The sequence below is a fragment of the Pseudomonas sp. S11P7 genome, assembly GCF_023195435.1.
Classification (GTDB): domain Bacteria; phylum Pseudomonadota; class Gammaproteobacteria; order Pseudomonadales; family Pseudomonadaceae; genus Aquipseudomonas; species Aquipseudomonas fluorescens_G.
Genome location: NZ_JALPKS020000002.1, coordinates 3594989 through 3652659, shown reverse-complemented (window position 1 = coordinate 3652659; position 57671 = coordinate 3594989). Strand labels below are relative to the sequence as shown.

At 58.0% G+C, this 57671-nt stretch carries 44 protein-coding genes and 8 pseudogenes (2 of these 52 running past the window's edge); 21 read left to right on the top strand and 31 right to left on the bottom strand.

Features of this window, described 5'->3' with window-relative positions; translation table 11 throughout:
* Positions 1–409: the 3' portion of an SDR family NAD(P)-dependent oxidoreductase gene (locus M0746_RS16700; RefSeq protein WP_258449961.1), read on the top strand. It extends 374 nt beyond the left edge of the window; 409 of the gene's 783 nt are visible here — the last part of the coding sequence; its start codon lies beyond the left edge, outside the window; the stop codon is at positions 407–409.
* Between the two features lie 9 nt (positions 410–418).
* Here M0746_RS16700 and M0746_RS16695 read toward each other — a convergent pair whose 3' ends face one another.
* A complete protein-coding gene (locus tag M0746_RS16695) occupies positions 419–1504 on the bottom strand; it encodes an AraC family transcriptional regulator (protein ID WP_258449960.1) in 1086 nt (361 codons plus the stop codon).
* Between the two features lie 27 nt (positions 1505–1531).
* Here M0746_RS16695 and M0746_RS16690 point away from each other — a divergent pair, with 27 nt between their 5' ends.
* Positions 1532–2392 (top strand): NmrA family NAD(P)-binding protein, encoded by an 861-nt coding sequence (locus M0746_RS16690; RefSeq protein ID WP_258449959.1) that lies wholly within the window; start codon positions 1532–1534, stop codon positions 2390–2392.
* 15 nt (positions 2393–2407) lie between these two features.
* Here the strand turns inward: M0746_RS16690 and adeC are convergent, their stop codons facing one another.
* From adeC to M0746_RS16675, 3 genes and pseudogenes are all read right to left on the bottom strand, one after another.
* Positions 2408–3862: an AdeC/AdeK/OprM family multidrug efflux complex outer membrane factor gene (gene adeC / locus M0746_RS16685; protein ID WP_258449958.1), complete on the bottom strand. Its 1455-nt coding sequence runs from the start codon at positions 3860–3862 to the stop codon at positions 2408–2410.
* 1 nt (position 3863) lies between these two features.
* Positions 3864–7030, bottom strand: a pseudogene (locus tag M0746_RS16680) (efflux RND transporter permease subunit).
* 68 nt (positions 7031–7098) lie between these two features.
* Positions 7099–8248: pseudogene (locus M0746_RS16675) on the bottom strand (efflux RND transporter periplasmic adaptor subunit); the annotation flags it as partial.
* Positions 8249–8408: 160 nt separating this feature from the next.
* On the opposite strand from M0746_RS16675, the gene M0746_RS16670 reads away from it, so the two are divergent.
* The 3 genes and pseudogenes from M0746_RS16670 (at position 8409) to M0746_RS16660 (ending at position 12291) form a co-directional block, all read left to right on the top strand.
* Entirely contained in the window at positions 8409–9023 is a 615-nt protein-coding gene (locus M0746_RS16670; RefSeq protein WP_258449957.1) for a TetR/AcrR family transcriptional regulator, read from the top strand.
* A 377-nt stretch (positions 9024–9400) separates the two neighbouring features.
* Complete coding sequence (locus tag M0746_RS16665) at positions 9401–10867, top strand: NAD-dependent succinate-semialdehyde dehydrogenase (protein WP_258449956.1); 1467 nt, start codon at positions 9401–9403, stop codon at positions 10865–10867.
* Positions 10868–10884: 17 nt separating this feature from the next.
* A pseudogene (locus M0746_RS16660) lies at positions 10885–12291 on the top strand (aminotransferase).
* 378 nt (positions 12292–12669) lie between these two features.
* Here M0746_RS16660 and M0746_RS16655 read toward each other — a convergent pair.
* The 3 genes and pseudogenes from M0746_RS16655 to M0746_RS16645 all read right to left on the bottom strand — a co-directional run.
* Positions 12670–12871: pseudogene (locus M0746_RS16655) on the bottom strand (IS110 family transposase); the annotation flags it as partial.
* A gap of 265 nt (positions 12872–13136) precedes the next feature.
* On the bottom strand, positions 13137–13397 hold the full coding sequence (locus tag M0746_RS16650) for a hypothetical protein (protein WP_258449955.1): 261 nt from the start codon (positions 13395–13397) through the stop codon (positions 13137–13139).
* 6 nt (positions 13398–13403) lie between these two features.
* Positions 13404–13913, bottom strand: coding sequence for an aldo/keto reductase (locus M0746_RS16645; RefSeq protein WP_258449954.1), 510 nt, complete (start codon positions 13911–13913; stop codon positions 13404–13406).
* On the opposite strand from M0746_RS16645, the pseudogene M0746_RS16640 reads away from it, so the two are divergent.
* Positions 13826–14413, top strand: a pseudogene (locus M0746_RS16640) (DDE-type integrase/transposase/recombinase); the annotation flags it as partial. The gene M0746_RS16645 and the pseudogene M0746_RS16640 overlap by 88 nt on opposite strands.
* 189 nt (positions 14414–14602) lie before the next feature.
* On the opposite strand, the gene M0746_RS16635 reads toward M0746_RS16640, so the two are convergent.
* A complete protein-coding gene (locus M0746_RS16635) occupies positions 14603–15361 on the bottom strand; it encodes an amino acid ABC transporter ATP-binding protein (protein WP_274705823.1) in 759 nt (252 codons plus the stop codon).
* Positions 15362–15486: 125 nt separating this feature from the next.
* On the opposite strand from M0746_RS16635, the gene tnpA reads away from it, so the two are divergent.
* The 3 genes and pseudogenes from tnpA to tnpC all read left to right on the top strand — a co-directional run.
* On the top strand, positions 15487–15849 hold the full coding sequence (gene tnpA / locus M0746_RS29520; protein WP_446731276.1) for an IS66-like element accessory protein TnpA: 363 nt from the start codon (positions 15487–15489) through the stop codon (positions 15847–15849).
* Positions 15846–16160: an IS66 family insertion sequence element accessory protein TnpB gene (gene tnpB, locus M0746_RS16630; protein ID WP_258449953.1), complete on the top strand. Its 315-nt coding sequence runs from the start codon at positions 15846–15848 to the stop codon at positions 16158–16160. Before tnpA ends, tnpB begins: the two co-directional genes overlap by 4 nt.
* Positions 16161–16208: 48 nt before the next feature.
* Positions 16209–17462 (top strand): annotated as a pseudogene (gene tnpC, locus M0746_RS16625) (IS66 family transposase); the annotation flags it as partial.
* A gap of 316 nt (positions 17463–17778) precedes the next feature.
* On the opposite strand, the gene M0746_RS16620 reads toward tnpC, so the two are convergent.
* Both M0746_RS16620 and M0746_RS16615 read right to left on the bottom strand, forming a co-directional pair.
* A complete protein-coding gene (locus tag M0746_RS16620; protein WP_258451498.1) occupies positions 17779–18912 on the bottom strand; it encodes a catalase family protein in 1134 nt (377 codons plus the stop codon).
* A gap of 26 nt (positions 18913–18938) precedes the next feature.
* Entirely contained in the window at positions 18939–20747 is a 1809-nt protein-coding gene (locus M0746_RS16615; protein ID WP_258449952.1) for a cytochrome c, read from the bottom strand.
* A gap of 270 nt (positions 20748–21017) precedes the next feature.
* On the opposite strand from M0746_RS16615, the gene M0746_RS16610 reads away from it, so the two are divergent.
* The 8 genes and pseudogenes from M0746_RS16610 to M0746_RS16575 all read left to right on the top strand — a co-directional run bounded on the left by M0746_RS16610 (position 21018) and on the right by M0746_RS16575 (position 29721).
* Entirely contained in the window at positions 21018–21734 is a 717-nt protein-coding gene (locus M0746_RS16610) for an FKBP-type peptidyl-prolyl cis-trans isomerase (RefSeq protein ID WP_007919751.1), read from the top strand.
* A gap of 294 nt (positions 21735–22028) precedes the next feature.
* Positions 22029–22484 carry a YkvA family protein gene (locus tag M0746_RS16605; protein WP_258449951.1) on the top strand — a complete coding sequence of 152 codons (456 nt, stop codon included), beginning with the start codon at positions 22029–22031 and terminating at the stop codon, positions 22482–22484.
* A 114-nt stretch (positions 22485–22598) separates the two neighbouring features.
* Positions 22599–22940 carry a helix-turn-helix domain-containing protein gene (locus M0746_RS16600; protein ID WP_258449950.1) on the top strand — a complete coding sequence of 114 codons (342 nt, stop codon included), beginning with the start codon at positions 22599–22601 and terminating at the stop codon, positions 22938–22940.
* A complete protein-coding gene (locus tag M0746_RS16595; RefSeq protein WP_007898892.1) occupies positions 22937–23308 on the top strand; it encodes a hypothetical protein in 372 nt (123 codons plus the stop codon). Before M0746_RS16600 ends, M0746_RS16595 begins: the two co-directional genes overlap by 4 nt.
* Positions 23309–23716 carry a sel1 repeat family protein gene (locus M0746_RS16590; protein ID WP_258449949.1) on the top strand — a complete coding sequence of 136 codons (408 nt, stop codon included), beginning with the start codon at positions 23309–23311 and terminating at the stop codon, positions 23714–23716.
* 237 nt (positions 23717–23953) lie between these two features.
* Positions 23954–28722: pseudogene (locus M0746_RS16585) on the top strand (RHS repeat-associated core domain-containing protein).
* A complete protein-coding gene (locus M0746_RS16580; RefSeq protein WP_258449948.1) occupies positions 28723–29064 on the top strand; it encodes a hypothetical protein in 342 nt (113 codons plus the stop codon).
* A 21-nt stretch (positions 29065–29085) separates the two neighbouring features.
* The gene (locus M0746_RS16575) at positions 29086–29721 is read left to right on the top strand and encodes a hypothetical protein (protein WP_258449947.1); all 636 of its coding nucleotides are present in this window, start codon (positions 29086–29088) and stop codon (positions 29719–29721) included.
* Positions 29722–29784: 63 nt separating this feature from the next.
* Here the strand turns inward: M0746_RS16575 and M0746_RS16570 are convergent, their stop codons facing one another.
* Complete coding sequence (locus tag M0746_RS16570; protein WP_258449946.1) at positions 29785–31575, bottom strand: bifunctional diguanylate cyclase/phosphodiesterase; 1791 nt, start codon at positions 31573–31575, stop codon at positions 29785–29787.
* Positions 31576–31706: 131 nt separating this feature from the next.
* On the bottom strand, positions 31707–33791 hold the full coding sequence (locus tag M0746_RS16565; protein WP_203421307.1) for a carboxy terminal-processing peptidase: 2085 nt from the start codon (positions 33789–33791) through the stop codon (positions 31707–31709).
* A gap of 138 nt (positions 33792–33929) precedes the next feature.
* Between M0746_RS16565 and M0746_RS16560 the strand changes: the two genes are divergently transcribed.
* Entirely contained in the window at positions 33930–34892 is a 963-nt protein-coding gene (locus M0746_RS16560; protein WP_258449945.1) for a zinc-binding dehydrogenase, read from the top strand.
* 151 nt (positions 34893–35043) lie between these two features.
* On the opposite strand, the gene M0746_RS16555 is transcribed toward M0746_RS16560, so the two are convergent.
* The 8 genes from M0746_RS16555 to M0746_RS16520 form a co-directional block, all read right to left on the bottom strand.
* Positions 35044–35499, bottom strand: a complete 456-nt coding sequence (locus M0746_RS16555) for a hypothetical protein (protein WP_258449944.1) — start codon at positions 35497–35499, stop codon at positions 35044–35046.
* A 14-nt stretch (positions 35500–35513) separates the two neighbouring features.
* On the bottom strand, positions 35514–36686 hold the full coding sequence (locus M0746_RS16550; protein WP_258449943.1) for a hypothetical protein: 1173 nt from the start codon (positions 36684–36686) through the stop codon (positions 35514–35516).
* Positions 36687–36968: 282 nt separating this feature from the next.
* Entirely contained in the window at positions 36969–37622 is a 654-nt protein-coding gene (locus M0746_RS16545) for an HAD family hydrolase (RefSeq protein ID WP_258449942.1), read from the bottom strand.
* Between the two features lie 111 nt (positions 37623–37733).
* Entirely contained in the window at positions 37734–38723 is a 990-nt protein-coding gene (locus M0746_RS16540) for an ABC transporter ATP-binding protein (RefSeq protein ID WP_208938154.1), read from the bottom strand.
* Positions 38720–39520: an ABC transporter permease gene (locus tag M0746_RS16535; RefSeq protein ID WP_258449941.1), complete on the bottom strand. Its 801-nt coding sequence runs from the start codon at positions 39518–39520 to the stop codon at positions 38720–38722. The genes M0746_RS16540 and M0746_RS16535 overlap by 4 nt, the downstream gene beginning before the upstream one ends.
* Positions 39507–40343, bottom strand: coding sequence for an ABC transporter permease (locus M0746_RS16530; RefSeq protein WP_258451497.1), 837 nt, complete (start codon positions 40341–40343; stop codon positions 39507–39509). The genes M0746_RS16535 and M0746_RS16530 overlap by 14 nt, the downstream gene beginning before the upstream one ends.
* 5 nt (positions 40344–40348) lie before the next feature.
* Complete coding sequence (locus M0746_RS16525; RefSeq protein ID WP_258449940.1) at positions 40349–41155, bottom strand: alkaline phosphatase family protein; 807 nt, start codon at positions 41153–41155, stop codon at positions 40349–40351.
* A gap of 181 nt (positions 41156–41336) precedes the next feature.
* The gene (locus M0746_RS16520) at positions 41337–42404 is read right to left on the bottom strand and encodes an ABC transporter substrate-binding protein (RefSeq protein ID WP_090282478.1); all 1068 of its coding nucleotides are present in this window, start codon (positions 42402–42404) and stop codon (positions 41337–41339) included.
* A 351-nt stretch (positions 42405–42755) separates the two neighbouring features.
* On the opposite strand from M0746_RS16520, the gene M0746_RS16515 reads away from it, so the two are divergent.
* A complete protein-coding gene (locus tag M0746_RS16515) occupies positions 42756–43469 on the top strand; it encodes a UTRA domain-containing protein (protein ID WP_093103228.1) in 714 nt (237 codons plus the stop codon).
* Positions 43470–44094: 625 nt separating this feature from the next.
* Here M0746_RS16515 and M0746_RS16510 read toward each other — a convergent pair.
* From M0746_RS16510 to minC, 8 genes are all read right to left on the bottom strand, one after another.
* A complete protein-coding gene (locus tag M0746_RS16510) occupies positions 44095–45429 on the bottom strand; it encodes an amidohydrolase (RefSeq protein ID WP_258449939.1) in 1335 nt (444 codons plus the stop codon).
* Between the two features lie 64 nt (positions 45430–45493).
* Positions 45494–47647 (bottom strand): mechanosensitive ion channel family protein, encoded by a 2154-nt coding sequence (locus M0746_RS16505; protein ID WP_258449938.1) that lies wholly within the window; start codon positions 47645–47647, stop codon positions 45494–45496.
* Between the two features lie 75 nt (positions 47648–47722).
* Positions 47723–47899, bottom strand: a complete 177-nt coding sequence (locus tag M0746_RS16500; protein WP_167359889.1) for a hypothetical protein — start codon at positions 47897–47899, stop codon at positions 47723–47725.
* Between the two features lie 181 nt (positions 47900–48080).
* Positions 48081–49370 carry a M18 family aminopeptidase gene (locus tag M0746_RS16495; protein ID WP_090282483.1) on the bottom strand — a complete coding sequence of 430 codons (1290 nt, stop codon included), beginning with the start codon at positions 49368–49370 and terminating at the stop codon, positions 48081–48083.
* 179 nt (positions 49371–49549) lie between these two features.
* Positions 49550–50185 (bottom strand): RluA family pseudouridine synthase, encoded by a 636-nt coding sequence (locus M0746_RS16490; RefSeq protein ID WP_258449937.1) that lies wholly within the window; start codon positions 50183–50185, stop codon positions 49550–49552.
* Between the two features lie 91 nt (positions 50186–50276).
* Entirely contained in the window at positions 50277–50531 is a 255-nt protein-coding gene (minE, locus tag M0746_RS16485) for a cell division topological specificity factor MinE (RefSeq protein ID WP_003223146.1), read from the bottom strand.
* Entirely contained in the window at positions 50531–51343 is an 813-nt protein-coding gene (gene minD, locus M0746_RS16480; RefSeq protein ID WP_038367005.1) for a septum site-determining protein MinD, read from the bottom strand. The genes minE and minD overlap by 1 nt, the downstream gene beginning before the upstream one ends.
* 169 nt (positions 51344–51512) lie before the next feature.
* Complete coding sequence (gene minC, locus M0746_RS16475; protein ID WP_258449936.1) at positions 51513–52250, bottom strand: septum site-determining protein MinC; 738 nt, start codon at positions 52248–52250, stop codon at positions 51513–51515.
* Between the two features lie 117 nt (positions 52251–52367).
* On the opposite strand from minC, the gene M0746_RS16470 reads away from it, so the two are divergent.
* Positions 52368–53300 carry a lipid A biosynthesis lauroyl acyltransferase gene (locus M0746_RS16470; protein ID WP_203421319.1) on the top strand — a complete coding sequence of 311 codons (933 nt, stop codon included), beginning with the start codon at positions 52368–52370 and terminating at the stop codon, positions 53298–53300.
* Positions 53301–53336: 36 nt separating this feature from the next.
* Complete coding sequence (locus M0746_RS16465) at positions 53337–54506, top strand: patatin-like phospholipase family protein (RefSeq protein WP_258449935.1); 1170 nt, start codon at positions 53337–53339, stop codon at positions 54504–54506.
* A gap of 130 nt (positions 54507–54636) precedes the next feature.
* Here the strand turns inward: M0746_RS16465 and M0746_RS16460 are convergent.
* The 3 genes and pseudogenes from M0746_RS16460 to M0746_RS16450 all read right to left on the bottom strand — a co-directional run.
* Positions 54637–55421: pseudogene (locus M0746_RS16460) on the bottom strand (outer membrane protein OmpK).
* 373 nt (positions 55422–55794) lie between these two features.
* Positions 55795–56580: an outer membrane protein OmpK gene (locus M0746_RS16455; protein ID WP_258449934.1), complete on the bottom strand. Its 786-nt coding sequence runs from the start codon at positions 56578–56580 to the stop codon at positions 55795–55797.
* 158 nt (positions 56581–56738) lie between these two features.
* A protein-coding gene (locus M0746_RS16450; protein ID WP_258449933.1) for a nucleobase:cation symporter-2 family protein crosses the window boundary here: on the bottom strand, positions 56739–57671 show its 3' portion. The gene runs 420 nt beyond the window's last position; the window shows 933 of its 1353 coding nt (coding positions 421–1353); the start codon falls outside the window, past its right edge — the gene reads right to left on this strand; the stop codon is at positions 56739–56741.

Below are 57671 nucleotides of genomic sequence, written 5' to 3'. Positions count from 1 at the left end.
CTTTGTCACAGCGCAAGCAGCAGTCGAAAAAATGTTGGCAAACACTGGAAAAGATGCCGGCGTAATCATCAACGTCTCGTCGCAGATGGGGCATGTGGGCTCACCGAATCGCACAGTGTATTGCATGACCAAACATGCCATTGAAGGGCTGACAAAAGCCATGGCCGTCGAGTTGGCTGACCGAGGCGTGCGTGTAAATACTCTTTGCCCTACGTTCGTAGATACACCGATGGTTCGCAAGATCGTTGATACGCCTGAGAAGGAGGCTTTCCTGGTTTCGAAAATTCCGATGGGGCATATGGCTAAAATGGAAGACGTTGTAGGTGCCGCCCTTTATCTTGCAGGGCCATCGGCGCGGATGGTTACTGGCACTTCGCTCAAAGTCGACGGCGGATGGACAGCTCAGTAATTCCCCTATTCACTTACTGGGCGCTGGTTTGGTTGCACGATGCGCCTGCGGTCTGTAGAGCAGCTCCAGTGCTCGCAACCGGTAGGCGCGCGGAGTGCACGCGGCCCAGCGCTTGAATGCTTTGGCGAAGGCGACGTCGGACCTATATCCGACTTGTCGGGCCAGATCGGCCAGGCCGGGTGGATTCGCCGACGTAAGGTGCTGCGCGGCGACCTGCATACGCCAAGCCGTCAAATACTGACCGAGCGGCTGTCCGACCACCCGCGAAAACGCCTCCGCCAGTCGTGAGCGTGACGTACCCAGTTCAGAGGCTAAGACGGGAATCGTCCATGAGCGGCCCGGTGCGGCATGGATCAACGTCAGCGCACGTCCAATCTGGGGGTGGCCGACGCCCAGCAGCCATCCGGTAGCTGTCGAATCCGCTTCGACAATATAGCGGCGCAGCATCTGGACAAACAGGATTTCGCCTAACCGGCGTACGATCGCGGAAGAGCCCGGTGCCGCCGTATCAAGCTCTGCCAGTAATGCGGAGGTCGTATGCTGAATCGAGTACGGCACTGCTCCATTATGGCCAGGGATAATGAGCATCGGCGGCAGCCCCTGTAGCAATGGAGACCAGCTAGAACCATTCAGCGTGAAGATTCCAGACAACAACTGCGTACGTGCCCCGTCATCGCCGAAAGCGATGCGAAGCGGCGATCGAGGTTCATCCGCGTCGGGCATTGTTGCTGGGTGCCCGGACAGAGCTAACAGATCGGGAAACGCCATGCATGCAGTCACTCGTCCACTTGCGAGGCTGTGTGCGGCACCGGTTGGAAAAAAGACGCTATCCCCGACCTCCAATCGCCGAGCGTCAATACCGGCACAGTGCAACCATGCCTCGCCAGCTTGGACGATGTGGAAGGGGACCCCACTTAGCGCAGCCTTCTCGAAACCCCAAGGCGCAGCGAAATCACCGCAAAAGGTAAGCGTGCCTGACAGCCGAACTGCATCCAACACCTGTGTCAACACATCCACGATCGTCCTCCTCTGGGTTATTTGCACAAAAAATTGGGCTTTCCCAGCATTGATGCGCCGACTCTGTGAGCCGATCATAATTCATCGTTAATCAAGGAGGTCTCAATGATCGTAGTAACCACCCCATCGGGCCATATCGGGTCCAAGCTTGCCGCCAAACTGATTGCCGATGGACAGCCTGTACGGATATTGGCACGAGACCCCGCGAAGCTTGATCCTGCGGTTAAGGCAAAGGCAGACATCGTCATCGGATCAAGCGACGACCCTGCAGCTCTGGACACAGCACTAAAGGGGGCAGAGGCACTGTTCTGGGTGACGCCGCCGGGCCATGTCGATGGGCGTTTTGAACCGCATTATGTTCATTTTGCGCATGTCCTGACCGATGCTGTTCAGCGAAGCACTCTCGCGCGCCTCGTCATAGTTTCCAGTGCCGGCTACCCGGCCTATGGGGCCGGCCCAATCGGCGCTCTGCACCGATCAGAGGACATTTGCGCCGCGATTTCGATTCCCAAGGCGATTTTACGGTGCGGCTCGTTCGCCGAGAATTTTCTGCAATACCGACAACAGTTCCTCGCCCAATCGGCGATAGCCTTGCCGCGTCCTGTCGAATTGGCAATTCCGATTTGTACTGCTAGCGACGTGGCCGAAGTCGCGGCACAGTTACTGACCGGGCCCGCCTGGACAGGTACGACTTACCACCTGATCTATGGCTTCGAGGATCTTGACGGCAGGCAAATTGCCGAACGGTTCAGCGCGCTCCTTGGGCGATCGGTCCGATACCAGGAAGTCTTTGAAAAGACCTTTGTCGAGGGGCTGCTGGGCCACGGTGTGCCGTCGAATCTTATTGATGAACTATGCGCCATGCACCGTGCTATTCGCGAAGGCCTCTACCAACGCGAGGCGCGAACGCCCGCGTCGACCACACCTACGACATTCGCAAGCTGGCTCGAACAAAGCTTTTTATGAGCAAGCCCGGTGCTTTCAACCTTTACCTGCCATAACCAGAGTGTCGACCGGCGTTCCGGTGGTATCAATCCATCCGCCGCCCAAGGTCTTGTAGAAGGTCACCAGGTTGGTAAAGCGTGACAACTGCGTGCTGATCAAATCCTGTTGCGCGGTGTAGAGGGAGCGTTGTGAATCAAGCACGTCGAGGTAGCTGTCGATACCCTGATTGAAGCGGGCTTGCGACAGTCGGTAGCTTTTAGCCGTCGCGTCCACCAATGCTTGCTGTGCGCTCAACTGACGGCCCAGCGTATTGCGTTGTGCGAGCGCATCGGACACCTCTCGAAAGGCGGTTTGAATCGCTTTTTCGTAATCGGCCACATAAATATCACGGTCAGCCCGCGCGCTGGCGAGATTGGCCTTATTGGTGCCGTCATCAAAAATGGGTACTGATATTTGAGGCGCAAAATTCCAGGTTCCCGAACCAGCCTTGAACATGTTTGCCAGACTGGCGCTTGACGTGCCCGCCGAGGCCGTGAGGGTGATACTCGGATAGAAGGCTGCACGTGCTGCGCCGATGTAGGCGTTGGCGGCTTTAAGGTCGCGCTCGGCCTTGAGTATGTCTGGGCGGCGTTGCAGAAGGTTCGACGGCAAGCCGGGTGGAATGCTGGCCAATAGGCTGGCATCGGCGGTCGAGCGGTCGGGCAGGGATTTGGGCAGCAGGTCCTCCGGCAAATCGGTACCGACTACCAGCACCAGCGCGTTAATGTCCTGAGCGACTTGGGATGTGTATTTCTCCACGTCCACGCGCGCTGTTTCGACACTGGTCTGCGCCTGACTCAGCGTCAGTGCGGATGAGGAGCCCATTTCGAAAGTTCGCTGGTCAAGCGTGTAGGTGTGTTCCTGACTGGCAAGGGTATCTTGCGCAAGCCTGAGCAGGTCTTTATCAGATGCAAGCGTGAGGTAGTCGGTGGCTACTTCTGCGATCAGGCTGATTTGAGTGCTTCGGCGATTTTCGGACGTTGAGAGGAACTGCTCAAGTGCCTGTTCACTGAGGCTTCGCACCCGCCCAAAAAGATCCAATTCGTACGAGCTAAATCCCAGCGTTGCACTGTAGTTGTGCGTGGTGAGGGCTTGGCCGGTTTGTGATTGGTCGGCTGGTGTGCGGCTGGCACTGCTGCCGCCACTTGCCTTGATAGTAGGGAGCAGCGCTGCGTCCTGTACACGATAGTTGGCACGATCTTTTTCAATGTTGAGAATGGCTACCCGAAGGTCGCGGTTATTGACCAGGGCAAGTTCTATGACCTGGCGCAATGCGGAGTCGGTGAACACGTCCCGCCAGCCTATGTCAGCCACCGGCATGGCGGTCGCGGGGGTGGTGTCCCCCGAAAATCTGGCTGAAACCGGCGACGCGGGTTGCTGGTAAATCGGCATCAGATTGCAACCGCTCAGCAAAGTCGCCAGGGTCAGTAAAGAAAGTGTTAGCCGAGACATGTCAGAGACCCTGCGAAGGAGTTGGAGTGGGTTGAACAGGCGGTTCAGAAGAAACAGCTTGCGTCGAGCCGCGTTTGAACAGTCGCATCACAAGGACAAAGAACAGGGGGACGAAGAGAACGGCAAGGACGGTGCCCGACAACATGCCGCCGATCACTGCGCTGCCCAGGGCGTGCTGCGCACCGGCACCCGCGCCGCTGCCCAAGACCATCGGCAACACGCCGAGGATGAAGGCCAGCGAAGTCATCAGGATAGGGCGCAATCGCATGTGCACTGCGGCCAGCGCTGACTCGACAAGCCCCTCGCCGTTTGCGTAGAGGTCTTTGGCAAACTCCACGATCAGGATGGCATTTTTCGATGCCAGCCCGATGGTGGTCAGTATGCCGACCTGGAAATAGACATCGTTCATTTTCCAGGTGAGGATTGCGGCAATCAATGCGCCCAATACCCCTAACGGAACTACCAGAACCACTGACAGCGGGATCGCCCAACTCTCGTACAGCGCGGCCAGACACAAGAATACGAACAGGATGGATAACCCGTAGAGCAGGCCGGTCTGGCCGCTGGAGGCTTTTTCCTGGCGCGAAAGGCCAGTCCATTCGTAGCCGATACCCGCCGGCAGTTTGGCCACTGCAGCCTCGACAATCGCCAACGCCTCGCCACTGGAGGCCGACCCCGGCATCGCCATGCCCAAAATCTCTACAGAAGGTACGCCGTTGTAGCGTTCCAGCCGCGGAGAACCCGAGTGCCAGCTGGCCTTGGAAAACTCGGAGAAGGGCACCATCGTGCTGTTGCTGTTGCGGATGTACCAGCGATTGATGTCATCAGGGAGCATGCGGTAAGGCGCATCGCCCTGCAGCATGACTTTCTTCACCCGGCCTTTGTCGATGAAGTCATTGACGTAGCTACTGCCCCAGGCTGCGGAGAAGTTATCGTTGATGTCGGAGATCGAAAGCCCCAATGCTTGTGCTTTGTTGGGGTCGATCTCCAGTTTGAATTCGGGGGCGTCCTCCAACCCGTTGGGGCGCAATGCCACCAAGCGCTTATCCTTGGAGAGTTCGCCCAGCAGCTGATTACGCGCCTTCATCAGTGCGTCATGGCCCAGGTTTGCACGGTCTTGCAGCATCAGGTCGAAGCCGGTCGCATTGCCAAGTTCCGCCACGGCAGGAGGGGCGAACACAAATATCTTCGCGTCGTGGATGCTGTTGAAGTAAGTCATTGCCTTGGCTGATACACCTGTAACGCTCAGTGCGTCACCTTTGCGCGCGTCCCAGGGTTTGAGCTTGACGAATGCAAACCCGGTATTCTGCCCATCGCCCGCAAAACTGAAACCCGCTACGGTGAAGATGCCTGCGACGGCGTCTTTCTGGTCAACCAGAAAGTGGTGTTCGATCTTCTGTATCACCTCGTCAGTACGCGCGCCGGTTGCTCCGGGTGGAAGTTGTATCACCACAAACAGGGTGCCCTGGTCTTCGTCGGGAAGAAAGCCGACTGGCAATTTCATCAAGGCAAATATAACGGCCCCCAGCAGTACTGCGTAGACCAGCATGTAGCGCCAACCCTTGCCTAGTATGTGGCGCACGATGCCTTGGTAGTGATGGTTGCCGCGGTCAAATGAGCGGTTAAACCAGCCGAAGAATCCTGTCGTCGCGAGATCCTGGTCTTTATGCATGGGTTTGAGCAACGTCGCGCACAGGGCCGGGGTTAGTACCAGGGCAACCAGTATCGACAGGGTCATGGCAGACACGATGGTGATGGAGAACTGGCGGTAAATCACCCCACTTGATCCACTGAAGAAAGCCATCGGCACGAACACGGCTGCCAGTACCAGTGCCACACCCACCAGCGCACCGGTGATCTGGTCCATGGATTTGCGCGTGGCGTCCTTCGGCGATAGACCCTCTTGCGTCATGATCCGCTCGACGTTTTCCACCACCACTATGGCGTCGTCCACTAACAGGCCGATTGCCAGGACCATGGCAAACATCGTCAGGGTGTTGATCGTGAAGCCAAAGGCCGCCAGCACGCCAAAGGTGCCGAGCAGTACAACTGGCACGGCGATGGTGGGAATCAAGGTCGCACGCCAGTTTTGCAGGAACAGGTACATCACCAGAAACACCAGCACCACGGCTTCAATGAGGGTGCGTACGACCTCCTCAATTGAAATGCGCACGAAGGGCGTCGTGTCGTAGGGTTTCTGCACCTTCATGCCTGGTGGAAAGAATTTCGCCAACTCAGCCACACGAGCGTCTATTGCCGTTACCGTGTCTAGCGCGTTGGCGCCAGCCGCCAGCTTGATCGCCAGGCCGGCTGCGGGCTTGGCGTTGTAGCGGCCGACATTATTGTAGCTTTCGCTGCCCAACTCGATGCGGGCAACGTCCCGCAGGCGTACTTCAGAACCATCTGTTTGAGTACGCAGGAGGAGGTTTTGAAACTCCTGCGCGGTTCTCAGCCGCGTTTGCGATGTAATGGTTGCGTTGAGCTGTTGATTGCTGGAGGCGGGTAGGGCGCCAATCTGACCGGCTGACACTTGGGCGTTCTGGGCCTGGATGGCCGTCTTCACATCTGAGGGGTAAGACTAAAATTAGCCAACTGATCGGGGTTAAGCCATATGCGCATTGCGTACTGCGACCCGAACAGCGTGATATCGCCGACGCCCTCGACGCGACTGATGGCATCCTGCACGTTCGCGGCCACATAGTCCGACAAATCGGAGCCGCTCATGCTGCCGTCCTCAGAGGTAAAGGCCAGTACATTGAGAAAGTTCATGGCGGACTTGGTGACCGTTAGCCCTTGATTCTGTACATCCTGGGGCAACAATGGCGTTGCCAGCGAAAGCTTGTTCTGCACCTGTACCTGGGCGGTATCGGGATTGGTGCCGTTTTCGAACGTCAGTGTGATAGTCGCTGTGCCCGACGACTCACTGGTCGAGGACATGTAGCTCAAGCGATCCAATCCCTTCATTTTCTGTTCGATGATCTGGGTGACCGTATCTTCGAGCGTCTTGGCGGACGCGCCGGGATAGGTGGCGGTTATCGCGATGGCCGGTGGCGCAATACTGGGGTACTGGGCAATGGGAAGGGTAAAGATCGATAGGGTCCCGGCGAGCATCACAAGGATGGCCAGAACCCACGCAAACACCGGGCGGTCAATGAAAAAGCGTGCCATGAGTGGTTCTCTCGCAGATCAGTTGGACGCGGGGGCTTGGCGGTTGGTGCCGGAGGCTGGGGCGGTGCTGCGCCCTCTGCCGGGGACGGTGACCAAGGGGCCGTATTGACCAGCAGGCCCGGCGCCGCGCGTTGCTGACCATCCACCACGAGCACATCGCCGGCCTCGATGCCGGCTTGAATCAGCCACCTGATCACCCACGGCTCGATCGGTCTGCAGCGAGCGCCGTTGCAGTTTGCTGTCGCGGTCCACGACGTAAGCGTAGGGCTTGCCGGCACCGTCTCGTGACACAGCTCGCTGTGGGACCAGGAGCGCCTGATCTTGCTCGCCTTCTTGCAGAACAGCGCGAACATACATGCCGGGAAGCAAATCGCCTTCGGGATTGGGGAACACGGCGCGCAGCGTGATAGTGCCGGTGTTCTGGTCAACCGTGACATCCGAAAACTCCAACGTACCCTGATGGGCGTACGTGCTGCCGTCCTCCAGCATCAGCTGGACTTTCGCCGAGTTCGCGCCGGCCTTTTGCAGGTCGCCGCGTGCCATGGCCTGCTTCAAACGCAGCAGCGCGGCACTTGATTGGGAGAGGTCGATGTACAGCGGGTCCAACTGCTGGACCGTGGCAAGGGCAGTGGTCTGGCTGGCAGTCACCAGCGCTCCCGGGGTTACGCTGGACTTGCCGATGCGCCCGGAAATGGGCGCGTCGACGCGCGCATAGGCCAGATTGATACGGCTGCTTTCCAGCGTCGCTTTGGCGGAAGCGACCTGGGCCTCATCCTCCCCGAGCGTTGCGACTGCATCATCGTAATCCTGCTTGCTCACCGCCTGAATCGCCAGCAACCCCTTGTAGCGTTCGGCTTTTAGCCGCGCGGTTCTGACGGTGGCCTGTGCTTTGGCGAGTGAAGCGTTGTCGCCGTCGAAGGTCGCTTTATAAGTGGCCGGGTCGATCTGGTAGAGGGGTTGCCCCGCCTTGACGTCGCTGCCTTCCTTGAACAGTCGTGTTTTGACAATGCCGCCGACCTGCGGCCGCACATCGGCGACCAGATACGCGGATGTCCGCCCCGGTAACTGTGTCGTCAGTACCACGTGTTGCGGTTGCACCCGGATGACGCCCACCGTCGGCGTGCCCAGTGCCGGAGGCGGTCCGCCCGGCGGTTTTCCGCAGGCGGTAAGAAGGCAAACAGCAACCAACGCGAAGGTAATGCTTGAGGGATAAATCAAGACTGGGCGCACGGGATTCTCCAAGGCAGCGATGGCGGCACAGCGACGCTATTACGATACCGTCCTGTACGGTAATGTATTTTGGCGATCATCCCGCGTCAATCATTATTGAACACCCTGGTATACAATTGGCGCACTTGTGAATGATGGGACCAGGGTTATGCGAGTCAGGACAGAGGCTAAACGTGATGCAATCCTTGAGGCAGCTTCCAAGGTTTTTCTCGAGGCAGGTTTTGAAGGGGCGTCCATGGCGGAGATTGCCGCGCGAGTTGGGGGCTCAAAAGCAACGCTGTACGGTTACTTCAAGACCAAGGAGGAATTGTTTGTTGAGGTGATGTACGGGGTGGCCAAGCGCTTTTTCGAGCCGATCTTCGCCACGCTGCAGAAAGATCACGAAGATCTTCGTAAGGCGCTGCAGCAATTTGGCGAGCGCACCCTGGCAGTGCTCTGCCTGGAAACTTCTATTCAGGCGCGTCGGGCAATCATTGCTGAATCCGGTCGCAGCGATATCGGCCTGCGTTTCTATGAGCGAGGGCCCAACAAGGGCGTTGTCGAGCTTGCAGCATTTCTGACGTGCAGAATTGAGGCGGGAGAACTGCGGCTATGCGATCCCCAAGTCGCCGCCCGCCATTTGATGGCTTTGCTGGATTCGGAAACGGTCTCACTGTGTCTGCTGGGGGTCAAAAAGAAGCCTACGGCCGCCTTTATCCGTCAGGCGGTGGAGCGAGCGCTGGACACCTTTTTATTGGGCTATTGCGCGAGGTGCGAACGGTAAGCCAGACCCGTCGCGACGATCAATCGTGGCTCGGGAACCGACGCCAGCAATGGCGTCTCGGCGCTAGTCAGGGTGCCATTGCACCGGAAGGCCTTAATCTCTTGCGAGAAGGCGGCACTAACGCTGTCAACGATCGCAACTACAACATCCAAGCCTGTCGGAACTGCCGAAAAGACGCCCAGTCCTTCCAGACTCAAGGCAGCTCCTCAATTGAGTGATGAATTGGGTCCGCAGAGTTTTGTGTACGCCGCTGCAGGAAAAATGCGTAATTATATAAATAACGAAGTTATAGCGCGCCTGATGGTGATTTAACGACGTATTGCGGCTGTTTAGGCTTATTACACTGGCGTCCACAAAAAGCACGTTAAGTGGTAGCCATGAAAAACCTTTCCAAAACTGCACTCAATCACCTCGCCCGCCCAGATTTACTGATTACTCGTGCCTACATCAATGGAGAGTGGATTGATGCCGATAATCGCTTGGCTGTGACAGATCCGGCTACTGATGAAAAAATCGCAGAAGTCGCACATTGTGATGTCATTTGGGTTGATCGCGCCGTTGACGCTGCCAGTGAAGCATTCCCTGCATGGCGCGATCTGCTACCAGTTCAGCGGGGCGAAATTCTCCGGAAATGGGCCGCGTTGACCCGCGAGCATGCTCAGGATCTAGCAGTAATCATGACCGCCGAACAAGGAAAGCCTCTCGCCGAGTCCCTTGGGGAAATCTCCTATGGTGCGAGTTTTCTTGAGTGGTTTGCGGCTGAAGGTGAGCGTTGCTATGGCGAGACCATCCCAAGTCACCTAGCGGGTAGCCAGTTATTGACTAAGTTACAACCTATTGGCGTAACCGCCGCGATTACTCCTTGGAATTTCCCAAGTGCAATGATTACTCGTAAGGCTGGAGCAGCTCTTGCGGCTGGTTGCACGATGATCGTAAAGCCGGCACCAGAGACCCCTTTGTCAGCACTCGCGCTGGCGAGGCTCGCGGAAGAGGCAGGCATACCCCGTGGTGTTTTTCAGGTCTTGACGGGCGACGCCATTGAGCAATCTGTGCGCTTGCTGAGTCATGCAGCGGTTCGCGCGTTCAGCTTTACCGGATCGACCCAGGTGGGAAAGCTGTTGCTTAAGCAATCCGGTGACACCGTGAAAAAAGTGTCGCTCGAGCTAGGTGGCCATGCGCCTTTTATCGTATTTGATGATGCGTCGATTGAAGAGGCGGTTGCTGGCTGCATCTGCGCCAAGTTCGCAACTTCGGGGCAAGACTGCTTGGGCGCCAATCGAATTTACGTTCAGCGTAGCCATTATAAAAAATTCCTCGCCGCCTTCGCCGCTGCAACGGCAAAGCTGAAGGTAGGCCACGGTTTCGAAAAAGGAGTCGACATTGGCCCTATGACGCGCTTTTCAGGCGCGACCAAGTGCCGAGACCATATTGAAAACGCGGTCTCTATGGGAGCACATATAGTGGTTGGTAGCGCTGAAATAGATGGCAATTTTGTTACGCCGACTGTACTGGCAGATGTCACTGACGAGATGGATATCGTTCTTGAGGAAACATTTGGCCCTGTAGCAGCAATTCTTCCGTTTGACACAGAAGAAGAAGTGTTACGTCGCGCCAACAACACCGAATTCGGTTTGGCTGCTTATGTATATACCAATGATCTGCGCAGATCCTTGCGAATGTCTGATCGGTTGGAGTACGGAATGATTGCTTTTAATACGCCTAAGTTTACAGGCGCACAAATCCCTTTTGGTGGCTGGAAGCAATCCGGGCTTGGTCGGGAGGGTTCCAAACACGGCTTAGCCGAATACATGGAAGTGAAATACGTCTGCTTTGGCAGCCTGTGAGAATTGAGGAGCATAAAATGAATAAGCAAGAACAAGATCTGGTCTCGGCACAGGATCGTAACTCTGTCCTGCACCCATTCACGAACCTGAAGGATTTCGCGAGCGGAAAGCTTGGTGACCCTACCATCATTGAAAGTGGTAAAGGCATCCGTATCACCGACGCCACAGGTCGTGAATACATTGACGGGTTCGCGGGTCTTTACTGCATGAACGTAGGTTATGGTCGCACCGAGGTGGCTGACGCCATCTCTCGCCAGGCGCACAAGCTCGCTTATTACCATAGCTATGCAGCTCACACTACAGACGAGCTGGCTCGACTATCGGATCGCTTGGTAAAAATGGCACCGGGCAAAATGAGTAAGGTGTTCTACGGTCTTTCAGGTTCGGACGCAAACGAAACTCAAGCCAAGTTGGTCTGGTATTATAACAATCTACGCGGGCTTCCAAAGAAGAAGAAGATCATCACTCGTGATCGTGGTTACCACGGTTGCTCGGTTGTATCGGGTTCTATGACCGGCATGAGCTTTTATCATGATTTCATGGACTTGCCAGTCACCGGGATTTTGCGAACCGGCGTTCCGCATCACTATTGGGGGGCTGAAGCAGGTGAAACAGAAGAGCAGTTTTCCGCACGACGGGCTCAGGAGCTAGAGGACCTGATCTTGCGCGAAGACCCAGATACCATCGGTGCGTTCATTGCTGAACCAGTGCTGGGTACCGGAGGCATAACTCCACCGCCTGAAGGATACTGGGCTGCGATTCAGCCAGTTCTGAAAAAAATACGACATTCTTCTGATCGCCGATGAGGTGATTACCGGCTTTGGTCGTACTGGCGCCATGTTTGGTTGCGATAAATATGGCATCGAACCAGACTTGATTACTGTCGCGAAAGGTTTGACCTCTGCATATGCACCGCTATCGGCAGCTATCGTTGGAGAGAAAGTCTATAAAGTGATGGAAGAGGGTGCTGATCGTGTGGGGGCGTTCTCCCATGGGTATACTTATTCCGGCCATCCAATTGGGGTCGCCGCGGCGAACGCGGTGCTGGACATTGTTGAGCAAGAAGACATTCCAGGAAACGCTGCTCGTGTGGGTGCGTACTTCCAGAGCAGTCTCAAAGAAGTTTTCGGTGGTCTGCCAATTGTTGGGGAGGTTCGTGGCGTTGGGTTGATGGCGGCATTAGAGTTTGTCGCAGATCCAGATACAAAGAAGCGCTTTGATCCTGCGTTAAAAGTGGGTGCACGAGTTTCTAAGGCAGCTCGGGAGCTGAATCTGATTGCACGTGCTATGCCTCATGGCGAAATTTTGGGTTTCGCCCCCCATTGGTAACTACCGAAAAAGAAGCAGATCAAATTATTGATCTTGCTTACCAAGCGGTAGAAAAGGTAATCAAAGAGTTGATTTCAGAAGGTGCAATTCGCTGATTTCTTGAACGGTTCATGCGTTTTACACTTATGGCCGGAACCTCACCGGCCGTTTTTTGTATTCGCGCTTGGTGGATTGCAGGTGTGTAGTAGTCTAATGAATATCTGCTCACCCCCATTTTTGCAATGCTGAGTAACGAGTGAACTGGTTGGCTTGCTTAAATCTATCCGGCGTCTTTATGAGGCATGCCCCGCGCCATGATGAGAGTCGCGTCTGGCAATCCTAAAAACCGGGGCGGCTTCTAAAGCCGTTTCATAAGTCAGGCTCTTCGCCAGATCGGTGTTTCGTTCACGTCATCCATTGTTCAGGTATCGCAAAACTGAAGGCCTCGTGGTACTGCAACAATAGCAGGGGCGGGCCGCAATGGCGTCTGACCCTGCTTCATACCCTGTATGGTGAGCAGATGTTGCCCAGGCAGCTCGGGCCAGTTTATTGGCTAGAGCGCACGTCACGCCATTTGAGTGTCGTCGCTGAAGCAATGAGCGCACCCAATCAGCCAGTGCCCCTTTTTGACTATCGAGTCTTTGCATATATCCTGGCGCACTGTACCAATAGGCATCCGATGCTCTTGTCTCCTCGTGTGAAATTGCGCTCAATTGGCCCCATGACTACATAACTACTGACCGGTCGGTTGCATTCGATCTGACCATCAATTCGCATCGCATTAACCGGCACACTTAGTGGCCATGATTGGCTGAGCACTGTTATTGCTATTTGTGGTGACATGCAGAATCGACCTAAAGCGATCGGTCGCGACAGTCAGGTAAAGGTCTAAAGCGCTTCCAGGTTGTTACCGGGTTACGCAAACAAGACGCTCAACGCGAGAAGGAGTTCTAGGTCTACCTCAGGCCCATTTCAATGAACTCAGGGGAGGCCGCAGGCGGCTGGGTTGCTTGAACTGTACAATCGTCTCACGCTCGTCGCTGCTCAGCCCGAAGTTGAATACATCAAGGTTAGCCGCCATGCGCTGAGTTGGTGGCGCGCGTGATCGGCACATGGCCATTTTGAAGGTGCCAGCGAAGGATGGCAGGGGCAGGTGTTTTGCCTGGCGCTGGGCGATTTCGGCGAACAGGGGTATTTTCAGCAGCTCGCCACCGTGGCCCAACGGTCTTCAGGACGCGGTGATGATGCCTTGCTGGTGGCACCACTTGCTTAGGTTGGCCTGGTTAAAACCGGGATGGAATTCGATCTGGTTGAGTGATGGCACCACGCCGGTGTCATCCATGATGTTGGTCAGATGCTCCACATCGAAGTTAGACACACCAATGAAACGCACTCGACCTTCCTTCTTCGAGCGCACGAAGGCTTTCCAGGTCTCGCGATACGCACCTTCTCGGGATGGCCCAATGAATACTAGGGGTTCTAGTTCTAGGCGCTGCATTTTCACCTCGAACGCTCGTATTGGGCTTCTGTCGAAGCCCAGATGGGTATTCCCTATCTTGGTGGTGATAAAAATTCGTTCCCAGATTAGTTCGTTTTCGGCGACGGAGCGACCGACTCCGGCTTCGTTATGCGCGTGCTTGATTTGGTCATCAGCAACCTGGCTCCCACGCTTACAAACGAGCGACAGGAGAAAGACTCGAGATCCCGAATACCCTGAATCGTGAGATTGATGTGGCACCCTCATTCAGGTCTGGTGCGGTGACATCACCTATTTCTGGGCGCAAGGAAAATGGCATTACCTGGCTGCCGTCCTGGTTCTGTGAACTTGGCGGATAGTGGACTGGGCACCGTCGGAGAAGCCGGACGCCGAACTGGTGATCAGGGCACTGGATATGGCCTACGAGGAGCGTAGCAGGCCTTTGGGTGTGCTATTCCACTCGGTTCAAGGGATCGCGGAATATGCAAGCCGGGTATTCCTTCAGCAACCGTGGCGATATCGCATACGCCAGACCATGAGCAGCCTGGGAAACTGCTGGGGCAATATACCGATAGAGCGGGTATTTCGGAGATTGAAAACTGAACGGATCCCGACATCAGACTATAGAACTGCGCATGAAGCACAGCGTGACACCAGCAATTTTTTTGATGCCTCGATACAACTGGATTCGCCACCAATTCAACGGTGGATTTGCAGTTTGGGCCGAGAAAAAGCTTAACGTTGTGTCCGGGATTAGCTGACCACTATATTAGGGGTCATAGTCTATACTTATCGTACCCAGCGAAGATTTAATACGTGTTGCAGAGGGGCAAGGCGTTACTACATATTTCTCGGATAGGTTGGTTCTAGCGAAAATATCGATCTGAGATCGTTCGAGTTTTTTCTAGTTAAGGCGCACAGCTTACTTTGCGCTGCACGCCTTGTTTTGTTTATATACCGGTTTGCAAAATTCGACCTAGGAATGCTCTAACCCTAGGATTCTTACTCTCGCCAAAAAACTGAGCGGGATGCAGGTCTTCTGCGATTTCACCCTGGTCAAAGAAAATTACCCGATCGGCTACTTGGCTAGCAAAGCCCATCTCATGAGTAACAATCAGCATGGTAATGCCTGTAGCGGCTAACCGCTTCATCACGTCGAGCACTTCATTAACCATTTCCGGATCGAGAGCAGAGGTGGGCTCGTCGAACAGAAGAACTCGAGGTTCCATGGCTAGCGCACGCGCGATTGCAACGCGCTGTTGTTGTCCGCCTGATAAAGCGTGTGGATACTTATGGCTATGTTCCGACATGCCTACTTTAAGCAATAGATCATTTGCTAGAACAACTGCCTTTGCACGAGAAAATCCACGGACTTTCGTAGGCGCCAAGCATAGGTTGTCAAGAACACTTAGGTGCGGAAAAAGATTAAACGATTGAAAAACCATTCCGACTTCGCGACGTAAGGCCGCCAAATTTGAGGGCTTATCTGAAACTTCAACACCATCAATGACAATGGAACCTTCTTCATGTTTCTCCAATCGATTCAGAATACGAAGAAAGGTTGATTTACCTGATCCGGATGCTCCTAGAATTGCAATGACCTCGCCAGCCTTAACCTCGACGCTCACACGCTTCAGTACACATGTCGTACCGTAGCTTTTCTTAACCCCAGCTACGTTAATCAATGTAGGATTAGTATTGGTTCTCATAATTATCTCCTTTCCACGCTTAGGTAGCGTTCAAGCGCATTTGTAACCTGGGTCATCCCGGTCGTTAAGGTGAGATAGATAATGGCGGACGTGATGAGCACCGGTACAGGTTCAAACGTTGCAGATTGAATTCGACTCGCTGCGTTGGAGAGTTCGACAACCCCGATAGCATATGCAAGCGAAGAATCTTCAAAGTCCAAGTCATTCAAGAGTGCGCCCAGCCTGGTGCCTCGATTGCCAGCGTCGCGCTGAGCCATAGCCTCAACGCAAACCTCGTCCACAAATGGATTCGGGTGCAAGCGCAGAAAAGCACAGCGCTGCAACCTGCATTTATTCCGATGCCCATGCCGCCGACCGGAGCAAATTCGCAAGCTGCACCATCGAATTTTTGCGTTGAGATCCAGCACCCGCGTGGCACCGTCAGAGTGAACTGGCCCACTGAGAATGCTGCTGCCTGCGCAACCTTTCTTCGAGACTTTCTGCGATGATCCGCATCGACTCCATCTGGCTCGCCACCGAACCGGTGGACATGCGCGCAGGCACCGAAACGGCGCAGCCGCACTGCGCTTATCTGTTCGCCAACCGCCGCGCCAATCGCATGAAAGTTCTGGTGCATGACGGCTTCGGGATCTGGCTGGCAGCTCGGCGTTTGAACCAAGGCAAGTTCCACTGGCCTGGCATTCGCCATGGTTCTGAGATGGAACGGATGCCGAGCAACTTCAAGCCTTGGTACTGGGTCTGCCATGGCAACGCGCAGGTTCTGGAGGCTCGATCACACTGCTTTAACGGCTGCCATTAGCCTATCGGTCTATCGTCGCGAATTGCCTGCTCTGGCAAAATCGGCCTCATGACTTCGCTACCCAATCTCGATCACCTGCCCCCTGAACAACTGCGCGCCTTGGCGGCGCAGTTGATGCAGCGTGTCGAGACGCTCGACCACTAGGTCGAAACGATGGGCAAAACCGTTGAGACGATGAGCAAGAAGATCAACCGTGATCAAACAGTCATTGAGAAACTGACTCACGAGATCGCTCAGCTCAAGCGTTTGAAGTTTGCCAAGCGCAGCGAGCAGATGAATCCTGAGCAGGCCAGTTTGCTCGATGACTTGATCGACACCGATATCGCCGCGATTGAAGCCGAGCTTCAAGCCTTGCAAACAGTACCAGCGGCGACCGAGAAAAAGCAGAAGCCCAAGCGCACTGCACTACCGGCTGAGTTTCCGCGCACACTGATCCATCACGAACCGGACAACACTCACTGCCCGTGCGGCTGCGCCCTCAAGCGCATCGGCGAGGACGTCAGCGAGAAGCTGGATTACACGCCCGGCGTGTTTACAGTTGAACGCCATGTGCGTGGTAAATGGGTCTGCGATGACTGCGAAACCCTCATTCAGGCACCCGTTCCGGCGCAGGTTATTGATAAGGGCATCCCGACTGCGGGCCTACTTGCCCGCGTCATGATCGCCAAGTTTGCCGACCATCTGCCGCTTTACCGTCAGGAATCGATCTTCGGTCGAGCGGGCCTGGCGATTTCACGCTCAACCTTGGCTCAATGGGTGGGCATGACGGGCGTACAGTTGCAGCCTCTGGTCGATGCGTTGTGCGACGTAGTGCTTGGGCGGCAGGTTATCCACGCCGATGAAACACCGGTGCAGATGCTCATGCCGGGAACAAAGAAAACTCACCGTTCCTATGTTTGGGCCTACGCCACCAGCCAATTCTCGGATGTGGCAGCGGTGGTTTACGACTTCAGCCCCAGCCGCGCCGGAGAGCATGCGCGCAACTTCCTGCAAGACTGGAGGGGCAAGTTGGTCTGTGATGATTTTGGCGGCTACAAAGCCAGCTTCGAACTTGGCGTTACCGAAATCGGGTGCATGGCCCATGCACGGCGTAAGTTCTTCGAACTGCACGCTACGAATAAAAGCACGCTTGCTGAGCAAGCCCTGCGCTATATCCAGTTGTCGTACGAAATCGAAAGTGAAGTCCGCCATCTGGAGCCGGATTTACGGCGCCGAATACGGCAAGAAAAAGCTGTACCGGTGATGGACATGCTGCATGCTTGGATGCTCGCCCAGCGCGATCTCGTGCCCGAAGGCTCGGCACCAGAATGTCGCCCCCCTTCCAAGCGAAGCCATTTAGGTCGGAGTGTCAAGTTCATGCCCCTGACCAAGTGCAGTGGTCTAATGAAACCCAGCGATACCATTTACAGCAATCAGTATTGAGTACACAATTAAGTCCACCATTGAAACACAATGCTATGAAAAGCCTAGAATTTCAAAGAGTTGGAGAGTGAGTTATGATCCCGTCCGCTGCGCCATATTCGGCATCTGGAACACTGAACGCCAGATACCACGGAAAGCCCGCCTAGTGCGGGCTTTTTGCTGTCTGGCGTTTGTGTTTTCTGCACTTGCGCGGCGCTCACTCGGCGTTGCGTTGATGACGGTAGTCACTGACGGCCTCGTACACTGCTTTGCGCAGGCGGTTGATGCCACCGATCGGGCGGTGCGCTTCAATGCCGAACCACGGGTTGAACGACAGGTTGTCGCATTGCAGATTCAGCGCCGGGGTGTCGAAATCCTGTGGCGGCAAAGTGATCCGGGCGACGGTTTCAAAAGGAGAATCATCTTCGCGCCATTTAATGCTGGTGTCCTCGATCGGCATGAACTTATTGGCATCCTGACGCTGGACCTGCAGAACGAAGCAGGCCGGCACGCGGTCGGTCGACAATTGTTGAGTCAACGCACTGCGCAGGAAATTCGGCAGATCGTGGTTTTGCTTGGGCAGTGTATAGGCCGGGCAATTGTCCGGGTCCGGCGTGACGCGAAACTTCGCGTTGGCCTCGCCAAATTTATACGGTGATACCGAAAAATACGTCGTCTCGGTCGGACTGTCCGGTGGCGGTGCGAGGGTTGCCAGCGCGATAAACAAATGGCGAACCTGCCAGGTGCGTGGATCCCAGGCAGGGAAGAACGCCATAACCTTTTTACCATCGGCCTGCGCTGCGACATTCTGCCGGTACTCGGCGACATCGCTGACAAAGAAATTCGGGTGACTGAACATGACGAAATCCTGTTCAGCCAGAGCCTGGCGCTTGCCGAGCAGCTGTTTACCCGCAACATCGAGCAGTTTGATCGCCATGCCGCGGGCGTCGCGGATGCTGTCGAACTGCGGATAGGCATTGCCGTTCGATAGTCGGATCAACGCTTGCCAGGTTTTGCCCGGTTCACTGAACACACCCTGACGTAAGGATTGCTCGAGATCCGGCAAAACCTGCACCTGCGCTTTGACACAACCGTGAGCCTTGGCGTGGGCATCGCGCAGATAGCGCGTCGGTTCGCGATGCTGGTCGACGATACGCACGGCGGTCTGGATCACGCTTTGCGTCAGCGCCGCTTCGCCGGGCGGAATCTGCTCGAGCGCCGACACCGGGCCGCGGTGCTGCCAGGCGAACCAGGCGCTGACAATGGCCCAGCCGAGCAGGCCGATGGCGAGCACGATCAGCAACAGTTTGCCGAGCCATCGGCCGATGCGCAGCCAGATCCGCGCCAACAGTGACAGTTCTTTCTTGAAGGTCGAGATCATGGCAGTTGCGCCTCCAACGGGCCGCCGAGCACTTTCAGGTATTCCAGCAAGGCCCAGCGCTCTTGCGGCTGCAACAACCGGCCAATCACACCGTTGCCGCGCTCGCCGGCACGAAATTCGTGACCACTGTTGTGGTTGCCGCTGATGCGCGTGTCGAACAGGAAGCCATTGGTAAAGGCTTCGGTGCGATAACCCAGATGGCGTGGATCGTATTCGAAGCTGCCTTTATAGAAGGTGCTGGCACGCTCATCCTGCGGCGACAGCAGTTGGTAGAGGCTCGGCACCGAACCATTGTGCAGAAACGGCGCAGTAGCCCAGACCCCGGCCAATGGCCGCGCCTTGTAGGCAAGTTTTTCCCGTACGCCGATCGGCAGGCCGAAACCGTCCAGTTGCGGTTTCTCCTGCGGCGTGACGTTGGCTTCACGGTAGGCGCGGTCTTCGACAAAAGCTGTGACGTACGCCAGGCCCTTGGCCACTGACAACTGGCTCAGGTCCAGCGGTTCCTTGGGCGTCGGGTGCAGTTTGACGTCCATCGTTTGCAGCTCTTTCAGGTCCCATTGCAGCGCGCTCAGGTCGAAACGGTGGCTGGCAATGTTGTTGGCGGCGTTGGGATCGGTGCCGATCACCGCGACCGGCAGGATGTGCAGGTGTTGCACCCAGCGCTGGCCTTCCTGAGTTTGCGGCGGCACATGGCAACCGGCGCAATTCTCGGTAAACAGCGCACGGCCCTTGGCCGCCAGCGGCTTGTCGATGGCCCCGAACAGCGCCTCTGGCCAGGCGGGCGGGCGGAGTTTTTGCAGGGTTTCCTCGATCTTGTGCAGGTCACGCACGCGCACGCTGGAGGCGTAGCGCGCATCGCCTTGCAACGGTTGGCCGTTGCTGTCGAAAAAATTCAGCGTGGCGCCGACACCCAGCGCTTCGCCGATATTGCGTGCCATCGGCTGTTGCGCCGAGCCGTTCCATTGCACCCAATCGAACGTCCACATGTCCCACAGTTGCGGGTAATCCACCGGCGCATCGGCCACGCGATAGTTGCTCGCGGAAATCGCATCGCCAAACGTGGCGTTGGCGATCCGCCCGAACGCATCGGCGCGTCCGGGGCCTTCTTCGGTCGGATAGAGGCCGCGATGGGTATCGTTCCAGGCCACTTTAATGAAGGTGTCCAGCGAGGTTTTGAAGTCTTTGCGCAACTGTTGGTGACGCGCGTCGTAGGCGTCACCCAATACGTTTCTGGCGAAACGTTCGAATTTCCAAGGGTTGTAGTAAGTCGAGGTCAGACTGGCCACCAATGCCTGCCCGAAACTGCCACCGCGCAGTGTAGGAACGCTGGACGGCAATACGTGTTGCGCCGTGCCGCCGTCAATTCGCAGCGCCTGGCCTTTGAAGCGCAGTTCGCCGGTGTGGCAGGCGGCGCAGGTGATGTCCAGATAATGCTCGCCGCTGCCAGGGTTCTGATGCCGAGCGAAGCCGGCGGGCAGGTTGCCAGGGTTGCTCGACGTGGCTTTCTGTTGCGGATCAATCAGAAAACCGAAGCGCGCGAGGTACTCGGGTGAGGCGAAGCGCTGCTGCGAGAAGGGCAGCTCGAGTGCCTGGAACCATTCATAGCGCAGGCCTTTGACCTGCGTGCCCTGCGGCGTGAAGTAATAGGTTTGCCGGTCCTGCTCGCTCCACTGGTCAAGGTAATGCACTTGCTCGGCGGGCGTATAAAAGGGCAACTTCGGATTGGCGACGTAATACAGCACAACGGCCAGGACGAGGCCCAGCAGTACGACGATCAGGATCAGCACACGGAATAAGAGGCGCACGATAAACGTCCTTGTCGAATTGTTGCGCTGTTATGCCTGAGCGAGGCCCTGTGCGGCAAGTGGCCATTACGCCAGATGTGGCGATCCCGTTTAACAGTTGCTCTGGGAAGCAGATGACAGAAGCTTCATCGTTGCGTGCGCCCAATGCGTTTGAGTCCCTGAACTTATCGCAGGTTTGCTGCTCTCATGCCGGTAGCCATTGGTCGTGGCGGCCTGATAAGCTCGCGGCTTTACTCGATTGCCCATTCGGCGCATGAACAAGGAAATAGCATGAAACAGCATCGGTTGGCGGCGGCGGTAGCCCTGGTTAGCCTGGTACTCGCGGGTTGTGACTCGCAGACCAGCGTAGAGCTGAAAACCCCGGCGCAGAAAGCTTCCTACGGCATCGGCCTGAACATGGGCAAAAGCCTGGCTCAGGAAGGCATGGATGATCTGGACTCCAAAGCGGTAGCCCAGGGCATCGAAGATGCCGTCGGCAAGAAAGAACAGAAGCTGAAAGATGAAGAGCTGGTCGAAGCCTTCGCCGCGCTGCAAAAGCGTGCCGAAGAGCGCATGGCCAAGATGAGCGAAGAGTCGGCAGCCGCCGGCAAGAAATTCCTCGAAGAAAACGGCAAGAAGGCCGGCGTGACTACCACTGCTTCGGGTCTGCAGTACGAAGTCGTCAAGAAAGCCGACGGCCCGCAGCCAAAGCCGACTGACGTAGTGACCGTTCACTACACCGGCAAGCTGACCAACGGCACCGTATTCGACAGCTCCGTCGAGCGCGGCAGCCCGATCGATCTGCCGGTGAGCGGCGTGATCCCGGGTTGGGTTGAAGGTCTGCAACTGATGCACGTTGGCGAGAAGTACAAACTGTACATTCCTAGCGATCTGGCTTATGGCGCGCAATCGCCAAGCCCGGCGATTCCGGCCAACTCGGTTCTGGTCTTCGACCTCGAACTGCTGGCCATCAAGGATCCAGCCAAAGAAGCTGCCGCTGCCAAGTAATTGGTAAACGCATCGACAACAACGCCTCGCTTATGCGGGGCGTTGTTGCATCTGGACCCCGGCAAGGGTAAACAGAACGAACCGATGCCGCTTGGCACAGTCATAGCCATTGAGGCTGCCCGCGCTAGCCGCCCTGAGCAGCCAAGTCAATGAAATATTGGGGTTTTTTATGTGAGTAAAAAACGCCCGATCTGAGCGCAGCCCTTGTGAAACGGGGCTTTCAGCGCTGAAATGCAGCTCTGTTCACAAGGTTATCCACAATTTGTGTGGATAACATTTCAGTGAGAGGAATAGATGAAAGCTCCGTGGAATTTCGTTCGATTCCTGCCCTTGGCCGGTCGTTTGCTGGCCCGAGGCCGTTTGCCAACCTTGCTGTTCGCGGTGGCCAGCAAGGGAGCCGCGCAAGGCAATCGTCTGGGTAAGCTCAAGGATGATCTGCGCCTGCTTCAGTCCTTGTGTCTGGCCTACTGGCGCGGCGAGTACCGGGCCATCAGCAGCAAAGCGCTGATTTCGGTAGTGGCGGGTTTGATGTACTTCCTCAGCCCGGTGGATGCGGTGCCGGATTTCATTCCCATGTTCGGCATGCTCGACGACGTCGCCGTTCTCGCCTGGCTGATGAAAACCCTCAGCGATGAGCTCGACGCCTTTCGCCAGTGGCGCAACCGTCAGCATCCGGAAAAACTGGCGGTGGTCGAACGCCTGCCGGACACCCCCGAACAACTGCAACTTCAGGGACCGAAAAAGCCCTGAATTGTGCAAACCTGCCTGCAGATAGATACCCCCCCGCGACCTTGGCCGCTGTTAGGATTACACTTCTAGGGAAAAGTGCCGACTCGCTAAGTGTTGTTGTCCTACGGGGTAGTCATGGATATTCAGATCATTGCACGCGATGGCGAACCCGAATACGCGGTTCTGCCGTGGGCTCAGTATCAGGCTCTACTAAAAGCAGCAGGCATCGATGAAACACCAAAGCGCGCGGCAGCCACGCCGCTCGCGGCCACAGCAGACCCGATTCTTCCGGGTCTGGATCAACTACGCAGTTTGCGCGAAGGGAAGGGCATCGCCATCGAGTCGCTGGCCCGCACGGTAGGCATCAGCCCGTCTTATCTGGCCATGATCGAAAGTGGCGAGCGTCAGCCCGACGCCGCGATTCGCCGCAGCCTGGCCTGGGAACTGACGGTGCCAGGGTGGAGGGAAGAATCGTGAGCGTACGCATCAGCCGTCAACATTGGGATGGATTGCTGGGGGAGCTGGACCAGGCGCGACGTCAGCGCCATCTGCTGACCTATCGGGCCTTGCTGGAGCGGTTGCAACTGCCGACACCGGCCATGCAGACCCTGACCGCCGCGCTTGAGCATCTGGCGGCGCTGGACGCCAGGGCCGAGCAACCGCTGCGCAGTTCGCTGGTGATCAGCCAGGGCGCAAGCCGTTTGCCCCGCACCGGTTTTTTTGAGTGCGTCGAGCGTCTCGGGCGCTTTTCCGGGCCGTCCGATGGCGTCGCGGCTGCCTCCTGGCATGCCTCGGAAGTGGTGCGTGTCTTCGAATACGAATACCCGGAATCGGCGGAGGCCTGAGTGTTCTTGCGCCTCAAGGCGCGGGCCGGCTACTGGCTGGCCCGCCGGCTGTTTCATTGGTCGTGGCTGGTGCGTCAACCGCGTGGCTGGCACTGGCTGGAAGGCCAGTTTGCGCGCATGGCCAACCTTGGCGATGTCGGTGCGCAAAGCTTCTACGGGCACATCCTGACTTTTCGCGGCGTCGGCCTCGGTGCGCGCGAAGAGGGCGTGCGCTTGTTGCGTCTGGCAGCGCTCGCTGGTGACGGCAAAGCGGCTTATCAGCTCGGCGTGATCAGCCTCGCCGGCACACCGAGCAAAGCGCCGGACGCTGTCGAAGCCGCGCGCTGGTGGGGCATCGCTGCCAAGGCCGGACACCCTTTGGCCGAGCTCAAGCTGCAAAAACTGAGCCGCGGCGATTCAACGCAATAAATCCATTTCTGTCAGTCTATAAACGTGGCGTGAGGTTTTCCTCACGCCACGTTTGCGTTTTTGCGTATCTGTTTATCACGTAGCGATCTATTACAGACAAGTCCTACAGGCAGCGCCTACTTGCCTGACTTCTTTCCCGATTGATCCCCGCACAGTTCCCGCGCCTAACTTTTTGCGCGAGGGAACGCTCATGTTTGACCCGCTGAACCCATCCACTTCGCACCTGCGCGTGCGCTGATGGACGCCATCAACCGCATCGAGCAAGCGCTCGACAGCTTTCCCGGCACCCTCAGTCTCTACCGCCAGCAACTTGAGCATTGGGCCAGTCGCACCGCCGACTCGGTCAGCCATGCGGCGGACCTGCCATCGCTGATGGGCATGGAGCGGGTCATTCGCTTCGGCGAACACAGCACCACCGTCAGCAGTGCCGATGATCAGTTTTTCTCGGGCGTTGTGCAGTGTCCGCAAGGCGGGGTGATGCAGATCGAGAGCAAGTTTGAGTCGGTCTACGACATTGCGCTCGGCAACATTCAAGTCGATGTGATCGCCATGGACGGTGGCGAAACGACGCCGGTGACCCTTGATGCACAAGGCAAGGGTTCGTTCGAAGGCACGCCGGGCAAGTTCTACCGGGTGCAGGTGCACAGCCTGGTCACGCCGGGGCAGCTCGACGATCTTTTCAAAGCCTACGACGGCCTGACCCGCGAACTGGACGGCTGGCTGCGCAGCGAATGGCAGGGTTTCAAGCCGCAATGGTCGCAGTCCGTGGCGACGGCAGCCGGCAACGGCCTGCTGGCCGGCAGTTGGGCGGCGATCGAGGGCGTCTGGGACAGCATCGGCCTGCTCTCGGATATCTTGCGGGATCCCGGCGCGTTTGTTGAGCGACTGGGCAGCGGCGCGACCGAGTTGATGGAACTGGCCACGACGGCGCCTGAGCTGATGGAAAAGCTGCAGCTGCTGGCCAGTGACGAAGCGGCGCTGTGTTTGCTGCTGCGCACGGCCAGCCTTTGGCTGGAGATGTTGCCGCCCAGTGAGATCGCCGGCAAAACCGCCGAAGCCGCATCAATGATGATGGTTCAGTTGCTCATCGATGTGCTGATCGGCGTGGTCCTGACATTTGCCAGTGGTGGCGCGGGCATTGCCTATCTGAGCCTGCGTCTGGCCGACCGCGCCGTGCAATTGCTCGCGGCGGTGAAGCGTCTGGTCAAGGCCATGTTCGGCATCGTCAGCACGTTCATTGAATACGTCGACCGCTACAAAAGCGTCGCCGCTCGCGGTATCGCTGCCGGGGTGAAAAAAGGCCGGATGCAATTGCGCTGGGATGCCAGGCGCAACACCACGCTGAAGAAAGACGAACCGCACGACGACTCCCCCGACCAAGCGAAAAACCCCAACGGCGACAGCGCCGATTGCGTGCCGCACACCTGCACCAATGGTTGTCCGGTGTCGATGGTTACCGGCGAGGAACTACTGACCCTGACCGATGCGGTGCTTGATGGCGTGCTGGCGTTTGAGTTCAGCCGTTTGTATCGCTCGAGCGCCGTCGAGATCGACATTGGCCTGGGGTTTGGCTGGAGCCATTCGCTGGCGCATCGGCTGGAGTTTGAGGGTGACTTTGTTGTCTGGGTTGACCATGAAAACCGGCGTACGCGGTTTCCGTTGCCGAGTGGGACCCGGCCGGCGATTCACAACAGTTTGTCGCGGGCGGCGATTTTTCTAGGGGATGAACCGGAAGAGCTGATTCTGGCGCTGGCCGGGGAAGCGGCGCGGTTTTATCACTTTCGCGCCGGGCGGTTGGTGGCGGTCAGTGATGCGTATGGCAATCGGCTTTCGGTGCAGCGTGATCGGGCTGATCGGGTGCAACGGCTGGATAACGGCGCCGGTCGCTCGCTGCTGTTGCGCTATGACCGCGCGCAGTTGGCTGGCGTGGATTATCAGGTGTTTCGTGAGGGCGCCTGGCACACCGAACAGACGCTGGTCAGCTACCGCTTCGACGCCTATCAAAATCTGATCGAAGCCACCAACGCGGTCGGCGACAGCGAGCGTTACGACTACGACGACGCTCATGTGATTTTGCAGCGGCAACTGGCCGGCGGCGCCAGTTTTTTCTGGGAGTGGGAGCGCTCCGGCAAGGCAGCACGTTGCGTCAGGCACTGGGCTTCGTTCTCGCAGATGAACACCCGTTACGTCTGGGCGGACGACGGCAGCGTCGCGGTGCAGTACGTCGACGGCACCGAAGAAACCTACGTCCACGACGACCGCGCGCGGCTGGTGCGCAAGGTCGAGGCGGATGGCGGCGAACACCTCAAGGCCTATGACGCGGCGGGCCGCTTGATCGCCGAGCAGGACCCGCTGGGCGCCGTCACCGAATACCGCTACGACGAAGTCGGACGGCTGATCGCGCTGATTCCCCGGACGAAGCGCCAACGTCCTACGAGTACCGCAACGGTTTTCTCTTCCGGCGCATCCGCGGCGATGCGGTGTGGACCTACCGGCGCAACGCCGAGGGCGATGTCACCGAAGCGGTCGACCCTGACGGCCAGGTCACCCATTACTACTACAACGTGCGCGGGCAGTTGCTGTCGATCCGCTACCCGGACAGCAGTCGCCATAAGCTGGTGTGGAACAGCCTCGGCCAATTGACCGAAGAAACCCTGCCCGACGGCGGCGTGCGGCGTTTTTCCTACGATGCATTGGGACGAAGGACCACGACCGCTGACGAACACGGCGCCGTTACCCGCCAGCAGTGGGATGCCGTTGGCCGACTGATCCAGACGACTTTTCCTACCGGCGGCAGCCGCGCCTACAGCTACGGCGCTTACGGCCAGGTCACCGCCGAACGCGACGAGCTCGGGCGCATCACCCGTTACGAGTATGACGATGACCTGCACCTGGTCTCGCGGCGGATCAATCCCGACGGCACGCAGGTGCAGTACCGCTATGACCATGCGCAGCTGCTGCTCACCGAGATCGAAAACGAGTCGGGGGAAAAATACCGGCTGGACTACACGCCGAGCGGATTGATCCGACAGGAGACGGGTTTTGACGGACGGCGCACGGCGTATGCCTATGACCTGAACGGGCATCTGCTGGAGAAGACCGAGTTTGGTGATGATGGCTCATGTTTGCTGACTGCTTATGAGCGCGATGCTGCTGGCCGCCTACTGATAAAGACCCTGCCCGATGGGGTGAAGGTCGCCTACCAATACGACCAGGTTGGCCGCCTCATCGCCGTCGATGACGGTAATAACCACCCGCTGGCCTTCGAATATGACCGCCAGGATCGGCTGATCACCGAGCATCAGGGCTGGGGCACCTTGCGTTACGCCTACGACGCCTGCGGTCAGCTCAAACGCCTGCGCCTGCCGGACAACAGCAAACTCGACTATCACTACGCCAAGGGCGGCGCGCTGACCGCGATCGACCTCAACGGCACACCACTGACCCGCCACGTCTACCAGTTCGGCCGCGAAGTGCAGCGCCAGCAAGGCCTGCTGCTCAGCGAATATGCCTACGACGAACAGGGAAGATTGCTCGCCCACGCCGTAGGCCATCAGCGCGATTCGCTCTACCGCCGCGATTATGCCTACAGCGCCAACGGCAATCTCGCCCACATCGCCGACAGCCGCCACGGCCAACGCACCTACGGCTACGACGCCCTCGACCGGTTGATCCGCGTCCGCCACTCACGCGACGAACTGCCGGAATCCTTCGCCCACGACCCGGCCGGCAACCTGCTGATGCAGGACCGCCCCGGCCCGTGCCGGATTCAGGGCAACCGCCTGCTGATGCAGGGCGACCGCCATTACGACTACGACGCCTTCGGCAACCTGATCCGCGAACGCCGCGGCAAAGCGCAAACACTCGTCACCGAATACCGCTACGACAGCCAGCACCGCCTGATCAGCCTGACCCGCCCCGACGGCCAGACCGCCACTTACCAATACGACGCCTTCGGCCGGCGCATCCGCAAAACCGTCGACGGCCAGACCACCGAGTTCTTCTGGCAAGGCGACCAAGTCGTCGCCGAAAGCAGCGAAAACGAATACCGCAGCTACGTCTACGAACCCGGCACCTTCCGCCCACTCGCGTTGCTCGATGGCAAAGGCCCGAAAAAAGCCTGCCCGTTCTACTACCAACTCGACCACCTCGGCACGCCGCAAGAACTCACCGATTACGGCGGCGACATCGTCTGGTCCGCGCAATACGACGCCTACGGCAAAACCGCCGCGCTGACCCTCGCCGGCGACGATTACCTGAACCAGCCGCTGCGTTTTCAGGGGCAGTATTTCGATGACGAAAGCGGATTGCATTACAACCGGCACCGGTATTACGACCCGCGGCTGGGGCGGTATCTGACGCCGGACCCGGTGAAGCTGGCGGGTGGGTTGAATCAGTACCAGTACGTGCCGAATCCGACAGGGTGGGTGGATCCGTTGGGGTTGAGCTCCAACTGCCCGCCGCCGGGGAAGCCCGGTTGCGAGGTGCCGGGTGGGATTGGTGGGGCTAAGGTTGATGAAGGTGAGCCAGCGCTGCCGAAGATGACGGCGCAGGAGCGGAGGGCGAGGATTGATGAGTTGGCGGAGCAGATTGCCTATAAAGAATTGAAAAAAATGGAGCCTCCCAATAGCAAAGCGCATTTCTTACAGAAGCATGGTGCGCAAACCACCTTAGCAGCGCAGCTTGAAAGAGTGGAGCACGCTAAAAATCCGACAACCGGCAAAGTGGAAATGAGGATGAATCGAAAAACTAAGGTGAAAGAGCCGAGTATTCCTCGTGCTGCGACAAGGTTTTTTAGTCATAGAGATCAGTTGAATGCAATAAGTCGCGCGCAGCTTATATTTCGACGTACAGGAAGCCTGGTTCTCTCATCACTACCTGTGGAAATGCGAAGGTCGGTGGGGGAGGGATATAAGAGAAATCGATTGGAATATGTGGAAACAACAAAAACCGTCGTTATTCTTGATGTCAATGGAAATCCTATAACCGCTTATACGGACTACTAGATGATGAAATTTAAGCCGGATATATCAATTTTGCCAGGTTTCTTGTTTGTGTTAGATATTGATTATCCTCACGTGGCTTCAGCTGAAGAGTTCATCTGCTTGGCGGACGTTAATGATGGTGCTGATCTATCTGCGGTTTTTGACTTGATAGTTAGGCCAGAATTTTTAAGTTATTCTGAAAGTGACAAATGCTGGTTGATTGAGACTATTGCATTTTTTATGGATGAAGGTAATTCGTTTGAAGATGTTTTCGCAAAAAGAAGTTTATTATTTTCTGAGGAAATAGAGGATGGGCGTATGTTTATGCGTACATTACTCGAGCGGCTTCGTACGTACCTGTAAGGAACGATTAAGGAATAAATATTGTTGAAAGTATTTGAAGAAAAGAAGCACGAGCGGTTGAGTGATCGAATGGATGAGGCTGGCTGCGTCTTTGAATTTACAGTGTTCCAACATGAGCCTGGACTAATCGTGGATGAGCTTGTTCATCGGCAGGCCTTGGTCGGTCTGCATGAGCAACTTATGAAGGAAGCGAGGGATAGGCATAGCAATCTAATTAAAGATCCACAATATAAGAACAATGGTGACCCAGAAATAAGTTGGGAGCTCGAAAAAGCAGTTGCAACACCATTGAGTGATGATGAATTAAATAACTTAATGCTGGTTGAGGGTTATGAGCGAGGGCCTCTGGCGCTTTACGGTCATTTTCGTGAGCCACCTTACGGTACGCGATTTAAGGGAGGAGAACCTGAAGCGCAAAAGTTATTTCATGAGTGGAGAAGCGCTTTAGGACTTTTAGAGCATAATGGGGTTTCAGCCATCAATTGGGTGAAAGGAATTAATACTACTTGGATAGATTGTGAAGATGCAATTTCTGGGCGGGAATCGTGGAGTAATTATTTCGATAGTGGTTTGGAATGGTGGGGGATATGGTGTATGACGATTTGGAATCCTGAGCGATGCACGATAAGTGCGTTAATAGCAAGTACTACAGATTAAGTTGGATGGATAGACTTTTTCGCGTACAGTTTTGTCCGACTAGAAATTACGGTGCGCGGAAAGTCAACGTTGGCCGATTAGCTGTGCTGAATGGAGGTCAGGCGCAGCAAGACTATCGATAACATGCACACTAAACCCCGCTACATTCTTCGCATGATGCTTCGCTTGCGAAGCCATCTCCGCAAGCTGGCTCGCATCCAGCTCCGCGCAGGCTTCCGGGCGAAGGTGTACCACTCCAATCGATAACGACAACAACGCAAACTCCTGCCGCACACCCTGACGATTCGGCGCCACAAAACACCCCGCCTCAAGATGCTCAGGCCGGTAGAAGCGTCGGCATTGGCTCTGAAAGTCATCGAGCAATTGATTCAGGCGTTTGCGCCAGTCTTCCGGGCCGAGGACGAGGAGGAAGTCGTCGCCGCCGATGTGGCCGACGAAGTCGCGGGTGGGGTCGATGCGTTCGTTGAGGTATTGGGCGAGGCAGAGTAGAACTTCATCGCCACGGCCGTAGCCGTAGATGTCGTTGAAGGGTTTGAAGCTGTCGATGTCGACGTAGCAGATGATCGACTCGCGCCCTTGCTGCAGCAGGCGGGTCAGGCACTGCTGAATCGGTACGTTGCCGGGCAGTAAGGTCAGCGGGTTGGCGTAGCGGGCCTGCTGGATTTTCAGTTCGGTGATCAGTTTGAGCACGTCGATGACCCGGCCGAGGCCGAGGTAGCTGCCGTTGAGGGTGATGATGAAGTCTTCTTCGATGCGCTGGCGGGCGCGGCTGGTGATCAGACGGCTGACTTGTTGCAGTGACTGGCTCATTTCCACGGCGAGGAAGTCGTCGCTCATCAGGCGGCTGATCGGTTTTCGTGCGAACAGGTCGGTGGCGAAAGGCTTGAGCAGGGCGTCGGACAACGAGTGACGGTGGACAATGCCGGCGGGTTGGCCTTGTTCGTCGAGCACCGCCAGCGAGTTGAGGTTGGCCTGGCGGCGGAACGCTTCGAGCACGGTCGCGGTGGGTGTATCGCGGTGTACCGCCGGTTGCTCATTGAGCAGGGCGCTGAGGTCGCTACCTTCGTCGTTCAGCGCGACGGCGCTGCTGTCGTGTTTCGGCATCAAGGCACGGGCGTCGTGTGGCGGCTGTTCCTGAGGGCGACCGAGCAAATAGCCTTGCACCAGATCGACACCCATTTCAGTGAGTACGGCCAGTTCTTCCGGCAGTTCGATGCCTTCGGCGATCACTTGCGCCCGGGAAGCTTTGGCGATTTGCAGGATCGAGCCGACGAACTCGCGCTTCAACGCATCCTGATGAATGCCATCGATGAAATGCCGGTCGATCTTCACGTAATCCGGGCGCAGTTCAGACCACAGGCGCAGGCTCGAATACCCGGCGCCAAGGTCATCCAGTGCAATGGAAAAACCCATCGCTCGGTAATGATGCAGGGCGGTTTGCAGCAACTGGAAATCATCGATGGGCGTCTGTTCGGTGAGTTCGATGACCACCTGACTGGGCGGGATGCCGAAGTCCTGCAGCAACTGCAAAGTGCGCCCAGGCTGATGTGCCGCTTCGAGCAACGACTCCGGTGAGACGTTGAGAAACAGTTTGCCCGGGAGCTTTTGCTCGTTGAAACGCCGGCAGGCAGATTGTCGGCAGGCGATCTCCAGCTCACTCAGGCGGCCGGCCTGACGCGCCACGGCAAACAGGGCGATCGGTGAGTGCAGAGGGCTGTTGGATGGGCCGCGAGTCAGGGCTTCGTAACCGAGGATGCGTCGCTCGGAGAGGCTGATGATCGGCTGGAACAGGCTGTGCAAACCGCTTTGAGTCAGGATCGAGCTCAACGCGCTCAGCTGTTCGGTCGTGGTCATGGCAGTCTCTGGCGATAAAAAAAGGACCGGGAGCACTCTTGGTTCAGAGTAACTCCCGGTCCTTTATTGCACGACAGAATGATGACTGTTTGATGACGATCCGGGGATCGTCAGCATTAATTTGCCATCACTTACTTCTTGGCCACCTGATTGCTCAGCTTCAGGTAATCGAGCAGTACGCGCCCGGTTTCGCTCAGGTAGGCATCGTCTTCCGGTTTGACTTTGTCCGGATCGGCTGCCGCCAGTGCGTCCTCGTCTTCTTTCTTCAGCTCTTTGAGCGGTTCTTCGCCTTTGGCCTTGCGACGCAGGTTCTCCATGGTCAGCTGCTTGGCGTCGATGTCGGCGTGCTGGGCACGACGCTCGGCTTCGTTGAGGCTGACGGTTTTCTCTTCCATCAGTTTCTGCGCCAGCGCCAGCTTGTCACGGATGAACACGAACTCGGCATCCTTGGCGGTGCGTGTGTCATGTTCGGACTTGAGCTGAGCCAGGTACGGCTTGAACGGATCGGCCGCCGGCTTGATCGCGGCGCGGATGGTGTCCCACGGCATGGCTTCCGGCAGGGCGCTCTCGCCGATTTCCTTGGTGTCGATCAGCGACGGGTAGTCGATGTCCGGCAGCACGCCCTGGTGCTGGGTGCTCTGCCCGGAAACCCGGTAGAACTTGGCCAGGGTCAGTTTCAGTTCGCCATGGTTCAGCGGCTGAATGGTCTGCACGGTGCCTTTACCGAAGGTCTGGCCGCCGATGATCAGCGCACGATGGTAGTCCTGCATGGCGCCGGCAAAGATCTCCGAAGCCGAGGCGGACAGGCGGTTAACCAGCAACGCCATCGGGCCTTTGTAGAACGCGCCCGGGTTCTCGTCTTCCAGCACGTCGACGCGGCCATCGGCGTTACGTACCAGTACGGTCGGGCCCTTGTCGATGAACAGGCTGGTCAGCTCGGTGGCTTCCTGCAGGGAACCGCCGCCGTTGTTGCGTAGATCGATGACCACGCCGTCGACTTTGTCTTTCTGCAGTTCGGTCAGCAGCTTCTTCACGTCGCGCGTGGTGCTCTTGTAATCCGGATCACCGGCACGGAACGCCTTGAAGTCGAGGTAGAAGGCCGGGATCTCGATCACGCCGAGCTTGTAGTCCTTGCCGTCCTGTTTCAGGTTCAGCACCGACTTCTTCACGGCCTGGTCTTCGAGCTTCACCGCTTCACGGGTGATCGGCACGATCTTGGTGGTCTGGTCGTTCGGCGCATTGCTTGCCGGAATCACTTCCAGGCGCACCACGGTGCCTTTCGGCCCACGGATCAGCTTGACCACTTCGTCCAGACGCCAGCCGACCACGTCGACCATCTCTTTGTTGCCTTGGGCAACGCCGATGATCTTGTCGGCCGGAGCCACTTGTTTGGTTTTGTCGGCCGGGCCTGCCGGCACCAGACGCACGACTTTCACCTGATCGTTGTCGCTCTGCAACACCGCGCCGATACCCTCGAGGGACAGGCTCATGTTGATGTCGAAGTTCTCCGCGTTATCCGGCGACAGATAGTTGGTGTGCGGATCGTACGACATGGCGAAGGTGTTGATGTACGCCTGGAAGATGTCCTCCGGACGGGTCTGGTCCAGGCGCGCCAACTGGTTCTTGTAGCGCTTGGTCAGGGTTTCCTGGATCTGCTTGGGCTCTTTGCCGGCGATCTTCATCCGCAGCACTTCGTCCTTGACGCGTTTGCGCCAGAGGTCGTCGAGTTCAGCGGTGGATTTGAGCCAGGGCGCGTCCTTGCGATCGATCAGCAAGGTCTCTTTGGTGGTGAAGTCCATCTTGTCGACGCCTTTGTTCAGCTCGGCAAGGGCGAAGTCCAGACGCGCCTTGACGCGGTCCAGATAGCGCTTGTAGATGGTGAACCCGGCGTTGAGGTCGCCGCTCTTGAGGAAGTCGTCGAACTGGGTCTTCCACTTGTCGAATTCAGCGATGTCGCTGGACATGAAATAGCTGCGCGACGGGTCCAGCAGCTTGAGGTAGCTGTCGTAGATGATCACCGAACGTGCATCGTCGAGCGGCGGCTTGCTGTAGTGGTGACGCTTGAGCAACTCGACGACGTTCAGGCTGGCGATGACTTCATCGCGATCAGGCTGCAACTTGTCCCAGCTGTTGGCTGCGAATGTAGTGCCCGACACCGGCAACAGACCGATACCGATGAAAAGAGCGAGGGCGGTGCTGGGGAGCAGATGCTTCATGCTGATTCGACGCGGGGACAATTGATAACGCATATTAGGCCGTCTTTGAAGTCGCCGGTTCTACGAGAGCCGGTCGCATAATGCAAAAAGCCCGGCGCTACAGCTTCGGGCTCAGTCCAGACTCACTATGGAGGCACTGTGAAGGCATTGCAAGGCGTTGACGGTCAAGTGGCATGGGTTGAAGAGCCGAGTCCTACATGTGATGTAGGACAAGTCCGCATTCGGGTGGCGGCAGCCGGCCTCAATCGAGCCGATTTGTTACAGAAAGCGGGGCTTTATCCGCCACCGCCGGGTGCCAGCCAAGTGCTCGGTCTAGAGTGTTCCGGGGTCATCAGCGAAGTCGGCGCGGGCAGCGCGTGGCAGGTCGGCGACCGGGTGTGCGCCTTGCTGGCCGGGGGCGGCATGGCTGAAGAGGTGGTCGTCGATGGACGGCACGTGCTGCCGGTTCCCGAAGGCGTTTCGCTGATCGAAGCCGCGGCATTGCCCGAGGTTTATGCAACAGTCTGGCTGAATGTGTTTCAACTTGCGGCGCTCAAGCCGGGTGAGAAAGTTCTCCTGCATGCCGGCGCCAGTGGAATCGGTTCAGCCGCCATTCAGTTGTGCAAGGCGTTCGGTAACCCGTGCTGGGTCAGTGTCGGTTCGGCCGAACGTCTGGCTTACTGCGAATCGCTGGGTGCGCAGGGCGGCGTGCTGCGCACTGACGATCTGCAAAGCCTGCGCGATTTCGGCCCGTTCGATGTGATCCTCGATCCGGTTGGCGGCGAATATTCAGCGCTGAATCTGCAGCTGGTGGCGCTGGACGGACGTTGGGTGCTGATCGGTCTGATGGGTGGCCGTGAGGCGAAACTGGATCTGGCGCAGGTGCTGGCCAAGCGTGTGCAGCTGCTCGGTTCGACGTTGCGCAGCCGCAGTGATCAGTTCAAGGCGGATTTGCTCAGCGATCTGGGCCAACAGGTTTGGCCGTTGTTTGCTGAAGGGCGGTTGCGTCCGCAATTGGCCAAGGCGTTTGCGGTGAAGGATGCCGAGGCGGCGTTTGCCGAGCTGGCGAGTAATACCGTGGCGGGGAAGCTGGTGTTGGTGATTGACGAAACCCTGAACTGAAGTTTATCGCGGGTTCGCTGCGCGTGTGCTCTGCACAGCTTCGACCAACTATATTGCACGGTGCAAAGATGGCTTTTCATAAGCCGCGGTAAATCAAGCAAAACGGTGCCTCCTGTAGGGGCACCGTTATTTGGCTGAGCTTTTACTGTGGTCAGGTTCGTGAGCCTGCAAGCGAAGACTCAGTGGATGGTGAAACCCTCACCAGACCTGCAGGAGTAACTTCTACTCGAAGCACTTCTGAGAACATACGTTGCTCACCGCCATTGTTGCGCAATATGGAGTAATTGATGAACACAGTTTTTCCCCGGTTTTCGCTTATCCAGGCGGCGGGAATATTAAATACATTAGTTTGACCGGCGTTTACGTTCTGAGCTTCAGTGTCATGGTTTGCTACCCCTGTCCAACGAACTACGACAGAGTAGCCAGTCTGACCTATATACCCCACAGTTACTTTTGAAGCCGAATAAATGGGTGCTGTTAATGGATGAACCGCTTGTGGATCAATATTCAGACTCAGTCTTTCAGACTCAACCGTTTCACCGTTGCCGTTAGCCTTGACCGAATAACCGACAACGACAGTGCGCCCGATATTATCGATGACTTCCATGCGGGGTATTGCGATCAATCTTTCCCCGGGGGATCTCCAACCGTAATGATTTCACTGTTGTGATTGACCCGACCTTGCCAGCGTACTCTGATGGTGTCGGTAGCATGCATCCCCTGATAATGAGGTATTTCCACGTACAGATGTGTGTCGTAAAAAATATCGCTCATTCTCAAACGGTCTCCCTCCGTGTTGTACGCTTTCGGAATACCGGGTTTGATTTTTTTATCTGAAGGCAGCACAGCCTGGTCGGCCGCGTTATAGGTGAATGTCGCATTCTGCGAAGCGGAGCCTGGTAATGTCATACGGATAATAGGAACCACCAAGCCGTTAGTTCGATCGTAATATTTACGTTGATCAATTCTGGCATTTCCCAAGCCATCATCCATATAAAAGAACGCTTGAATCGGCAATACCCCTGGATTCCCTTCGGGCCAGGTTTTGATCCGCAACTCGTTATGATCCTGGAAGGCCTCGGTGGGGATCACCTTGCTGACCCGGATGGCTTCATTGAAAGCTTGTACCGCTTCGGTACCCAGATCTTTCGTTACTAGAAAAGAACAGGAGTGCGCGGTCTTATAGGTGTTTTCCAGTCGATAATGGTTCACCCACTGCTCTGCGGTAGTGATGTGTTGCTCTCGACAAGGAATGCTGTCGCTGAAAACGCGTGGAGGGAGAATGCTATCTCTACAGCCGTATTGGGTTGCCGCGTTTCGATAAAAAGTATCGCCGTCGAGGGGGAAGAAACAAACTATCTCAGGCTGTGTTTTTTCCGCAGGAGCGTTCAAGTAAGGATAGAAAATTAAACCATTAACTCCATACCAGGACATGCGAGGAAATTTTGCGTCAGCCCTTAAATAGGAAAAGGAGACTGCGCCGGTCGTTCTTGAAAAATCGCTATGATCCCACGGATCGTAATTGGGACTGGTTTTAGTTACCCGCAGCGTGACACCTGAGCAGAGGAAGGCTGGAGAGGTGGGCGTCCCGCAATTGGTGGCGGTATTCAGGTAAGCCTCAGTCAGATTTCTGGCTGTACTCTCACCGTAATCCTCGAGAATATTTGACTCTTGGATATTGGGTGGCGGCAACGGAAGGTGAGCTGCACAGCTAAATAATGCAACGAGTGCAAACGTCGCGAGACAAGCTTCACCGCTTTTATAGCGGACCCATTGCACTATATCCGTTCTCATGATGGCTCCGTCGTGAATCGAATAGGACGGGAGTCATTAACCTATCAAGCAAGCAAAGCGTCTACTGTAAGAAATAACAGTTTTGGGTAATGAAACGCACCGTTCATCGGAACTGTACGGAGTCAATCGAAGGCTCGGTCTGAAGCGAGTTGTTGGTTGCTGACATGGCCCGCCCGATCAGGGTGGTGCAATTATCCGTGGCGGACCATGGTAATTCTATTGAACTATCACGATCGATTGAGCATGAGCAGACGCGCTTTTCTTATTGTCGACGCCCACTCTCTATTTCCAGTTATGGATGGGCCACTTCGCCTGCTCTGCATGGATCTTTAATACCGGGTCCGGGTTGACCACATGCGGGAAATCCACTTTCAGCAACAACGGCAGATCATTGCGCGAGTCGGAATAGAAACTCGCGCCTTCAAGATTTTCTTCCTCGGCATCCAGCCATTCCAGCAAGCGGGTGATCTTGCCTTCGCGATAGGTCAGGGTGCCAACGGTGTTGCCGCTGTAAACGCCATGGGCGACCTCCAGTTCGATGGCCAGCACCTCATCGATGCCCAGGCGTTCGGCAATCGGCTTGACCAGGTGCGTGCCCGATGCGGAAATCACCAGAATGCGGTCGCCGGCCTGGCGGTGTGCGGCGATGGTTTTGGTCGCATCGCTGAAGATGATCGGTTCGATGAAGTCTTCTACCCACGGGCCAACCAGATGGTCGATTTCTGCCGGTGTGCGGCCAATCAGCGGTTCAAGGCTGAAGGCCATGTAGTCTTCCATCGCCAGGTGGCCGCGCCCGTAAGCGTCCATCAATTCCTTGTCGCGCTGCATGAACGATTCGCCATCGACCCAGCCGAGGCGGACCATTTGCTCGCTCCAAAGCGAGGAGCAGTCGCCGTGGATCAACGTTTCGTCCAGATCAAAAATTGCCAAAGCCATGGGTTCTCTCCGAGAACAGCTGCAAGCTACAAGCTTCGAGCTGCAAGAATTAAAATCAGGTGCGCCGCAGTCTACAGCTTGAAGCTTGTAGCTCGAAGCTTGCAGCTGCTCCTAAGCTACTTCACACAGGGCGGTCGGATCGATGGAAAGTGCCAGGCGCTGACCATCGGGCAGCAAATCCGCTGCCGAGCGGTTGAGCACATCCACCACCAGCTCAACGCCTCGGGCTTCGACGCGATAACGAATGACGTTGCCCAGCAGGCTGTGGCTGCGGATCTGCGCGTCGGGTTCGCCGTTGAGGCTCAGTTCGATGGCTTCCGGACGAATCGCGATGCGGTGGTGGATCGGCCGTTGCAGCAGCTTCGAAGCGTCCTCGGCATCGAGCAGGTTGTAATTGCCGATGAAGCCGGCGGCAAATACATCGACCGGGGCGGTGTAGAGGGTTTCGGCGTCGCCGCTCTGGACGATCCTGCCCTGATTCATCAGGAATATTCGATCCGACATGGTCAGCGCTTCTTCCTGATCGTGGGTGACGAAAATCGTGGTCAGGCCGAGTTCGCGTTGAATCTGCCGGATCTGTTCACGCAAGTGTTTACGAATTCGTGCATCGAGGGCCGACAGCGGCTCATCAAGCAGGAGCAAACGCGGGCGGGTGACCAGCGAGCGGGCGAGGGCGACGCGCTGGCATTGGCCGCCGGAGAGCTGATGCGGGTAGCGACTGGCGAAGTCGTGCAGTTCAACCAGTTTCAACACCTCGGAAACGCGTTTATGACTATCGTCGCTATTGACCTTCTGCATGCGCAAACCGAAGGCGACGTTCTGCTCGACGGTCATGTTGGGAAACAGCGCATAGCTCTGAAACACCATGCCGATGCCGCGCTTCTGCGGACTCAACGGCACGATGTCGACGCCGTCGAGCAGGATCTGCCCGCCATCCACCGGCGTCAGCCCGGCGATGCAGCGCAACAGGGTCGACTTGCCGCAACCGGACGGGCCGAGCAGGGTGACGAACTCCCCCTTGTTGATCTCGCAGTTGATGTCGCTGAACACCGTGGTGCCCGCGTAGTTTTTCTGCAGGTGTTGGACGCTGACATAGCTCATTCGCTTTTGTCCTTGTTCAAGGTGTTGGCGATCCAGGTCAGGACCAGCACGAAAAGGAAATACGAGATCACCAGCGCACTGGTGAAGTGGCCGCTGCTGTTGCGCATGTTGTTCAGGTACACCTGCAGGGTTTCGTAGCGGGTGCCGACGAGGATGTTGGCGAAGACGAACTCACCGAACAGGAACGAAAACGACAGCAGCAGCGCCACCATCAGGCCTTTGCGCAGGTTCGGCAGCACCACCAGAAACGCCGCCTGAAAGGTGCTGGCGCCGAGCAGTTGCGCGGCGTCCATCAGGTCGCGCAGGTTGATCGCTTGCAGGTTGTTGGTGATCGCCCGGTACATGAACGGCAGCGCCACGGTGAAGTAGCAACCGATGAGAATCCACGGCGTGCCGACCATCGCCATCGGCCCGGAGCCGTAAAGCTGCAACAGGCCCACCGAGGACACCACCGGCGGCACCGCAAAGGGCAGCAGGATCAGGATGTTCATCAGTGCATCGAGTTTCGGGAAGTGGTAATGCACCACGAACAGCAGCGGCAGGATCAGCAGCACCGACAGCACCAGCGCGCCGACGCACACCAGCAACGACTGGCCAAAGGCGTGCAGGAAACGCGGATCGCTCCACAGCTGGATGTACCACTTGAAGGTAAAGCCGCTGGGCAGAATGGTCGCCGACCAACTGCTGGCGATCGAATACACCAGTGTGCCGGCCAGTGGCAGCAAGAGGATCGCGAACAACAGGTACACCACGACGCGGTGGTAGAGACCGGCCGGGCCGGATTCAGCGCGAGACATGGTAGCTCCTCTTCAACAGCAGTTGATGCACGACGGTGACGATGGTCATCAGCGCCACCAGCACCACGGCCAGCGCGCTGGCCAGATTCGAGTCGAGAGAGATGTCTCCGGACACCATCGCCGCAATGCGGATCGGCAGCACGTTGAAGTTGCCGGTGGTCAACGCATACACCGTGGCATAGGCGCCGAGGGCATTGGCCAGCAAGATCACGAACGTGCCGAGCAGCGCCGGGGTCAACACCGGCAAACCGATGTGGCGCCAGAACTGCCAGCCGTTGGCGCCAAGTAGCGCGGCGGATTCGCGCCAGTCTTCACGCAGCGCGTCAAAGGCTGGGTAGAGCAGCAGCACGCCGAGGGGAATCTGAAAGTAGGTATAGAGAATGATCAGGCCGGTTTTTGAATACAGGTTGAAGTCCTGAATGATCCCGGACTGTTTCAACATGATCGTGATGCTGCCGTTGAAACCGAGCAGGATGATGAACGCGAACGCCAGCGGCACGCCGGCGAAGTTGCTGGTCATGTTGGCGAACGCGTTGACGAAATTACGCAGTTTCGAGTCGACCCGACGCAGGGAATACGCACCGAGGACGGCGATCAGGATGCCGAACACACTCGACCAGAAACTGATCTCAAGGCTGTACTGGATCGCCTGCCGATAGAATTTTGAGCCGAAGATTTTGCTGAAGTTGGCCAGGCCCCAACCGGATTCTTCCGATTGCAGGCTGTTGATCATCACCCAGACAAGCGGGGCAATTTCGAAGACGATGAAGAACAGCGCGAACGGCACCAGACACAGCGCCGCCAGCCATTTGCCGCGAGTCATGGCGTTCACTTGAGCAGCTCCCGGCACACAGGTTTATCGTGGGGCACGCCGAGCAGTTCGCAGACGGTGCCGCAGATTTCGGTCTGCTTTGGCGCGGCGCCAGCGTCGAGGCTGAAGGCATCGCCGAGGACGAACAGCGGCACCTGGCGTTCTTCTGGCAGCAGGCCGTTGTGCGAGCGGTCGTTGTTCATACCGTGGTCGGCGGTCACCAGCACTTGATAGCCAGCGTCCAGCCAGCCCTGTAGGTAATCGGCGAGAACAATGTCGGCCGAACGCGCGCTGTTGCGGTATTGCGACGAATCGAGGCCGTGCTTGTGCCCGGCGTCATCAATGTTCATCGGGTGGATCAGCAGGAAGTTCGGTGCGTGACGCAGGCGCAGGTTTTCCGCGTCGGCGAACAGGTGCGAATCCGGGTAGTGGTCGTTCCAGTAGAAATGCCCGTGCTGGATCGGCAGGGACGGATCGTCGGTGTGTCGATCACGCGCCGCGACGAAGGGCGAGCGATTGTACAGCTCGCTGACCCAGTGATAGGCAGCCGCCGCAGTTTTCAAACCGGCATCGCGTGCATAGTGATAAATGCTGCGCTGAGTGGACAGGCGCGAGACGTTGTTGTGAACGATGCCGCTGTCGATCGGCGCCACACCGGTGAGAATGCATTCATAAAGCGGTCGGGACAGGGCCGGCAGTTCGCACTCCAGTCGATAGAGCGCGGCGCGTCCTGCGCCAACATAAGCCTGCAGATGCCCCATGGCGTGATGCGCGACCTCGTAATTGAGACCATCGAGCACGACAAGGATGACGTTGTGCTTCATAGGGGCAAGAACTCCGCGAAATTCAAATGTTCCGAAATCAACTCAATCTCCTGTGGGAGCGAGCCTGCTCGCGAAAGCGGTGGTTCATTCACCATTGATGTCGACTGACATGACGCCTTCGCGAGCAGGCTCGCTCCCACATTTGGATCTTCAGCAGATCACGCGATGGTGATCAGTCGCCTTACTTCATCTCTACGATGACTTCCTCGTTCCACACTTGCGGCAAGGATTTGGAGGTCTTTTCCCACGCATCGGCGTCCTTGATCGGGGTGACCTTTTTGTACTGCTCGTTCGGCAGCAGTTTGGCTTTCACGTCTTCCGGCAATTGCAGGTGCTCGGCGCGGATCGGACGGGCGTTGCCACGGGCGAGGTTGGTCTGGCCGGCGTCGCTGAAGATGTATTCGCGGGTCAGTTTGGCGGCGTTGGGGTTTTTCGCGTACTTGTTGATGATCGTGGTGTAGCCGGAAATTACCGAACCGTCGGACGGGATCAGCACCACGTAATCATCCGGGTTGGCCATCTTGGCTTTGTAGCTCAGGCCGTTGAAGTCCCAGACTACGCCGACTTCGATCTCGCCTTTTTCCATGGTGGCGATGGTCGGGTTGGCCATCGACAGGCGACCCTGTTTGGCGATGTCAGCGAACAGCAGCAGGGCCGGCTTGATGTTCTTCTCGTCGCCACCGTTGGCCAGCGCAGCGGCAAGGACGCCGTTGGCCGCTTGGGCGGCGGTGCTCACGTCACCGATGGAGACCTTGTATTTGCCGCTTTTCAGGTCAGCCCATTTGGTCGGTACTTCGGAGCCGTGCAGCAGCTTCTTGTTGACGATGAAGGCGATGGTGCCGGTGTAGGCCAGCGCCCAGTTGCCGTCCTTGTCCTTGGCCCAGTCCGGTACCTGATCCCAGGTGCTTGGCTTGTACGGTTGCACCACGCCCTGCTTGACCGCGATCGGGCCGAAGGCCGCGCCGACGTCGCCGATGTCGGCGGTGGCGTTGTCTTTCTCGGCGGCGAACTTGGCGATTTCCTGCGCCGAGCTCATGTCGGTGTCGATGTGTTTCAGGCCATAGGTCTTGGCCAGGTCTTCCCAGGTGCCTTTCCAGTTGGCCCAGTCATCGGGCATGCCGACGCTGTTGACGGCGCCTTCCGCTTTGGCAGCGGCTTCGAGGGTTTTCAGATCGGTGCCGGCCGCCATGGCGGAGGTGCACAGTGCAATGGTCGAGCCTAACAGTGTTGCCAGGAAAAGCTGTTTCATTCCGAAGCTCCTTGGTCGTGTTCAACGCTGCGTTTGCGGTTTGTGTTGGTCTAGGTCAGCAATACCTGAGCCAATTTAAGCGGGCTGGATGACACTTTAATGTCGGCGGCGGTTTACCCGGCGTTTTCTGTGCCCGGTGTGGGCAGGTGCTCGCTAAGCGTAGACCAACCCCAAAGCCCCAGTAGGCAAGGGACTTGGCCGATGTATTGCAAGTCGTTAACACGACCGCTGGGCAGTTTTGTCATCTGCCGGTCATCTGCACTGCCTAGGCTTGCAACATCAGCAAACGGCTTTTTGGCCGTGCACTTTTGCCCCGAAACAGTGCTGGTCTAGTCCAGATAGGTAACGTTGATGCGTGATGAGGCAACAAAAGCGGTGACAGCGATTGGCCAAGTGTTGCAGGAGCAGCTCGATCACGGCTTGCTGGCGGCGGGCAGCAAGTTGCCGGCCGAACGCAAGCTCAGTGAGTTGTTTGGCACGACGCGGATTACCGTGCGCGAGGCGTTGTTGCAGCTCGAAGCGCAGGGGCAGATTTATCGCGAGGAGCGCCGTGGCTGGTTCGTCTCGCCGCCGCGTCTGGCCTACAACCTGATGCAGCGCAGTCACTTTCACGCGATGGTCAGTGCGCAGGGGCGGGTGGCGTCGACCGAGGTGATTTCCGCGCGTTTGCAGCCGGCGTCGGCGGCGGTGTGTGCGTGGTTGCAGTTGCCGGCGCTGTCGAGCGTGATTCAGATTTGCCGGTCGCGGCGCATTGACGGGCGATTGGTGCTGTATGTGGAGCATTATCTGAATCCGCAATTCTTTCCGGGGATTCTGGAGTTCGATCTGAATCAGTCGATGACCGAGTTGTATGCGCGGCATTTTGATTTGCACTATGGGCGGGTGCGCTTTGAGATTGTGCCGACGTCATTGTCGGTGGATGCGGCGGCCGCTTTAAGGGTGTCGGTGGGGAGTCCGGGGCTGCGGATTGCTCGGGTCAATTATGATCAGCATGAGCGGTTGATCGATTGTGATCTTGAGTTTTGGCGGCATGATGCGATTCATGTTGGGGTTGATGTGGTTTGATCCTTGGCGGCCTCTGGGCCGACCAGGTTCTGGTTGGTTTGGCGTGTATATCCGTTGCTTCGGGTGGTGCGGCTGGCGGTTTCGCCTGACGGCGACTTACTTTTTTACAAGCGCCCGGAATGCCGGCCCAGTAAAAAAATAAGCAAAAAACGCTTGCTCCTACGTACGGCCCTCGCAGGCTCGGGTCCCTTCGCTCCGGGACCGATCCGGGCGCAGCGGCTACGGTTTGCTTCGCTGCACCTCCTTCCGCTGTGTCTGGCTGCGCCAGACGGTCGCTGCGCTCCCACGCCCGGATCAATCCCTACGCTCAGCCTTCCGATGTCGCTGGTGACGCAAGATCAAAAGCACTCGAGCTAACGCTCATTGTTGAGTGGTTAGAAGCGCCGTATGGCTTGAGATCTTCAGTGGATTCGCCCCTCATCGGAACGCCGCCCGCCCAGCCCTCTCCCGAGGGAGAGGGAGCCGATTGGTGTGCGTTTCAAGTTTTGGGTTCGACGCGGAATTGCAGCTCGATGCAATTCTCACATTCCCTGCGATCAGTCCCCTCTCCCTACGGGCGGTCCGACGTTTCGGGAGGGTTAGGGTGAGGGGCTTTTGACGTTGAGGGTTTTCATCCACTTCGGTCTCATTTGCCCACCTCGGCATTCGCATACAGATAATCCGTCGCCAGCGAAGCCAATGTCCTGACTCCAACCACCAGCGCCGATTCGTCAACAAAGAACCCCGGATTATGATTCGGCGCGGCTTTGCTCATGTCCTGGTCTCTCGGCGTCACGCCCAGAAATACAAACAAGCCCGGCGCTTCCTTGGCGAAGAAGGAGAAGTCTTCTGCGCCGCCCACCAGCGGCCCTTGCACGACGTCGTCCCTGGCGGCCCATTTCAGGGTCGGGAGCATTTTCTCGGTGAGTGCCGGGTTGTTGATGGTCGGGTCGTATTTTTCGATGATCGTTACGTCGGCTTTTGCGCCGCCGCTTTCGGCGATTTTTTCGATGGTCTGGCGGACGTCTTTGTGCAGTTTCTGGCGGATGCCGTAGTCGTAGGAGCGGATGGTGCCGGTCATGTCGACGGATTCGGGGATGATGTTGTAGCGGGTGCCGCCGTTGATGGTGCCGATGCTGACCACGGATGGATAAGAGGAAATGTCGGTGCGGCGGCTGACCACGGTTTGCAGGCCGACCAGGGTCTGGGCGCTGACGGTGATCGGGTCGATGCCGTCCCAGGGGCGGCCGGCGTGGGTTTGTTTGCCGAGGATTTTGATGCGCAGGTCGTCGGAGCTGGCCAGGGTCGGGCCGGGGCGGTAGGCGATCTGGCCGGCGGGGACTCCGGCCCAGACGTGCAGGCCGAATACCGCGTCGGGTTTGGGTGATTTCATCACGCCTTCCTGCACCATCATTTTCGCGCCCCAGGTGTTTTTTCCGTCGGGGATGAAGTCGCTGGGGCCTTCTTCGGCGGGCTGGAAGTAGAACACCACGGTGCCGGGCAGGGTGTCGCGCATGCCGGTCAGAATTTTCGCCGTGCTCAGCAGGATCGCGGTGTGGGCGTCATGGCCGCAGGCGTGCATGACGTCGACTTCCTTGTCGAGGTAGGTGCCTTTGGCTTTCGAGGCGAACGGCAGGTCGGAGACTTCCTTGACCGGCAGCGCGTCCATGTCGGCGCGCAGGGCCACGGTCGGGCCGGGCAGGGCGCCTTTGAGGATGGCGACAACGCCGGTGCGGGCAACGCCGGTTTTCACTTCAAGGCCCATGGCTTTGAGCTGCCCCGCGACCAGCTCGGCGGTGCGTTTTTCGCTGTTGCCGAGTTCCGGGTGGGCGTGCAGGTCGCGGCGGGTTTCTAGCAGTTCGGGCTCAAGCTTTTGCGCTTGTTCGGCGATCTGCTGGCGGCTGCTGTCGAGGGTGGCGGCGCCGGCATGGCTGGCGATCAGGCTGAGCAGGACAGTCTGGGCAATGCGCGTCAGGTGCATGAGCTTCTCCTTGATTGTTGTTGTCGGGCTTCCCTGCCTGTGACTGCAACCGCGCGCCTGAGTGCTATTGCTTCGGCTGCCCACCACCGGCGGTGATCACCTGCACGCTCATGCGCGGCGTTGCCAGGTCCAGCCCGGCCTCGTCGAGATGGCGTTTGAGCGACAGGTTGAAGGCGCGGGAAACCTCCCATTGCTTGATCGGCGCGGTCTTGAAGCGTGCGCGCAAAATCGCACTGCCGGACTCGAAACTTTCCACGCCCTGGATTTCCAGCGGCGACCAGATGTTGCGCCGTTGCAGCGGATCGGTGCGCATTTTCTGACCGACGTCGCGCATCAGTTTGATCGCGTCGTCGATTTCCATGTTGTAGGGCACCGCGACGCGGAAGATCGCGTAACCGAACTCGCGCGAGTAGTTTTTGATGCTTTTGATTTCGCTGAACGGGATCGTGTGGACGATGCCGTCGATATCGCGCAGGCGCACGGTGCGGATGGTCAGGCCTTCGACCGTGCCGAGGTGGCCGCCGACGTCGACGTAATCGTCAATGGCCAGCGAGTCTTCGATGATGATGAACAGGCCGGTGATCAAGTCCGCGACCAGTGACTGCGCACCGAAGCCGATGGCCAGACCGATCACACCGGCACCCGCGAGCAGCGGCGTGACGTTCATGCCCATGTTCGCCAGGGCGACGATCAGCGCGATGATGAAAATGGTCACGAACAGCACGTTGCGGATCAGCGGCATCATCGTCTGCGCGCGGGCGTTGGCCAGGCCTTTGCGGGAGCGGGTGAGGGCGTGGTGCACGGCGGTGTCGGCGAGAATCCAGATCAGCCAGGAAATGATCAGCGTGCCGATCAGGCTGAACAGTTTGACGCTGACGTCATGGCCGTCGCCCTCGGCGAAACCGATCAGCGAATGGCCCCAGACCCGCAGGCCCAGCTCGATGAACAGCAGCCACACCAGCAGATGCGCGAGGGTGTAGAAAAAGTTTTTCAGGCGTTCCGAATACAGCGCATGCCGTTTCGGCCCGCGTTGTGGTTTCAGCGAATGACGGCGGACGAGACCGTTGATGACCATACACAGCACCAGCAGCACCGTGCAGATCAGCGACTGGCGCAATGCGGTGCTGGTGTCGCCGGCGGAAACGAAGGTGGCGAACAGCGAAATACCCACCAGCACCAGCGCTGGCACGTACCAGAAGGTGCCAAGGATTTCGATGGTGTCGCTGAGGGCGCGACGGGTCAGGCGCCGCGACAGTGGCTGGTTGCGGATCAGGTGGGCGATCGGCCGGCGGAAACGCAGGATGAACAGACCGGTCGACAGCGCCGCCAGCACATTGGCCACGGTCGCGGCGGTGTGAGCCAGATGCACGCCGAGGCTGGCGATCAGACGTGGATCGCTCAAGGCCTCACCGAACGCGGCGAAGCTGCCAATCAGCCACAGCGGCCGGAAGGCCTGATGACGCAGGATGTACAGGGCGCGATGACGGTGCGGACCGTCGAGCAAGGAAAACGCAATTACGCAGATCGCCGAGAAGCAGGTGCCGACCACTAGCGCATAGGCCAGCACCATCGCCAGACTCTTGCCCAGAGACGAGGGCAAGGCGTAGCTCATGTACACGGTCATCACCAATGCGATCAGCCACGGCCCGAGCTTGCGCAGGGCAAAGCGCAGCATGTCGAGCGCGCGCGGGTGTTGCGGCAGTTCTTCGGTGAGGCCGAAGCGCAGGCGCACGCGGTGACCGAGCCAGATCAGCGCGGCGGCGAGCAGGCTCCAGACCATCAGGATCATCGCGAAGCCGAAAATGATCGGCAGCCATTGATTGGCCGGCAGCATCAGGCCGCGCAGTTCGTCCTTGGCCAGATCGAACTCGTTGCCCCAGCGATTGAGCGGGCTGTCGGCGCCGGTGAACTGTTTTTCGAAATTGGCGAGGGTGCCGCCGATCAGGCCGAGCACGCCTTCTTCGGGGCTGGCCTGGGCCTTGTTGGTGGCGTCGCGCAATTTCTTCAAGTCGCTCAACAGTTGCGCGCGCTGCTGGTCGTTTTCCAGAGACTTGATGACTTCGTCGAGGGACTGGCCGAGCGGTTCCTCGGCGACGGGCTGCGCTTTGCCGGTGTTGAGCATGCCGGGCAAACCGACCGCGTGGGCGGGCGCCAGCGGCAGCAGGGTCATCAGACAAACGAGAAACAGGCAGGGTAAGGCAAGAAAACGAGCAAACACGGGGCGGTCAACCGGGCAAAGGGTGGATGCGCTGGAGTGTACGAGGCCCATGGGCGCAATGCGAGCCAGCACGGGTTATTCGTTGAGTTTGGCGAGGATCTTGTAGATCACCGTGGCGAGGATCATCAGCATGCCGATCCACATGGCGAACACGCCGGCGTTCTTGTCGCGGAAGTTGAATCCGATTGCCAGCAGGAGCATTCCGCTCAGGATTGGAATGAGCATGGCGTGGAACGACGACATCGAGATCATGGAGACTGCCTTGTCTTTGGGATGACTGGAGTCTAGGCGGATTTTCGTGCGGGGAGAGTGATGTGGTGCAGGAAATTACAGTTTCTTGTGTCTGAACCGGCGCTTTCGCGAGCAGGCTCGCTCCTACAGTTGGATTGCATTCCAGGGTGGGAGCGAGCCTGCTCGCGAAGCTTTTCAGCCTTTAAGGCAAGTCGCGACTGGCATAGAACGCACTGAGCACTTTGACCAGGTGCGCCAGATCATGGCTGCCGCACAATTCGCGGATCGAGTGCATGGCGAACGTCGGCAGGCCGATGTCGACGGTGCGCACGCCCAGGTGGCTGGCGGTGATCGGGCCGATGGTCGAGCCGCAACCCATGTCGCTGCGCACCACGAAGCTTTGCACCGGGACTTCTTCGGCCATGCATAGATGGCGGAAGAACCCGGCGGTTTCGCTGTTGGTGGCGTAGCGCTGGTTGCTGTTGACCTTGATCACCGGGCCGGCGTTGAGCTTCGGGCCGTGGTTGGCGTCGTGCTTCTCGGCATAGTTCGGATGCACGCCGTGAGCGTTGTCGGCCGAGACCAGCAGGGATTTCTGGATGGTGCGAACGAATTCGTCGCCTTCCGGCAGCACGCGGCGCAGGGTCTGTTCAAGCATCGGGCCATCGGCACCGCAAGCCGAGCAGGAGCCGACTTCTTCGTGATCGTTACACACCAGCACGCAGGTTTCGTCGGTTTCGGCGTTGAGCAAGGCTTGCAGGCCGGCGTAGCACGACAGCAGGTTGTCGAGGCGCGCGCCGGCGATGAAATCGCCATTGAGGCCAATCACCGCCGCGCTTTGCGTGTCGTAAAAGCTCAGCTCGTAATCGAGCACCACATCGGCGTTCAAACCGTGTTCGCGGGCCAGTTGATCGGTGAGCACGGCGCGGAAATCCACGCGCTCGTCACCGGCAAATTGCGCGAGGATCGGCGGCAGCTCGGTCTGCGCGTTGATTGCCCAGCCCTGATTGGCTTCACGGTTGAGGTGAATGGCCAGGTTGGGAATGATCGCGATCGGCGCCTTGAAGTCGATCAACTGGCTTTCAACCTTACCGTCGCGGCGGAAGGTCACGCGGCCGGCCAGCGACAGGTCGCGGTCGAACCACGGTGCCAGCAGTGCGCCGCCGTAGACTTCGACGCCCAGTTGCCAGAAGCCCTGACGCTGCAGCTCCGGTTGCGGCTTGACCCGCAGGCACGGGCTGTCGGTGTGCGCGCCGACCAGGCGGATACCGCCATGCAGTGGCGAGGTGCGGCCCATTTTGATGGCGACGATGGAGGAGTCGTTACGGGTGACGTAATAGCGGCCGTTCGGCTCGGTGGTCCATGGCTCGCGCTCGTCGAGGCGCACATAACCGGCGGCCTCCAGACGCTGGACCAGACTGGCGGTGGCGTGGAACGGGGTAGGGGAGGCCTTGAGAAAGTCGATCAGGCCCTGGTTCAACTCTTCGCGCATAAGAAACTCCAGACAGCAATGGGCGGGAGTTTAACGTATTGGCCGAACAATTGAATCCGAACCGGATCCCCTGTGGGAGCGAGCCTGCTCGCGAAAGCGGTATTGCATTCAACAAGGATGTTGACTGATCAATCGCTTTCGCGAGCAGGCTCGCTCCCACATTTGATCCAGGGGGCCGGTCAGAACGGCGCCGGGCACTCGAAGCGCAGGCGTTCGCCGGTCTGCGGGTGAGTGAAGCTGAGCATGCTCGCGTGCAGACACAGCCGCGGCCATGCCGCCAGCGCCTGTTCATGGGCATAGAGCCCGTCGCCGAGCAGCGGATGGCCGATCGACAACATGTGCACGCGCAACTGGTGCGAACGACCGGTGATCGGCGTCAGTTCGACGCGGCACCAGTCGCCGCAACGCTCCAGCACCTTCCAGAACGTCAGCGCATGCTTGCCGAATTCGTGATCGACCACGTGCCGCGGCTTGGTCGGCGGATCGTAACGCAGGGGCAGATCGATGCTGCCGCTGTCGAGCTTCGGTTGACCCCAGGCCAGGGCGGTGTAGGCCTTTTCGGTCTCGCGGTCGTGAAATTGCCGCGACAGTTCACGGTGCGTGTCGGCGTCGCGGGCCAGCAAAATGATGCCGGAGGTTTCCCAGTCCAGACGATGGACGATGCGCGCTTCCGGGTAGCCGTTTTCCTGCAGGCGGGTGATCAGGCAGTCCTTGTTGTCGTCAGCGCGGCCGGGCACCGAGAGCAGCAGGGTCGGTTTGTCGACCACCAGTACGGCGGCGTCCTGATGGATGATGCGGATGTTGGACAGCGGCATTAAAACAGCCTCGTAACAAATGCCAACGGCGGTTCAGGGCCATTCCACTGAAGGAATGGCCCTGAACCGCCGTCGTACCTGCCGGATCGACTCAGCGATCGGGCAGGGTGATGTTGAGTTCCAGAATCGAGCAACTGCCCTGGCTTTCCAGTGCAACATGTACGTCGTCGTTGCCGATGTTGACGTACTTGCGGATCACGTCGACCAGTTCCTTCTGCAAGGCTGGCAGGTAATCCGGCGTGCTGCGCTGGCCGCGCTCATGCGCCACGATGATCTGTAGACGCTCTTTCGCTACCGAGGCGGTACTTGGCTTTTTGTTGGCACGAAAGAAGTCAAAAAGGTTCATTACCTACCTCCAAACAGGCGCTCGAAGAATCCCTTCTTCGTAACATCGAGGAAACGATGTTCTTTTTCTTTGCCCAGCAGACGATCGACGGCATCGCTGTACGCCTGACCGGCATCGCTCTGGTCGTCGAGAATTACCGGAACACCCGAGTTGGAAGCCTTCAGGACGGCTTGGGATTCCGGAATCACGCCAAGCAGGGTGACGGCCAGAATTTCCTTCACGTCTTCGACGCCCAGCATCTCGCCATCGCTTACGCGTTGCGGGTTGTAACGAGTCAGCAGCAGGTGTTCCTTGATCGGCTCTTCGCCTTTTTCGGCACGACGCGATTTGCTGGCCAGCAGGCCCAGCATACGGTCGGAGTCACGTACCGAGGACACTTCCGGGTTGGTCACGATGATCGCTTCGTCGGCGAAGTACATGGCCAGGTGCGCACCTTTCTCGATGCCGGCCGGGGAGTCGCAGACGACGAAATCGAAGTCTTCCTTCAACTGCATCAGAACTTTTTCCACGCCTTCGACAGTCAGCGCGTCTTTGTCGCGAGTCTGACTGGCGGCCAGCACGTAGAGGTTTTCCAGGCGCTTGTCTTTGATCAGGGCCTGTTGCAGGTTGGCTTCGCCGTTGACCACGTTGACGAAGTCATACACCACGCGGCGCTCGCAACCCATGATCAGGTCAAGGTTACGCAAGCCCACATCGAAGTCGACGATCACTGTTTTGTGGCCGCGCAGAGCGAGGCCGGTACCGATAGCGGCGCTGGTGGTGGTCTTACCCACACCACCCTTGCCGGATGTAACCACGAGAATCTTGGCCAAGGTGTTTCACCCCTAAGGAAGAAGGACTGTTCAGCCCCTGAAAAACATCTCTTGAAAACTACTGCAGTCGGACAGCCTTGGCTGGAATTCGGCGTTGAGCCTTTTTCCTACTTCGTTTGAGCCGTTTTCGCTACGTTTTAGAGATGCTTGGAAAATGCGGCAGTATCCGTTAAAGCCGAATGATGTTCAACACGTCGGCCGACAGGCTGACCTGTACGCCGGAGCCCCACAGTGGATCGCGGCGCAAATCTTCGGAAACCTTGTAATGACCGGCGATGGAGATCAGTTCAGCGCTCAATTGCTGACAGAAAATCCGTGCCTTGGTATCGCCCTTCACGCCGGCCAGCGCGCGGCCACGCATCGGGCCGTATACATGGATGTTGCCATCGGCGAGAAGTTCCGCCCCCGGACTGACCGAAGACACCACCACCAGATCGCCACCCTGCGCGTATATCTGTTGGCCACCACGCACTGGCGTAGTGATGACACGGGTCGGTTTGATCGTCGGCTCAGGCGGCTTTTCCGGCTTCTTTTTGACTTCGGCTTCGGGCATTTCCAGCGGCCGCTCACGGGCGCCGGACGGCGGCAGCACGGGGATGTCGATGGCGATGGCGGCGGCGATGTCTTCGATGCGGCTGGCGCGAATGGCGAGCGTGCGCAGGCCATGCTGACGGCACACACGCATCAGCCCCGGCAGGTCGATGGCGCCCTGGCTCGGCGGCAGTTTGTCCAGCGCCAGAACCAGCGGCGCGTTGCTGAAGAAATTCGGCGCCTGGGCGACTTTCGCGGCCAATTGCCGATCGAGGCTCTCGAGGTCGTTACGGGCCAGTTCCAGCACAGTAATGGCCAGCATGCTGCCCTTGAGCTGGAATACGGGATCTTGGTCTAACGGGTCGGTTTGGCTCATGTCGGCATACAACGGCTTGTCACTAAAAGTGCCGAGACTTATAACGAGAACGCCCGCGAGCCGCAAGCCGGGTCGAACGATGTAGAATGCGCGGCCACTGTATTTACGGAAGCTTTAATGGATCGCCCGCGTTTTCGAAAAGCATTTCTTGCTCCGCGCTTCTGGCCGCTCTGGTGCGGTCTGGGGCTTTTATGGCTGATCGTGCAATTGCCGTATCCGGCGCTGCTGACCATCGGTCGAGTTTTGGGCGCGTTGATGTATCGCGTGGCCGGCGACCGACGGGCCATCGCCCGGCGCAATCTGGAATTGTGCTTCCCGGAAAAATCCGCCGCCGAACGCAAACGCCTGCTCAAGGAAAACTTCGCTTCCACCGGTATCGCTTTCTTCGAGATGGCGATGAGCTGGTGGTGGTCGCGTGAACGTCTGGCGAAACTGGCCCACGTCGAAGGTCTTGAGCATTTGCAGAAGGCCCAGCGCGAGGGCAAGGGCGTGATCCTCATGGCCGCGCATTTCACCACCCTGGAAATCGGCGCGGCGCTGCTCGGCCAGCAGCACACCATCGACGGCATGTACCGCGAACACAAGAATCCTTTGTTTGACTACGTCCAGCGTCGCGGCCGTGAGCGGCACAACCTCGATTCGCTGGCGGTGGAGCGCGACGACGTGCGCGGCATGCTCAAGCTGCTGCGCTCGGGCCGGGCGATCTGGTACGCACCGGATCAGGACTACGGCGCCAAGCAGAGCATCTTCGTGCCGCTGTTCGGCATTCAGGCCGCGACGGTGACCGCGACCACCAAATTTGCCCGTCTGGGCAAGGCGCTGGTGGTGCCGTTCACACAGGAGCGTCTGGCGGACGGCAGCGGCTATCGCTTGGTGATCCACCCGCCGCTGGAGGACTTTCCCGGCGAAACCGAAGAGGCCGACTGCATCCGCATCAATCAGTGGGTCGAAAGCGCATTGCGTGCGTGCCCCGAGCAATACCTGTGGGCGCATCGGCGCTTCAAGAGCCGCCCGCCGGGCGAGCCGAAGCTGTACGCCAAACGCGCCTGATCGGCACCTTTTCTGTAAGCACCCTGGAGGGTTGCGATGCGCCCAGCTGAACCGGTCACAGGTCTGATTCTTTCCGGCGGCGGGGCGCGAGCGGCGTATCAGGTGGGCGTGCTGGCGGCGATTGCCGAACTGCTGCCGCTGGGCGCCGACAACCCGTTTCCGGTGATCGTCGGCACCTCGGCCGGGGCGATCAATGCGGTCAGCCTCGCCAGCGGCGCGACGGATTTTCGCGCCGCCATCGAACGCCTGACCTTGTTCTGGCAAGGCTTGCGCAGCCATCGCGTGCTGCGCAGTGACTGGCCCGGAGTGATCCGCCAGGCCAGCCGCTTTGTCAGCCACAGCTTGCTGGGCCTCGGCCGGCAAATGCCGGTGGCGCTGCTCAACAGTTCGCCGCTGCGCGAGCTGCTCAATGAAAAGCTGCACCTGCCCGGCATCGCCGAATCCATCGCGCGCAAACAACTGCACGCGGTCGCGGTGACGGCGTTCGGTTACGAATCGGGGCAAGCGGTGACCTTCTATCAGGGCGGCGGCACCATCGATGCCTGGCTGCGGCATCGGCGCATCGGTGTGCCGACGTCGTTGTCGGTCGAGCATCTGTTGGCGAGTTCGGCGATCCCGTTGCTGTTTGCGCCGGTGAAACTCGACGATGAGTTTTTCGGCGATGGCGCCGTGCGCCAGTCCGCACCGATCAGCCCGGCCCTGCACCTGGGTGCCAGTCGCGTGCTGGTGGTGGGTGTCAGCGGCAACCCGCGTGGAGTCGATCCGCAGCAACCGCTGGTACGCAGCTACACCGGTCAGCAGCCGACACTGGCGCAGATCGGCGGGCATATGCTCAACAGCACGTTCATCGACAGTCTGGAAAGCGATATTGAATTGCTGCAGCGCCTCAACCAGTTCAGTCACTTGCTGCCAGCAGGCACGCCGACTCGCGAGTTGGGTGTGGCACCGGTCGAGGTATTGGTGATTGCGCCGAGCCAGCCGATCGATGAAATCGCCGCACGCCATCGTCAGGAATTGCCGGCGGCATTGCGGTTGTTCTTGCGTGGGCCGGGGGCGACCAAAACGAGCGGGGCGGGGGTGTTGAGTTATCTGTTGTTCGAGGCGGGGTATTGCAGCGAGTTGATTGAATTGGGGCGACGCGATGCGTTGGCCAAGCGCGAGGAGCTGTGCCGGTTTTTGGGAATAACCGAAGCGGTTTCAGCCTGACCTTTGCGGTGCGGCTATCGCTGGCAAGCCAGCTCCCACAGGGGCATGTGTCGTTCACAATTGTTGAATACACATGGAAACCTGTGGGAGCTGGCTTGCCAGCGATGGCGTCGGTGAGGACGCCGCTGCATCAGAAGTGGAACTTCACCAGGAAGTTGGTCACGCTCTGATTGGTCTTGAATGCACCGGTGTCGTCGATCCCGTACTTGTCTTTCCAGTAGTCGTATTCCACACCGACATACAACTGCTTCTCGCCAAAGCTCAGCGCTTTGCCCAGGTCGTATTTGACCTGTGGGTTGAAGTGCAGGTTGGCGTGGTAATCGCCTTTGGAGTTGGAGTCGTTGTCGGTGACCCAGTCCATGAAACCGTCGATCAGGATGTCCGACTTGCCAACCGGGATGGTGTAGGACCAGACCGGAGTGATCTGCCAGACATTGTCACCGGCGCGAGCACCTTGGGTGTGGCGCTGGTAGAAGTTCAACTGGAAGTAGTCGAAGCCCGGAATCGCCAGGTCGAAACCTGGACCGATCAGGTACGACTCGGTGTCGCCTTCGCCGAACTCGTAAGTCATCGCCAGCAGGACGTCTTTGATCGGGCCGAACTCGATCTTCTGGTCGAGCACTTTGCCCAGCGAGATGCGCGGGCTGAACTCACCGTAGTAGGTGTTCGGACCGTTGCTGAAGTCCTTGCCACCGTTGTAGAAGATCTTGTCGAGGAAGAAGAAGTTGTCGCCGTACGTCCACGCGTCGGCGTGTTCGAAAGTGACGGTCTGCTGGATGCGCGGGTTGACCTGGAAGTCCTTGCCATACAGATAGGTCAGGCTGTTGTTCTGCCACTGCAGGAGGCCGTCGGCCATGGCCTGCCCCCGGCCAGCAGCGATCCCGCAAGCATCAGGCTGGTGCACATACGTTTCATTCGGTTGCTCCCAAAGTAGGTGTTCCACGTTTGTTTTTTTAAGATCGGCGCTCTGGTGTGGCGCCTTTTTTCGTTGCTGCAAAATTCATCCGATCGGTCAGCTTCATTGCTGTTAGCAAGAGCTGAGCCAAGGCGTTCGAAAAGACAAAAAACGCCCTCTCGGCTGCTGAAAAACAGTCGATTGCGCGTGTTTTCGGGATGCCTCGGTACTGACCGCGGCCGGGATAAGTTGGCTTTTCGGTCAGAAATTAAATTCGGGCTTTTTTTTAGACCGAATTCAGAAGGCCGCGGAGAATACTGACTCAACGGCCAGGTCTCAAGTGCCCCGCAACAGAGCACCGACGACAGGCAGGGCGCACGGTTGCGGATCATCTTAGAAGTGCACCTTGAGCAGCAGGCTCGCGGTGTTCTGGTTGGTGTCGAAGTTGTGGGTGTTTTCGATGCCGTACTTGTTCTTCCAGTAGCTGTATTCAGTGCCGACATACAGCTGCTTCTGGCTCCAGCCCAACGCTTTGCCGAGGTCGTATTTGATCTGCGGATTGATGTGCAGGTTGGCGTGGTAGGTGCCGCGCGAGTTCTCGTCATTGTCGACAACCCAATCCAGGTAGCCGTCGATCAGCACGTCGGAGTTGCCCAGCGGGATGCTGTAAGACCATGCGGGGGTGATCTGCCAGACGCCATCGCCGGGGCGCGGGCCTTCGGTCTGGCGGCGATAGAGGTTCAGCGTGACGTAGTTGAAACCGGGCACTTTCAGATCGAAGCCGGGGCCGATCAGGTAGGCCTCGCTGTCGCCTTCGCCATATTCGTAGGTCATCGCCAGCAGCAGGTCCTTGATCGGGCCGAACTCGATCTTGCGGTCGAAGATCTTGCCGAACGACAGGCGCGGGCTGAACTCGCCGTAGAAGGCGTGCGGGCCTTTGTTGGCGTCTTCCGTGCCGTTGTAGAAGATCTTGTCGACGAACAGGAAGTTGTCGCCGTACTTCCAGCGGTCGGCGTGCTCGAAGGTCACGGTCTGCTGGATCGACGGGTTGATGGCGAAATTCTTGCCGTACAAATAGCTGAGGCTGTTGGTCTGCCACAGCAGCAGATCGCCGGCCATGGCCTGACTCGCGGCCAGCAGGCCGCCACTCAACATGACGCTGGTTTGCGTGCGGATCATCGGTTGCTCACTCTTGTTTTTATTGTTGAGGCAGGGTGTTGCACAGTCTCTGTGGGAGCGAGCCTGCTCGCGAAGAGGGCGTGTCAGTCGCCATCAATGTTGAATGACACAGCGCTTTCGCGAGCAGGCTCGCTCCCACAAAGGAAAATCAGTTACGCTCAGTGCGCATGGCAATCATTGATCGCCGCGCGCTCCTTGCCGCCGAGAATGTTGAACAACAGGTTCAGCGTCAGCGCGCTGAGGGTGGCCATGGCGATGCCGCTGTGGGTGATCGGGCTCATCCACATTGGCAGGTGGGCGAAGAACTCCGGACGGACCACCGGAATCAGGCCCATGCCGATGCTGACCGCGACCAGCAACTGGTTGCGGCGGTCACCGATGTCGGCTTCCTGGAGAATCTTGATCCCGGTCGCAGCGACCATGCCGAACATCGCAATCGCTGCACCACCGAGCACTGCTGGCGGAATCGATGCGACCAGAAATGCCGCTTTCGGCAGCAGGCTGAGGACGATCAGCAAACCACCGGCGACGATGGTCACCGAGCGGCAACGCACGCCGGTCATCTGCACCAGGCCGATGTTCTGCGCGAACGAGGAGTGGGTGAAGGTGTTGAAAAAACCGGCAAAGAACGACGCGCCGGCATCACACAGCAAGCCGCGCCGCAGCATGCGCGGGCAGACTTCCTGACCGGTGATCTTGCCCAGCGCGAGGAACATCCCGGTCGACTCGACGAAGATGATCACCACCACCAGACACATCGACAGAATCGGCGCCAATTCGAATTTTGGCATGCCGAAATGCAGCGGTGTGACGAACTGAATCCACGGCGCGCTGGCCATGCCGCTGAGGTCGACCATGCCGATCACGCCGCACAGTACGTAGCCCAGGCACATACCGATCAGCACGGAAATGTTCACCCAGAAACCGCGCATGAAACGGTGCACCAGCAGAATGGTGGCCAGCACCAGGGCGGCGATGGCCAGATAGATCGGTGAGCCAAATTGCGCAGCGTCGACGCCACCACCGGCCCAGTTCACAGCCACAGGAAACAACGATAAACCGATCGAGGTGATGACCGTGCCGGTCACCAG

What these genes read in the sequence shown, in the direction of transcription:
- M0746_RS16695 (WP_258449960.1), bottom strand. Translation starts at nt 1,504, where the DNA reads ATGATCGGCTCACAGAGTCGGCGCATCAATGCTGGGAAAGCCCAATTT.
- M0746_RS16690 (WP_258449959.1), top strand. Translation starts at nt 1,532, where the DNA reads ATGATCGTAGTAACCACCCCATCGGGCCATATCGGGTCCAAGCTTGCC.
- adeC (WP_258449958.1), bottom strand. Translation starts at nt 3,862, where the DNA reads ATGTCTCGGCTAACACTTTCTTTACTGACCCTGGCGACTTTGCTGAGC.
- M0746_RS16670 (WP_258449957.1), top strand. Translation starts at nt 8,409, where the DNA reads ATGCGAGTCAGGACAGAGGCTAAACGTGATGCAATCCTTGAGGCAGCT.
- M0746_RS16665 (WP_258449956.1), top strand. Translation starts at nt 9,401, where the DNA reads ATGAAAAACCTTTCCAAAACTGCACTCAATCACCTCGCCCGCCCAGAT.
- M0746_RS16635 (WP_274705823.1), bottom strand. Translation starts at nt 15,361, where the DNA reads ATGAGAACCAATACTAATCCTACATTGATTAACGTAGCTGGGGTTAAG.
- tnpB (WP_258449953.1), top strand. Translation starts at nt 15,846, where the DNA reads ATGATCCGCATCGACTCCATCTGGCTCGCCACCGAACCGGTGGACATG.
- M0746_RS16610 (WP_007919751.1), top strand. Translation starts at nt 21,018, where the DNA reads ATGAAACAGCATCGGTTGGCGGCGGCGGTAGCCCTGGTTAGCCTGGTA.
- M0746_RS16605 (WP_258449951.1), top strand. Translation starts at nt 22,029, where the DNA reads ATGAAAGCTCCGTGGAATTTCGTTCGATTCCTGCCCTTGGCCGGTCGT.
- M0746_RS16600 (WP_258449950.1), top strand. Translation starts at nt 22,599, where the DNA reads ATGGATATTCAGATCATTGCACGCGATGGCGAACCCGAATACGCGGTT.
- M0746_RS16580 (WP_258449948.1), top strand. Translation starts at nt 28,723, where the DNA reads ATGATGAAATTTAAGCCGGATATATCAATTTTGCCAGGTTTCTTGTTT.
- M0746_RS16570 (WP_258449946.1), bottom strand. Translation starts at nt 31,575, where the DNA reads ATGACCACGACCGAACAGCTGAGCGCGTTGAGCTCGATCCTGACTCAA.
- M0746_RS16565 (WP_203421307.1), bottom strand. Translation starts at nt 33,791, where the DNA reads ATGAAGCATCTGCTCCCCAGCACCGCCCTCGCTCTTTTCATCGGTATC.
- M0746_RS16555 (WP_258449944.1), bottom strand. Translation starts at nt 35,499, where the DNA reads ATGGAAGTCATCGATAATATCGGGCGCACTGTCGTTGTCGGTTATTCG.
- M0746_RS16550 (WP_258449943.1), bottom strand. Translation starts at nt 36,686, where the DNA reads ATGAGAACGGATATAGTGCAATGGGTCCGCTATAAAAGCGGTGAAGCT.
- M0746_RS16545 (WP_258449942.1), bottom strand. Translation starts at nt 37,622, where the DNA reads ATGGCTTTGGCAATTTTTGATCTGGACGAAACGTTGATCCACGGCGAC.
- M0746_RS16540 (WP_208938154.1), bottom strand. Translation starts at nt 38,723, where the DNA reads ATGAGCTATGTCAGCGTCCAACACCTGCAGAAAAACTACGCGGGCACC.
- M0746_RS16535 (WP_258449941.1), bottom strand. Translation starts at nt 39,520, where the DNA reads ATGTCTCGCGCTGAATCCGGCCCGGCCGGTCTCTACCACCGCGTCGTG.
- M0746_RS16530 (WP_258451497.1), bottom strand. Translation starts at nt 40,343, where the DNA reads ATGACTCGCGGCAAATGGCTGGCGGCGCTGTGTCTGGTGCCGTTCGCG.
- M0746_RS16525 (WP_258449940.1), bottom strand. Translation starts at nt 41,155, where the DNA reads ATGAAGCACAACGTCATCCTTGTCGTGCTCGATGGTCTCAATTACGAG.
- M0746_RS16520 (WP_090282478.1), bottom strand. Translation starts at nt 42,404, where the DNA reads ATGAAACAGCTTTTCCTGGCAACACTGTTAGGCTCGACCATTGCACTG.
- M0746_RS16515 (WP_093103228.1), top strand. Translation starts at nt 42,756, where the DNA reads ATGCGTGATGAGGCAACAAAAGCGGTGACAGCGATTGGCCAAGTGTTG.
- M0746_RS16510 (WP_258449939.1), bottom strand. Translation starts at nt 45,429, where the DNA reads ATGCACCTGACGCGCATTGCCCAGACTGTCCTGCTCAGCCTGATCGCC.
- M0746_RS16500 (WP_167359889.1), bottom strand. Translation starts at nt 47,899, where the DNA reads ATGATCTCGATGTCGTCGTTCCACGCCATGCTCATTCCAATCCTGAGC.
- M0746_RS16495 (WP_090282483.1), bottom strand. Translation starts at nt 49,370, where the DNA reads ATGCGCGAAGAGTTGAACCAGGGCCTGATCGACTTTCTCAAGGCCTCC.
- M0746_RS16490 (WP_258449937.1), bottom strand. Translation starts at nt 50,185, where the DNA reads ATGCCGCTGTCCAACATCCGCATCATCCATCAGGACGCCGCCGTACTG.
- minE (WP_003223146.1), bottom strand. Translation starts at nt 50,531, where the DNA reads ATGAACCTTTTTGACTTCTTTCGTGCCAACAAAAAGCCAAGTACCGCC.
- minC (WP_258449936.1), bottom strand. Translation starts at nt 52,250, where the DNA reads ATGAGCCAAACCGACCCGTTAGACCAAGATCCCGTATTCCAGCTCAAG.
- M0746_RS16470 (WP_203421319.1), top strand. Translation starts at nt 52,368, where the DNA reads ATGGATCGCCCGCGTTTTCGAAAAGCATTTCTTGCTCCGCGCTTCTGG.
- M0746_RS16465 (WP_258449935.1), top strand. Translation starts at nt 53,337, where the DNA reads ATGCGCCCAGCTGAACCGGTCACAGGTCTGATTCTTTCCGGCGGCGGG.
- M0746_RS16455 (WP_258449934.1), bottom strand. Translation starts at nt 56,580, where the DNA reads ATGATCCGCACGCAAACCAGCGTCATGTTGAGTGGCGGCCTGCTGGCC.